68 protein-coding genes and 1 pseudogene (2 of these 69 cut by a window edge) are annotated in these 55,972 nt (G+C 38.3%); 13 read left to right on the top strand and 56 right to left on the bottom strand.

The window, feature by feature from the left end:
- The 7 genes in view from IGI42_RS13350 to IGI42_RS13320 are tightly spaced (at most 56 nt apart) and all read right to left on the bottom strand, a layout consistent with a single transcriptional unit that may run on beyond the window.
- Nucleotides 1–269, bottom strand: the 5' end (the start) of a protein-coding gene (locus tag IGI42_RS13350) for an N-acetylmuramoyl-L-alanine amidase (protein WP_438716360.1). 541 nt of this gene lie to the left of the window's left edge; only the first 269 of its 810 coding nucleotides appear in the window; the start codon lies at nucleotides 267–269; its stop codon lies off the left edge, out of view.
- Nucleotides 270–288: 19 nt separating this feature from the next.
- A complete protein-coding gene (locus IGI42_RS13345; protein WP_438716359.1) occupies nucleotides 289–717 on the bottom strand; it encodes a phage holin family protein in 429 nt (142 codons plus the stop codon).
- A gap of 56 nt (nucleotides 718–773) precedes the next feature.
- Complete coding sequence (locus IGI42_RS13340; protein WP_438716358.1) at nucleotides 774–1,376, bottom strand: carbohydrate-binding protein; 603 nt, start codon at nucleotides 1,374–1,376, stop codon at nucleotides 774–776.
- 1 nt (nucleotide 1,377) lies between these two features.
- Nucleotides 1,378–5,259, bottom strand: a complete 3,882-nt coding sequence (locus IGI42_RS13335) for a DUF859 family phage minor structural protein (protein ID WP_438716357.1) — start codon at nucleotides 5,257–5,259, stop codon at nucleotides 1,378–1,380.
- Nucleotides 5,260–5,275: 16 nt separating this feature from the next.
- Nucleotides 5,276–8,620 carry a hypothetical protein gene (locus IGI42_RS13330; protein ID WP_438716356.1) on the bottom strand — a complete coding sequence of 1,115 codons (3,345 nt, stop codon included), beginning with the start codon at nucleotides 8,618–8,620 and terminating at the stop codon, nucleotides 5,276–5,278.
- A 1-nt stretch (nucleotide 8,621) separates the two neighbouring features.
- Nucleotides 8,622–10,118, bottom strand: a complete 1,497-nt coding sequence (locus IGI42_RS13325; RefSeq protein ID WP_438716355.1) for a distal tail protein Dit — start codon at nucleotides 10,116–10,118, stop codon at nucleotides 8,622–8,624.
- Nucleotides 10,118–16,924, bottom strand: coding sequence for a tape measure protein (locus IGI42_RS13320; RefSeq protein ID WP_438716354.1), 6,807 nt, complete (start codon nucleotides 16,922–16,924; stop codon nucleotides 10,118–10,120). Before IGI42_RS13320 ends, IGI42_RS13325 begins: the two co-directional genes overlap by 1 nt.
- A 90-nt stretch (nucleotides 16,925–17,014) precedes the next feature.
- Between IGI42_RS13320 and IGI42_RS13315 the strand changes: the two genes are divergently transcribed.
- Entirely contained in the window at nucleotides 17,015–17,956 is a 942-nt protein-coding gene (locus IGI42_RS13315) for a hypothetical protein (protein WP_438716353.1), read from the top strand.
- A 207-nt stretch (nucleotides 17,957–18,163) separates the two neighbouring features.
- Here the strand turns inward: IGI42_RS13315 and IGI42_RS13310 are convergent, their stop codons facing one another.
- The 29 genes and pseudogenes from IGI42_RS13310 to IGI42_RS13170 form a co-directional block, all read right to left on the bottom strand.
- On the bottom strand, nucleotides 18,164–18,502 hold the full coding sequence (locus tag IGI42_RS13310) for a hypothetical protein (protein WP_438716352.1): 339 nt from the start codon (nucleotides 18,500–18,502) through the stop codon (nucleotides 18,164–18,166).
- Nucleotides 18,486–18,656: a hypothetical protein gene (locus IGI42_RS13305; protein ID WP_438716351.1), complete on the bottom strand. Its 171-nt coding sequence runs from the start codon at nucleotides 18,654–18,656 to the stop codon at nucleotides 18,486–18,488. Before IGI42_RS13305 ends, IGI42_RS13310 begins: the two co-directional genes overlap by 17 nt.
- 170 nt (nucleotides 18,657–18,826) lie before the next feature.
- On the bottom strand, nucleotides 18,827–19,393 hold the full coding sequence (locus IGI42_RS13300; protein WP_438716350.1) for a hypothetical protein: 567 nt from the start codon (nucleotides 19,391–19,393) through the stop codon (nucleotides 18,827–18,829).
- Nucleotides 19,394–19,453: 60 nt separating this feature from the next.
- Complete coding sequence (locus tag IGI42_RS13295; RefSeq protein WP_438716349.1) at nucleotides 19,454–20,266, bottom strand: hypothetical protein; 813 nt, start codon at nucleotides 20,264–20,266, stop codon at nucleotides 19,454–19,456.
- Entirely contained in the window at nucleotides 20,266–20,523 is a 258-nt protein-coding gene (locus IGI42_RS13290) for a hypothetical protein (RefSeq protein WP_438716348.1), read from the bottom strand. The genes IGI42_RS13295 and IGI42_RS13290 overlap by 1 nt, the downstream gene beginning before the upstream one ends.
- Nucleotides 20,524–20,535: 12 nt before the next feature.
- Nucleotides 20,536–20,889 carry a hypothetical protein gene (locus IGI42_RS13285; protein WP_438716347.1) on the bottom strand — a complete coding sequence of 118 codons (354 nt, stop codon included), beginning with the start codon at nucleotides 20,887–20,889 and terminating at the stop codon, nucleotides 20,536–20,538.
- 21 nt (nucleotides 20,890–20,910) lie between these two features.
- Nucleotides 20,911–21,345, bottom strand: coding sequence for a hypothetical protein (locus tag IGI42_RS13280; protein WP_438716346.1), 435 nt, complete (start codon nucleotides 21,343–21,345; stop codon nucleotides 20,911–20,913).
- A gap of 1 nt (nucleotide 21,346) precedes the next feature.
- Entirely contained in the window at nucleotides 21,347–21,718 is a 372-nt protein-coding gene (locus IGI42_RS13275) for a hypothetical protein (RefSeq protein WP_438716345.1), read from the bottom strand.
- Nucleotides 21,708–22,115: a hypothetical protein gene (locus IGI42_RS13270; RefSeq protein WP_438716344.1), complete on the bottom strand. Its 408-nt coding sequence runs from the start codon at nucleotides 22,113–22,115 to the stop codon at nucleotides 21,708–21,710. The genes IGI42_RS13275 and IGI42_RS13270 overlap by 11 nt, the downstream gene beginning before the upstream one ends.
- Nucleotides 22,116–22,125: 10 nt before the next feature.
- Nucleotides 22,126–22,455 carry a hypothetical protein gene (locus tag IGI42_RS13265; RefSeq protein WP_438716343.1) on the bottom strand — a complete coding sequence of 110 codons (330 nt, stop codon included), beginning with the start codon at nucleotides 22,453–22,455 and terminating at the stop codon, nucleotides 22,126–22,128.
- A gap of 10 nt (nucleotides 22,456–22,465) precedes the next feature.
- Nucleotides 22,466–23,422 carry a phage capsid protein gene (locus tag IGI42_RS13260; RefSeq protein ID WP_438716342.1) on the bottom strand — a complete coding sequence of 319 codons (957 nt, stop codon included), beginning with the start codon at nucleotides 23,420–23,422 and terminating at the stop codon, nucleotides 22,466–22,468.
- A 16-nt stretch (nucleotides 23,423–23,438) separates the two neighbouring features.
- On the bottom strand, nucleotides 23,439–24,524 hold the full coding sequence (locus IGI42_RS13255) for an XkdF-like putative serine protease domain-containing protein (RefSeq protein WP_438716341.1): 1,086 nt from the start codon (nucleotides 24,522–24,524) through the stop codon (nucleotides 23,439–23,441).
- 296 nt (nucleotides 24,525–24,820) lie between these two features.
- Nucleotides 24,821–25,060 (bottom strand): hypothetical protein, encoded by a 240-nt coding sequence (locus IGI42_RS13250; protein WP_438716340.1) that lies wholly within the window; start codon nucleotides 25,058–25,060, stop codon nucleotides 24,821–24,823.
- Nucleotides 25,061–25,064: 4 nt separating this feature from the next.
- Complete coding sequence (locus IGI42_RS13245) at nucleotides 25,065–26,300, bottom strand: hypothetical protein (RefSeq protein WP_438716339.1); 1,236 nt, start codon at nucleotides 26,298–26,300, stop codon at nucleotides 25,065–25,067.
- The gene (locus tag IGI42_RS13240; protein WP_438716338.1) at nucleotides 26,293–27,849 is read right to left on the bottom strand and encodes a phage portal protein; all 1,557 of its coding nucleotides are present in this window, start codon (nucleotides 27,847–27,849) and stop codon (nucleotides 26,293–26,295) included. The genes IGI42_RS13245 and IGI42_RS13240 overlap by 8 nt, the downstream gene beginning before the upstream one ends.
- Nucleotides 27,850–27,860: 11 nt before the next feature.
- Nucleotides 27,861–29,264 (bottom strand): phage terminase large subunit, encoded by a 1,404-nt coding sequence (gene terL / locus IGI42_RS13235; RefSeq protein WP_438716337.1) that lies wholly within the window; start codon nucleotides 29,262–29,264, stop codon nucleotides 27,861–27,863.
- Between the two features lie 25 nt (nucleotides 29,265–29,289).
- Nucleotides 29,290–29,679: a hypothetical protein gene (locus IGI42_RS13230; protein WP_438716336.1), complete on the bottom strand. Its 390-nt coding sequence runs from the start codon at nucleotides 29,677–29,679 to the stop codon at nucleotides 29,290–29,292.
- Nucleotides 29,680–29,706: 27 nt separating this feature from the next.
- Nucleotides 29,707–30,357, bottom strand: coding sequence for a protein Mom (locus tag IGI42_RS13225; protein ID WP_438716335.1), 651 nt, complete (start codon nucleotides 30,355–30,357; stop codon nucleotides 29,707–29,709).
- Between the two features lie 49 nt (nucleotides 30,358–30,406).
- Nucleotides 30,407–30,856 (bottom strand): annotated as a pseudogene (locus tag IGI42_RS13220) (ParB N-terminal domain-containing protein); the annotation flags it as partial.
- 383 nt (nucleotides 30,857–31,239) lie between these two features.
- Nucleotides 31,240–31,665 (bottom strand): ArpU family phage packaging/lysis transcriptional regulator, encoded by a 426-nt coding sequence (locus tag IGI42_RS13215; protein ID WP_438716334.1) that lies wholly within the window; start codon nucleotides 31,663–31,665, stop codon nucleotides 31,240–31,242.
- A gap of 74 nt (nucleotides 31,666–31,739) precedes the next feature.
- A complete protein-coding gene (locus tag IGI42_RS13210) occupies nucleotides 31,740–31,961 on the bottom strand; it encodes a hypothetical protein (RefSeq protein ID WP_438716333.1) in 222 nt (73 codons plus the stop codon).
- Nucleotides 31,945–32,232: a hypothetical protein gene (locus IGI42_RS13205; protein ID WP_438716332.1), complete on the bottom strand. Its 288-nt coding sequence runs from the start codon at nucleotides 32,230–32,232 to the stop codon at nucleotides 31,945–31,947. The genes IGI42_RS13210 and IGI42_RS13205 overlap by 17 nt, the downstream gene beginning before the upstream one ends.
- 32 nt (nucleotides 32,233–32,264) lie before the next feature.
- Complete coding sequence (locus IGI42_RS13200; RefSeq protein WP_438716331.1) at nucleotides 32,265–32,486, bottom strand: hypothetical protein; 222 nt, start codon at nucleotides 32,484–32,486, stop codon at nucleotides 32,265–32,267.
- Nucleotides 32,483–32,866: a hypothetical protein gene (locus IGI42_RS13195; protein ID WP_438716330.1), complete on the bottom strand. Its 384-nt coding sequence runs from the start codon at nucleotides 32,864–32,866 to the stop codon at nucleotides 32,483–32,485. Before IGI42_RS13195 ends, IGI42_RS13200 begins: the two co-directional genes overlap by 4 nt.
- Nucleotides 32,863–33,264 (bottom strand): YopX family protein, encoded by a 402-nt coding sequence (locus IGI42_RS13190; protein WP_438716329.1) that lies wholly within the window; start codon nucleotides 33,262–33,264, stop codon nucleotides 32,863–32,865. Before IGI42_RS13190 ends, IGI42_RS13195 begins: the two co-directional genes overlap by 4 nt.
- A 122-nt stretch (nucleotides 33,265–33,386) precedes the next feature.
- Nucleotides 33,387–33,782: a hypothetical protein gene (locus IGI42_RS13185; RefSeq protein WP_438716328.1), complete on the bottom strand. Its 396-nt coding sequence runs from the start codon at nucleotides 33,780–33,782 to the stop codon at nucleotides 33,387–33,389.
- 11 nt (nucleotides 33,783–33,793) lie between these two features.
- Entirely contained in the window at nucleotides 33,794–33,985 is a 192-nt protein-coding gene (locus IGI42_RS13180; protein WP_438716327.1) for a hypothetical protein, read from the bottom strand.
- 337 nt (nucleotides 33,986–34,322) lie between these two features.
- Complete coding sequence (locus IGI42_RS13175) at nucleotides 34,323–34,532, bottom strand: hypothetical protein (RefSeq protein ID WP_438716326.1); 210 nt, start codon at nucleotides 34,530–34,532, stop codon at nucleotides 34,323–34,325.
- 371 nt (nucleotides 34,533–34,903) lie between these two features.
- Nucleotides 34,904–35,194, bottom strand: coding sequence for a hypothetical protein (locus IGI42_RS13170; RefSeq protein ID WP_438716325.1), 291 nt, complete (start codon nucleotides 35,192–35,194; stop codon nucleotides 34,904–34,906).
- A 124-nt stretch (nucleotides 35,195–35,318) separates the two neighbouring features.
- Here IGI42_RS13170 and IGI42_RS13165 point away from each other — a divergent pair, with 124 nt between their 5' ends.
- On the top strand, nucleotides 35,319–35,807 hold the full coding sequence (locus IGI42_RS13165; protein WP_438716324.1) for a DUF6609 family protein: 489 nt from the start codon (nucleotides 35,319–35,321) through the stop codon (nucleotides 35,805–35,807).
- 110 nt (nucleotides 35,808–35,917) lie between these two features.
- Here IGI42_RS13165 and IGI42_RS13160 read toward each other — a convergent pair whose 3' ends face one another.
- The 17 genes from IGI42_RS13160 to IGI42_RS13080 form a co-directional block, all read right to left on the bottom strand.
- Complete coding sequence (locus tag IGI42_RS13160) at nucleotides 35,918–36,694, bottom strand: DNA adenine methylase (RefSeq protein ID WP_438716323.1); 777 nt, start codon at nucleotides 36,692–36,694, stop codon at nucleotides 35,918–35,920.
- A 32-nt stretch (nucleotides 36,695–36,726) separates the two neighbouring features.
- The gene (locus IGI42_RS13155) at nucleotides 36,727–36,951 is read right to left on the bottom strand and encodes a helix-turn-helix domain-containing protein (protein ID WP_438716322.1); all 225 of its coding nucleotides are present in this window, start codon (nucleotides 36,949–36,951) and stop codon (nucleotides 36,727–36,729) included.
- 370 nt (nucleotides 36,952–37,321) lie between these two features.
- The gene (locus tag IGI42_RS13150) at nucleotides 37,322–37,531 is read right to left on the bottom strand and encodes a helix-turn-helix domain-containing protein (RefSeq protein ID WP_438716321.1); all 210 of its coding nucleotides are present in this window, start codon (nucleotides 37,529–37,531) and stop codon (nucleotides 37,322–37,324) included.
- Between the two features lie 82 nt (nucleotides 37,532–37,613).
- Nucleotides 37,614–37,814: a hypothetical protein gene (locus IGI42_RS13145; protein WP_438716320.1), complete on the bottom strand. Its 201-nt coding sequence runs from the start codon at nucleotides 37,812–37,814 to the stop codon at nucleotides 37,614–37,616.
- A 50-nt stretch (nucleotides 37,815–37,864) separates the two neighbouring features.
- Nucleotides 37,865–38,869 (bottom strand): tyrosine-type recombinase/integrase, encoded by a 1,005-nt coding sequence (locus IGI42_RS13140; protein WP_438716319.1) that lies wholly within the window; start codon nucleotides 38,867–38,869, stop codon nucleotides 37,865–37,867.
- A gap of 28 nt (nucleotides 38,870–38,897) precedes the next feature.
- A complete protein-coding gene (locus IGI42_RS13135) occupies nucleotides 38,898–39,149 on the bottom strand; it encodes a hypothetical protein (protein WP_438716318.1) in 252 nt (83 codons plus the stop codon).
- On the bottom strand, nucleotides 39,146–39,439 hold the full coding sequence (locus tag IGI42_RS13130; RefSeq protein ID WP_438716317.1) for a hypothetical protein: 294 nt from the start codon (nucleotides 39,437–39,439) through the stop codon (nucleotides 39,146–39,148). The genes IGI42_RS13135 and IGI42_RS13130 overlap by 4 nt, the downstream gene beginning before the upstream one ends.
- A complete protein-coding gene (locus IGI42_RS13125; protein WP_438716316.1) occupies nucleotides 39,436–39,858 on the bottom strand; it encodes a DUF1064 domain-containing protein in 423 nt (140 codons plus the stop codon). Before IGI42_RS13125 ends, IGI42_RS13130 begins: the two co-directional genes overlap by 4 nt.
- Nucleotides 39,855–40,118, bottom strand: a complete 264-nt coding sequence (locus tag IGI42_RS13120; RefSeq protein WP_438716315.1) for a hypothetical protein — start codon at nucleotides 40,116–40,118, stop codon at nucleotides 39,855–39,857. Before IGI42_RS13120 ends, IGI42_RS13125 begins: the two co-directional genes overlap by 4 nt.
- Nucleotides 40,111–40,956 (bottom strand): DnaD domain protein, encoded by an 846-nt coding sequence (locus IGI42_RS13115; protein ID WP_438716314.1) that lies wholly within the window; start codon nucleotides 40,954–40,956, stop codon nucleotides 40,111–40,113. Before IGI42_RS13115 ends, IGI42_RS13120 begins: the two co-directional genes overlap by 8 nt.
- A gap of 52 nt (nucleotides 40,957–41,008) precedes the next feature.
- A complete protein-coding gene (locus IGI42_RS13110; RefSeq protein WP_438716313.1) occupies nucleotides 41,009–42,073 on the bottom strand; it encodes a hypothetical protein in 1,065 nt (354 codons plus the stop codon).
- A complete protein-coding gene (locus IGI42_RS13105; protein ID WP_438716312.1) occupies nucleotides 42,066–43,010 on the bottom strand; it encodes a DUF1351 domain-containing protein in 945 nt (314 codons plus the stop codon). Before IGI42_RS13105 ends, IGI42_RS13110 begins: the two co-directional genes overlap by 8 nt.
- Nucleotides 43,011–43,053: 43 nt before the next feature.
- Nucleotides 43,054–43,257, bottom strand: coding sequence for a hypothetical protein (locus IGI42_RS13100; RefSeq protein WP_438716311.1), 204 nt, complete (start codon nucleotides 43,255–43,257; stop codon nucleotides 43,054–43,056).
- A 1-nt stretch (nucleotide 43,258) separates the two neighbouring features.
- Entirely contained in the window at nucleotides 43,259–43,537 is a 279-nt protein-coding gene (locus IGI42_RS13095; protein ID WP_438716310.1) for a helix-turn-helix domain-containing protein, read from the bottom strand.
- Nucleotides 43,537–44,085: a hypothetical protein gene (locus IGI42_RS13090; protein WP_438716309.1), complete on the bottom strand. Its 549-nt coding sequence runs from the start codon at nucleotides 44,083–44,085 to the stop codon at nucleotides 43,537–43,539. The genes IGI42_RS13095 and IGI42_RS13090 overlap by 1 nt, the downstream gene beginning before the upstream one ends.
- A 75-nt stretch (nucleotides 44,086–44,160) precedes the next feature.
- On the bottom strand, nucleotides 44,161–44,313 hold the full coding sequence (locus IGI42_RS13085; protein WP_438716308.1) for a hypothetical protein: 153 nt from the start codon (nucleotides 44,311–44,313) through the stop codon (nucleotides 44,161–44,163).
- Nucleotides 44,314–44,355: 42 nt separating this feature from the next.
- Nucleotides 44,356–44,586, bottom strand: coding sequence for a helix-turn-helix transcriptional regulator (locus tag IGI42_RS13080; protein ID WP_438716307.1), 231 nt, complete (start codon nucleotides 44,584–44,586; stop codon nucleotides 44,356–44,358).
- 153 nt (nucleotides 44,587–44,739) lie between these two features.
- Here IGI42_RS13080 and IGI42_RS13075 point away from each other — a divergent pair, with 153 nt between their 5' ends.
- The 8 genes from IGI42_RS13075 to IGI42_RS13040 all read left to right on the top strand — a co-directional run bounded on the left by IGI42_RS13075 (nucleotide 44,740) and on the right by IGI42_RS13040 (nucleotide 51,161).
- Nucleotides 44,740–45,120, top strand: coding sequence for a helix-turn-helix transcriptional regulator (locus IGI42_RS13075; protein WP_438716306.1), 381 nt, complete (start codon nucleotides 44,740–44,742; stop codon nucleotides 45,118–45,120).
- A 5-nt stretch (nucleotides 45,121–45,125) separates the two neighbouring features.
- The gene (locus tag IGI42_RS13070; protein WP_438716305.1) at nucleotides 45,126–45,596 is read left to right on the top strand and encodes an ImmA/IrrE family metallo-endopeptidase; all 471 of its coding nucleotides are present in this window, start codon (nucleotides 45,126–45,128) and stop codon (nucleotides 45,594–45,596) included.
- 97 nt (nucleotides 45,597–45,693) lie between these two features.
- Complete coding sequence (locus IGI42_RS13065) at nucleotides 45,694–46,758, top strand: type I restriction endonuclease (RefSeq protein ID WP_438716304.1); 1,065 nt, start codon at nucleotides 45,694–45,696, stop codon at nucleotides 46,756–46,758.
- A gap of 79 nt (nucleotides 46,759–46,837) precedes the next feature.
- Complete coding sequence (locus IGI42_RS13060) at nucleotides 46,838–47,389, top strand: DUF4429 domain-containing protein (protein WP_438716303.1); 552 nt, start codon at nucleotides 46,838–46,840, stop codon at nucleotides 47,387–47,389.
- 47 nt (nucleotides 47,390–47,436) lie between these two features.
- Nucleotides 47,437–48,156, top strand: a complete 720-nt coding sequence (locus IGI42_RS13055; protein WP_438716302.1) for a hypothetical protein — start codon at nucleotides 47,437–47,439, stop codon at nucleotides 48,154–48,156.
- A gap of 87 nt (nucleotides 48,157–48,243) precedes the next feature.
- On the top strand, nucleotides 48,244–49,050 hold the full coding sequence (locus tag IGI42_RS13050; RefSeq protein ID WP_438716301.1) for a HipA family kinase: 807 nt from the start codon (nucleotides 48,244–48,246) through the stop codon (nucleotides 49,048–49,050).
- 2 nt (nucleotides 49,051–49,052) lie between these two features.
- Nucleotides 49,053–49,868, top strand: a complete 816-nt coding sequence (locus tag IGI42_RS13045) for a DUF3037 domain-containing protein (RefSeq protein ID WP_438716300.1) — start codon at nucleotides 49,053–49,055, stop codon at nucleotides 49,866–49,868.
- 150 nt (nucleotides 49,869–50,018) lie between these two features.
- Nucleotides 50,019–51,161 carry a tyrosine-type recombinase/integrase gene (locus IGI42_RS13040; RefSeq protein WP_438716299.1) on the top strand — a complete coding sequence of 381 codons (1,143 nt, stop codon included), beginning with the start codon at nucleotides 50,019–50,021 and terminating at the stop codon, nucleotides 51,159–51,161.
- A 206-nt stretch (nucleotides 51,162–51,367) separates the two neighbouring features.
- Here IGI42_RS13040 and IGI42_RS13035 read toward each other — a convergent pair whose 3' ends face one another.
- On the bottom strand, nucleotides 51,368–52,123 hold the full coding sequence (locus IGI42_RS13035; protein ID WP_438716298.1) for an alpha/beta fold hydrolase: 756 nt from the start codon (nucleotides 52,121–52,123) through the stop codon (nucleotides 51,368–51,370).
- 583 nt (nucleotides 52,124–52,706) lie between these two features.
- Between IGI42_RS13035 and IGI42_RS13030 the strand changes: the two genes are divergently transcribed.
- Entirely contained in the window at nucleotides 52,707–53,246 is a 540-nt protein-coding gene (locus IGI42_RS13030; protein ID WP_438716297.1) for a LysM peptidoglycan-binding domain-containing protein, read from the top strand.
- Nucleotides 53,247–53,291: 45 nt separating this feature from the next.
- Here the strand turns inward: IGI42_RS13030 and IGI42_RS13025 are convergent, their stop codons facing one another.
- Complete coding sequence (locus IGI42_RS13025) at nucleotides 53,292–53,939, bottom strand: NIF family HAD-type phosphatase (protein WP_438716296.1); 648 nt, start codon at nucleotides 53,937–53,939, stop codon at nucleotides 53,292–53,294.
- A gap of 137 nt (nucleotides 53,940–54,076) precedes the next feature.
- Here IGI42_RS13025 and IGI42_RS13020 point away from each other — a divergent pair, with 137 nt between their 5' ends.
- Together IGI42_RS13020 and IGI42_RS13015 are read left to right on the top strand one after the other, a co-directional pair.
- Nucleotides 54,077–55,051, top strand: coding sequence for a ring-cleaving dioxygenase (locus IGI42_RS13020; RefSeq protein WP_438716295.1), 975 nt, complete (start codon nucleotides 54,077–54,079; stop codon nucleotides 55,049–55,051).
- Between the two features lie 44 nt (nucleotides 55,052–55,095).
- Nucleotides 55,096–55,719 (top strand): flavin reductase family protein, encoded by a 624-nt coding sequence (locus tag IGI42_RS13015; RefSeq protein WP_438716294.1) that lies wholly within the window; start codon nucleotides 55,096–55,098, stop codon nucleotides 55,717–55,719.
- Nucleotides 55,720–55,769: 50 nt separating this feature from the next.
- Here the strand turns inward: IGI42_RS13015 and IGI42_RS13010 are convergent, their stop codons facing one another.
- A protein-coding gene (locus IGI42_RS13010) for an iron-sulfur cluster biosynthesis family protein (protein ID WP_438716293.1) crosses the window boundary here: on the bottom strand, nucleotides 55,770–55,972 show its 3' portion. 151 nt of this gene lie beyond the right edge of the window; 203 of the gene's 354 nt are visible here — the last part of the coding sequence; its start codon lies beyond the right edge, outside the window — the gene reads right to left on this strand; it ends in the stop codon at nucleotides 55,770–55,772.

Genomic DNA, 55,972 nt, shown 5'->3' with positions numbered 1-55,972 from the left:
TCAATCATTTCAACAGCCGCATAGGCTTCCGCATTCCAGCCGCCTCCAACATCCCAAAAACCTCTTCCTACTTCACCTACTTGGATAACACGCCCGTTCCCAACGATATGTGAAAACGTTCCAAGGTACATATTTTTATTATGATAGTAATCCGCTTCGTTTTGTGCTGTACTACGTGGGTTCCCTGTACTGTGAGCGTGTACTTGACGATATGGCGGTACACCAACTTGTGGAGATTGTCTGATTCTTCTTTCGACTGTGTAAGCCAATTTTATTCCTCCTTCCCTATTAGAAATTACTCTCTTGATCTTCTTTATCTACGGTGTTTTTACCCGTTTGATCACTGGTTTGCAGCCTTTTTATGATCGGATCAAACATCACCGTCGTAACGCCTAACTTATTTAAATTCTCTACTATACTAACCAGTTCATTCAGTGTTTCGAGGATATACACCCCAACAATCACACTGACTGAAAATAAATTGGGTAAAACAATCGTCAGTGGTACAATCGCCACCAGTACGAGCAATAGCGCAAACTTCTTTAGTAAGCCTGTACTCATTTTTCCTGATTTCAAATCATGGTTAACATATGCCTGAATAAACCCTGTCGCTACATCAATTGCCATTAAAATGAGGATAAACCCTAGCCATATCAATAGCTTTCCATGTTCATCTCTCATCATAGCTTCCGCCCAAAGCAACATTTTCATATCCATTTTTCACACTTTCCTTTTCTTATTTTTGGCCACTTTCTGCAATATAAAAAGACGCTCTATTGAACGTCTTTAATCACTTTCCACAATGTTTCAGCAGTTCCCGGTTCCCAAATGTTGTTGTTCTGAAGCGATTGCCATAATTTCCCATTGTGCCAAACTTTTTCATCAAGCATGTAGGCATCATGTGCGCCGGTTGGTGCAATCCAGATCTTATTCCCGTCGTCCGCGTAAGCTAACGGTGTATACAATGCTCGTTGCTTGTCGGGTAGCCAATCGACTTGTGATGTGTGTGCTTGCTCGATTCTGTATAGTTTGAACGGCTCTGAGTCATAAAATACGACAGTTCCTACCTCATATTGCTTTCCTGTTTCCCACAAGGGGAAAAGTTCGGCAACTTGAACTTTTTGCGCATCATTGAATTGCGTTACTGCGATTTTACTTGCTCTAGTCAATGTTTCTAAAATATGAGGTGGAACCTTTTGGTAGTCCACCTCTATTTTTTCGTTGCGATAAAATTCTTCATAAAAATATCCTTCTCGATCGACTGGTTGTTCATAGTCAACGATAAGGATGTCTTCTGTAGCTACTTCATAGTTTTCGGGATCGTAATGCTTAAATATGACCTTTTGATTTTCATCAATTCTAATATAGATTTCCATTTTACACCTCCAATCGTTGTAGTGTTGTTCCGCAAATTGCGTAAATGAAGCTACCATCTAAACCTAAGTCAGTAATCGTGCTTGGCAATGCTTTCTGCCAAATCATGTTCCCTTCTAGATCAAGTTTTAATACATTTGATCCGCTAGCTATATAAATATTGCTCGCTGTAGCTACAATCTCACTAATCGCTCCACTAAACGATTTGCTGAATTGTTGTTGACTTGCATTTGCAAACTTGATCAAGTTGCCATTCGCAAAGCCTGCTAACACACCATCCGTTGTGGCTTCTAGTGAAACAGGTAATGTCGTGTAATCAACGTACCAACTAACTTTTCCGCTAGTGTTGATTGCATCTAAGCCGTATTGACTCACATCAAATAGATAACTAGCATTTCCAGAAATAAGATTAAATCGAACCCCACTGGTGGCTGCGTATATCGTTCCAGTCCCAGTTGACGTTGTTCGATAAATTCCGGCAGGTGTAGCTACGTACAGTGTTCCATTAAATTCCGCAATGTCATTGATCGCTTGACCAATATTACCGTTAAATTGCTGTGTTCCTGAGCTGTTAAACTTGTAGAATCTACCTGTAGAAGTTCCCACATAGACGTTATCATCATAGACAAACAGTGATTGGGCTGTTCCGCTCACAGTAGCCGTCCAAACTTGTTTTCCTGTACTGTCATATTGATATAACGTAGTACCTGCAATCATGTAGATTAAGTTGCCACTCACAACGATTTTAGTCGGTGTAAACGCCAGATTGACAGGGAAACTTTCGATTACTACCGCTTCCCACTTCGCATAAATCGTGAGGTTAGAAGATGCAACTGTGTTAAAGTCGTAAACTGTTGTTAATCCGATATCGCTATACCAGTTAACAAATGTAAAGCCGGTTTTGCTAGGATTTGCTGGTTGAGTCAACTTCTGTCCAGCGTTGACGGTTTGCGATTCAATCGTATTTCCGCCATTCGTGTTGAACGTTAGCGTATAACGAACAATAATCGCTGTCCATTTTGCATAGAGTTTAATATTAGAGTTTGCCACAGTATCGAAGCTATACACTCTTGTCAATTCTGGATCAGAATACCAGCCATCAAATGTAAAGCCGGTTTTAGTAGGCGGTGCTGGCTCATTGAACCTTTCACCTTCATTTACTGTTTGACTGGAAACCGTATTTCCACCATTGCTTTCAAACGTAACGGTATATTTCACGATTACTTTGGTCCATTTTGCATACGCTGTTAAGTCTTCTGTTGCCATTTTTGTAAAGTCGAATGGTGTTACTAATGTTTGATCGATGAACCAGTTATCAAAAATAAACCCGTCTTTAGTTGGGTCTACAGGTCGAACAAATAATTGACCTTCATTCACTGTTTGTTTTGCTACTGCGCTTCCGCCGTCAGTGTTGAAGGTTAGGCTGAATTGAGGCACTTTGATTTCTTCCCACTTCGCATAAATCGTAAGGTTAGCAGATGCGACTGCATCAAAATCATAGACTGTCGTTAACTCAATATCACTGTACCAATCGGTGAATGTGAATCCTAATTTGTTGGGATCAGTTGGTTTAGTAAACCTCTGTCCTGCTACGACTGTTTGTGATTCAATCGTATTCCCACCGTTTGTGTTGAACGTTAGCGTATACCGAACAATAATCGCTGTCCATTTTGCGTATAGTTTAATATTAGAACTTGCGACAGTATCAAAGTTGTACTCTTTCGTTAATTCCAAATCAGAATACCATCCGCTAAACGTAAAGCCATCTTTTACTGGATTCGCTGGCGCATTGAATTTCTGTCCTTCCTCTACCGTCTGACTGGAAACTACACTGCCTCCGTTGGTTTCGAACGTAACTGTATACTTCACAATTACCTTATCCCATTTTGCGTATAGTTTAATATTGGAACTGGCAACGGTGCTGAAGTTATACACTTTTGTCAGTTCCGGATCGGAAAACCATCCACCAAAAGTGAATCCATTTTTAATCGGAGAAGTTGGTCTAAAGAAAGTCTGTCCTTCTTCTACCGTTTGACTAGAAACTGCACTTCCTCCATTTGTTTCGAATGTAACTGTATATCTCGGCAATGAATCGTCTTTAAGCCTACGCCATCTGTAAACTGTAATGTATGGCTGCAGGTTGTTATGGGGTTTAGCGCCCGAATTATTGTAAACCATCGCTCGGTCTTTGAAGTTTACATCGTTAGGTAATCCTCTTCCGGCAGCCTCTTCACCTGATCGATAAGATCCCGTTTCGTTGTTTGCTCGTGTTGTACTTAGCGTATGCGTTTTAGCCCCACCTGTTTTAGCAACACTATTAAATTCAGACTCGGATTCACTCAGCCCAACTAAAACACGTCCATTTCCCCAACGCTCCCACTTGCCCCCCATGAATTCTGCTGGGCTTGTTGGTTCTGTCGATTCGTAAATCGTGCCAACTGGGTAGAATATATCAATTAATTTTTTCCCCATCATCCATATGTGACCTCCGACATCTAGAACACCTCGCCCTGGTTCGTACATTTTCCCGATACCTACTCCAATATCTCGATATAGGTCCAGTAGTGTTTTAGCAGTTGGAACAGACAGCGTTGAAGTTGCTGACGTGAATTTATCGGAAATAACTACCCGCACGTCATAGGATTTATCCACTGCAAAACCGTCTAGTGCTAGATTAAGAAACGTATTTTCCTCGATCTTTGCTTGTAACCATATTGAGGAATATGCCTCTTTGTATTCTGTAACTGTAGTGTAGGTATTCCTTTCAACATTGCTGACTTTCACGCTTGAAATAGTACCTGATTTTGTAAAATCTACAATTGTTCCATTATCACGCCGTGTTGCGGTAAAACTATTGATTTGAACAGCATTATAGGCTGTAATAGTGATCGCCACATTTTTTGTAGCGGTTCTACCACGGCCGTCCGTTATCGTTACTTTGATTGTTTTAGCACCTGAACCCCAATTTCTAGTTTTTAAATCAAAGTCAGTCGGATTGCTTGTGCTATTTGCTAACAATTCACTTCCTAATTCAAATTTATAAGATTTGATTGGAGAACTATACGCTTGTGTAGTCGCTACACTGAACCGTATCTTTGATAACATCTGTAGAAAAAGCCCGCTAGTTTTTGTTACTCCTAGTATTGTAGGAACAGTACTTTCATCTGTAATTGAAATTGTTCCGATGTTTGGAACAACGCTTGCGGGAACTACTAGCTTCATTCCAACTGTTTTCGTTCCGATATGGGTACTGCCATTAAAGGTTTCTACATGAATAATCCCACCATTTTCTGTTGAATTGTTCATGTAAGGTGCATATTCTGCTAGTGAAGGAGTAAACGCATAACTCGCTCCTGCGTTAGAACTTAGCAGCTTTTTAACCCCGTAAAACTCATAATAGACTTTATGAGTAAAAGCTGTTGAGGTACGAGGTAGATTTATTGTTGCAGTCTTGCCCAATTCTACGCTTGCTGGTGCGGTTGGCTGCGTCGCTCTCGCGATAGGATTCAGCGTATAGTTACCGCCAAAAGCTTTCGTACCTACCCAGCCGTTATAGTTAATATTCATATCAATATAGCCGGAGATGTTAACAGACTTCGTGCCATCCCCGTTATGATTTACCCGTCGGGTCCATTCGCCTAATACTCGATTTGAATTTGGACCAATCGTTACGTTATTTGTAAAATCATGTCGTGTTCCATCGATAGAGAAAGCAATAGCCTTTTGGACATTCCCAGCTATAATATTCCCATAAGTCGATGTGCGGAGACTCAACTTACAATAGATATCCGTATAATTCCCCGATATATTTTGCGTGCCGTACCATTCAAAATACAGATCACAATGTGTCCCTACATTCACTAAAGAACTGCCGCTTAATACCATTTATTCGCCTCCTCTCCTAGACTCCGACAAATTGGAATATAGTATGATCGTCGTTCACTTTAGTCATCTTATGATTCCCAACTTGAAGACTCTCTACTATTGCTCCGCGGTTAATATAAAAAGACTGTCCACTAAAATATGCGACAGTCTTCCCATTGTCGATAAATGACAATGTATCTTCAGTTAATAACATTTTCATTGCGCTATTTTGAGCGCCTATCGTGAAACCTTCTTCTCCCCAGCGCATATAGGTATTAATGAACTCGAATTGAGCGACCTTTTCACCTAGCTGTTGATACAACTCCACAGCTCTTTCCTCGAGTGCTTTCAAATCTGCTTCGTATTGACCGCCATTAGACACAAACGCTTCGTAAGATTTCCGCAACGATTCAGCCATTTCCAGTAAGGCTTGAAACTCTTTTGAATCAGCTTTACCACCAATCACTTCATAAATCGAATCTTTTTCTTGTTGGAACTGGTCTTGATCTAATTTACCGTCCGTTACTGCTTGGAGGAAACTTGGATCAGTTTCCCAATGATATCTGCTTGGATCGATCGGCTGAACTTTGTCATAAGTTGAACAAACACCTCTATAGTGCATGTAGGAATTAACCGCATCTTCTGTATAGGAAGGAACATAAATTGTACTTTTTGGACTAATTTCTAGTTTGGGTTTCGTTGCTTTCAAAGTTGCAATAGCGTCTTTTCCTAAAGCAATATATAACTGTAACGGCTGCGTTATATCAGTAGTTGCTGGCAATGAAATATTTTCAAATTTCACGTTTACCCAATTTCCTTTGTTAACATTTGCAAGGCTAACATTGCAACAGTCTTGAATTCCTCCAGTCGTCAAAGTTGCCCTCAAGAAAAATGCAGAGTTTGTTAAGTTTGTAGCACCCGTGTTCATTAAAACATCTACAGACCCAGAATACTTTTTGTTCAATTCTGGAAACACTTCCGAATTGACTACATACCCTCTCTTGGCATCTGCTTTATTCTTAATGAGTGTCACGATTTTATCGCTAACAGAACAACTGAAAAGATTGGTACTCGCCGTCCATCCAGCCATTGATTCGAATTTACTATGTGTTAGCAAATTTTCATTAGGATACTCCGTAGTAAAATCAAGGTTGCCGTCTTTACTATTCGCCCAAGTATAATAGGTTTTTTCCGACTGGCCGTCACGAATTTTAATCACTGAAATAGTATCTGTTAATTCATCAAGAGTAGCTGTAACAGCAATCATCGTCCAAGCTGCGTTCGTCCACTGTGAACTAGAAAGAACCCGGTTGTTTCCAGATCCGGATAATTTAATTTCAGCTTGGGCTTCATCATCGATATAAGGGATTGCTTTAAACTGCACACTTCCTGTCGCATTCTGTAGCTTTGCGGTGATATGAGCTGTTTGAATGTACTTTGGCGTGTCGTCAGTGTTAAAGATCATTGTCTCAGCGGTTGCTGTTAAATAGAGCAATCGCGCATCTTTACCATCTGCGCCCATCTTTCCTACGGAATAAGAAATTGACGTTGTGTTGTCCGTGTAGGTAAATGTTGTTCGAGTCCATAAATATTGATCAGGAATAACTGGAGGAATCGTTGTTAACCATTTTCCTGGGGGTGGTATGGTTCCTGAAGTTCCAGCTTGCCATTCCACATCCGTCCTCGTGATTCCTTTACCTTCGTTCCCGGGTTTTCCATCTTTTCCCATTAGGGTACTGATGTAGCTTTTAGTCGTTGTATCATCGGTGTAGGTTGTCGTTCGACACTTCCAAAGATACTCACCGGCCGGTACATCTGGAATCTCAGGAGTCCAATTTTCTGCAGCAGCAGGCGGCGTTATTCCGTTTGTTGAACGGGCATAAGTATCTTTTTCCGACTTGATTCCTTTGCCATCTTTTCCGTCATCAATATTAGTGATCGTGACCTCAACTCCGCCGCGAACTGCTTCACTCGTTTTATCAACCGCTTCAAACCGATAGACAGCCTTATTCGGAACATCTGTTGCAGTAACAGTAATTGTTTTACTTTCAGAAATAGTAGCTCCGTCTTTCTTCCAAAAGATTTTAAACTCATCTGTAACGTCTTTCACACCGTCCAACATGCGTGCTGTGAGGACCGTTTGTCCTTCACTATTCTTAAATATTGTGCCGTTATCACTAATGATTTGGTATTCATACGCTTTATTGGCATCAATCAATGCCTGCACTTTGCTCATTAAGGAGGCATCAAGATCGCTTGAAAACTCTATGAAATTGCTGAAAGTCGTTTTATTCTTTGACGCATCACCAATTAATGATTCTGTCTGCTCTGACACACGTGCTTCTAAAAATAGTGTTGGTTTGTAGTAAACGGAATCCTCTAAACTAAACGTATCCCCAGGATCGCTATCAAAGTAGCCGTCTACTTCATACTCAACATTGATGACACTATTCTTTTTTAGTTCAGACAATAAATAGCCTTTCAATGCTTCCTTCGTTGAATATTCAGTTTGCCCTTTGTCTTCCAGAACATAGCCATCATTGTCAGCGTGTCCAGGGTTAGACGGATATCGGTCCCGTGTTTGCGGCGCATAAATTACCCCGTTGCCGTTACTTAAATATAGAATATTTCCTTTTGAGTCTTTCTCCTCAAATTTCATATCTACTAATGATAGTCCATCTTTGCCCGTACCTTTGATCGCTGAGTAAAGATTCGTAATTGATTCTTTCCGATTGATAACACTTAACTCTTCGCCAACTCGTAAAAATTCACCTGTTTTGTTTTGACCGATCCCTTGATTATTCTCATCGTGCTTTTTGTATACGTTGATAATGTTCTTTTTCAAAGAGTAATCTTCATTGAGTTCTGTTGTAAATTCAAGTTCTGCATCAAACTTATTTGCTAGAGAGTATAAGCGTCCGAGGATAGATTGAGAACCTTCCCAACTTAGCTTCAAACTCTTGTCAGACACTTCATTTTTTCCAAGTGTCAACGATCGTTCAAAGTCAAAATACTCCAAATACCACTTGAAGTTTTTTGCTTCGGATGAAGAAAACGCTACTGCTTTCTCATTATTCATTTCGATCGATAAAGAAAAAGCCATCAGCTCACGCTGATGACCTCTGTCACTTGATTCAATAATGTTTAGCCAGTAGTCTTTTCCTTTGTAGGTAAATGCCAACTTATTCCCACTTACAACTTCATTAGCATCAATATGATTTTTATTAAAAGTCATCTGTAGCAACGAAGCGTTCCCTTCGATGTAGCGTGTCAAATCAGCAACAGAATAATGAATCGCATCATCTGCTGAATTATCCATGAAAGTTAAGGTGTAGCTATCTGTGCTATCCCTGACAGCGATTCGTACATTTTCAATCGTCATCTTACAAGAACGCCTCCCTTATTTCTGCCGTAGCTGACTCTATTTCACTAAAATCAGACACATATAATTGAACTTTCGTCTCCCCGGGAGGCGCTTTGAACCATTGCGTTCCTCGAATTTCATCATCTAAGGAAGGAATATTATTAATATAGAACTTCGTCTCACTGCCGTTCATGTAATACTCTCGATTTGGTTGAAACCGATTAGGAACGTCTCGCCATTTTTCTACAGCTGTTTTCTCAAAAATAAATTTCATAAAGAACAATTTCGAAATGTAATTTCTATCAATTACCGTTCGATTCCCCCATTGTCCGATGAACACCTGACAGCCTACTACTTCAGTGTTTTCAATTGAGGTATCTTTGTCCTTGTATATCTTCCCGAATAAGTGGACTTGCACTTCCGAGCCTAGTTTTCTAATTGAAAAGTAGCCTTTATCCGCGGTGAAGGGATTGAATCCTTCGTTGTTCGCGTCAAATGTGATTTCCTGCATAACCTTGCTCCTGCCAGCCCAAGTAACAACTGTTTTGTAGTTATCCCTAGTAGTTTTCCAAATAACGAATTCAAAGACTGACTTCTTGTTTTTGTCATAGAAACAAAGTGTAATCGCACCTGATTGATCGTGAATCCACGCTTCAAAGGCTATTTCGGAATAGCAATACCAGTTCTTCGAACCTTTTTTACCTTCACTATCCGCTTTGAACTCAGCTGTCCTCACACCGCCATGCCAACCAGTTCCACTGCCTACTTTGTCCAACACAAGAATTGGTTGATCACCGTTGCCCGTAACCTTTAAACTACCATTGATTGCATTTCCGGAATTTTGGATATTGACCGTGTCCGCCTGCCATGCGTCAAAACTTGGCGAATTGAGCAATATTTCATTTTGTTTATAAATTTCACTATCTAATTCATCCACTTTACCAAACTGCATAGCACCATATTGTGAGACTAGACCAATGTATCCCGATTCCTTTTTCAGCTTTATTCGATAATCAATAGGAACGGGTGCTGTGCCTTGATTATCAATAGTGAACTCCCATATGCCACTTGAATTTTTAGTTGCCTGAAATGTTTTATTTACTGTAGATTTTGACTTGCCTTTACTCACAATAAAGGACCACTCGACATGAGCGGCCCTTTTATTAATTCGTTCTGGATTGTAATTCCCATTAAAACGAGCATACCAAATTCGGTCGGGTTCATCAGAGAAAGTCATAGCAATGTCGTCATCTGTATAAAGATGAAGCATTAACTCATCACGAATATCCGTTAAGGTATTCCAAGTTTTGTCCACTGTTTCACCAGTACGAATCATCCCTTTTACTGTAATCGTTGTTTCTTTATTTCGATTGCCGAGAATTTCGAGATTGCTCGCTGTTTCGCTTGATTCAAACTCTACTTCTGCGGAAGGTCTAGAAATAGAACTGATCGTTAAAAATGGAGGAACGGTATAATCATTCAACTTCATTTGTGTTCCTCTATGTCTTAAACGCATCAACTTCCACCCCCTGTAATCATATTTCTAATCATTTGTCGTTTTCCTTGTTGTTCACTAATAGACGGTTCTATGACTTTTCCAACCTTTTGAGTATCCATATAAACATCGCCTTCTTTATCAACAATATCCATTAGCAATTCATTGTTGATTTGAAGTAAATAAACAACTTCACTTAAATCAAGTATGCCACCTGCAGCTGACGCAGCTAATGAACCTCGAACCGCTTGTGTATCCACTCCAACTAGATCCATCAGATTCAATGTCATGTTAGAGGCTAGGTTGTTTAAACCAATGCTTGCGGAATCTAAAATATTTGAGCCGTGGCTAGTCATGTAGCTAACTGCTTGTCCGATAAGTTTCATTGCTCGTTTGGGTTTCGTTAGAGGAATTATCATTTCTGGATTGTTGCCTTCGCCAGCTCGGTATAGTCCCTCTTCAGTAATCCATCCTCCATTTTTATATCCGCGAATCCGGCTTCCTCTTGGTCCCCAACCAGATCTTCCGTATTGAATATCGTTCCGCCAGTTCGAGTTGTTGAAAAATGCGATAAGTTGGTGGAAACCATTGTAGATATCCTCAAATCCTCTAACTTTATAGGCATTAAATGTTGAAGGTACATATTGCAGTAACCCTCTTGCCGGATTACCACTGGCCATATTCTCATCCCAAACAGCCGAACTTTGAACTATTCGTTGATTACCACCTGATTCACGCTGGATTTGTGCTAATATACCGTTTATTTGAGACTGAGTAATACTTTGTCCCATAAACGCTGCTGCTCTCTGAATTTGAGCAGCCCAATTAGTGCTACTTGCACCTGGTCCGTAACTAATGTCCCCACCTCCAGTGAAAATATCACCAGACCCCATTGAGCCGTTAATGTGGAGATGATCAAAGTGGTCATTATCTGGCCATCTAACCCATTGCCCACTAGAACCTTGTCCAGATAGCCCCATGCGATCTCGAACTCTTCCGTTAGTAATGACGTAAGCTACTTGCTTCGGAAATTTTTCAAAAGCATAGTTTCCAGCTTCAGTATAGCGAGGGGAGCCATTCATGCTAGATGGAAATGCAATATCAATAGCTTGCCGTTTACCATGATAATAAATATCTCCCGGACGATATCCAGAAGTAACTGTCATACCTGGGAATTTGGCCATAACTTTTTGAGCGACATCAACTAGATACTGATAAACACCGTTAGCATTAACCGCACCATCGAAAGTTCCATGTGTGTAGAATTTTTCAACCTCACTTTTAACAAATGGATTTGCAGCATTTGACATAAGCTTAACTGCGGATTTAGTCATATTTAGCCAAGGCTCATTAATTCCGCTATAATCTACTCTCTTATTAATTAAATCAGATAGAGCTTGATCATTATCTAAAAGATCAATAAAATCAAAATCATCAAACTCACCGACACCATCTTCGTATCGAGGAATTATGTTTGCCTTAGAAAGAGTTTGTTTTGCTTTCATGACCCGATCGGTCATTGTTGCATTAAGAACTTTTGCTCCTTTTTTCAGCCAAACTAAAGTATTTCTACCCTTGGCCATGAACGTAGAACCATCTGGATTTTGGACAATTTCTTGATACTTGGAGCCTTTTTGATCATTAATAATCGCTGGTCCATCGGCTGGATGCCCATCTGTACCTTGGGCATACTGAGGAACACCCCAGTCACTTATTTTTTTGTCAGACCCTACTTCTTTAAGAACATAGTTAACCCCGCTAATGACACCATTAACACCTTTGCCGATACCACCAACCATCTTATTAGCAATCCCTCGCATGGTGGAGTCCAAAGAACCACTTAACGAGTTTATTCCATTAATTAGTGACTGCATCAGGAACGCTCCAGCACTATGGAATCCACCTGATTTACTACGCAAATTGTTGATTGAATCATTACCAAGCTGATTAATGCGATTGATAAACACTTGATAAAGTGAGTTCCAACCGTTTAGTAAGTTTTGTAGCCAAGTTCGTCCTGTAATATTTATGGCATTGTAGAAACTACGCAATAATGTGATGATTTGGTTACAATGAACAGTCACTTGATTGAAGTAAATAGGGAAAGTAGTATTCCAACCCGTTAAGAAATTCAATACCCATTGTGACCCTTCGGTAATCATCTGTGGATCGATCGATGTAAATTGGCCTACAATCCCAGTTGCAGCATTTAAAGCTGTCTGTAACAGTTGAGGTGTAGCATCTGCCATACCCTGATTACCTGCTTGTGATGCTTGAACAGCCGAAGCTTGCATATCGCTAGCGTTCGGCATCCCATACGATTCAGTTAAAATAAGATTGCTTGTTAGTCCTGATGGTTCAGCGTCTTGAACTGCATTAGTCATCGTATCTGTCATTGATTTGACAGCTTTTTCGACAACTGGAACGCCTTTATCTACAGCAACCGCAACGCCTTCAGGAACCCATCGAGCCAGTTTTATCATGACTCGTGATGGAGAATTTATATCCAAGATATTCTTGAAAGTGTCCGTAATACTGGAAGCAACTTCCTTAACCTTTTTCTTTACATCTTTGATCTTTTGGCCAACACCTTTAATCAGACCATCAATGATGTTTTTACCAATTTCGAAAAGATCAATATCCTTCAGTTTGTCAAAAGTATCCTTAACAGTTTGAATGGTATCAGAAACACCTTGTTTTAAATTGTCCCAAGCAGTCTGAGCGGATGTAACCATATTATTGATGGTATCCTCAAAGAACTTCTTAATTGCATTCCACGCACTCATTACACCTTGCTTGATACTTTCCCAAGTATTGAAGAATCCCGTTTTAAGATTCTCCCAAGTGGTAGCGAAGAAATTGACGATTGCATTCCACAATTCAACTGCACTAGTTACTAAATCGTTCCAAGTTTGGATAGCAAATTCTTTCGTTGCCGTCCATAACTCAACGAATCCAGTTTTTATGTTAGTCCATAGTTCTGAGAAAAATAATTTGAGTTGATCCCAAATTGTCAAAGCTCCTTGGACAATTTCATTCCACAGATTGATGAGTGTGTCGTTTAATCCTTGCCAAATTTCAGAACATACCGTGAAAATCGTAGTAAAGTAACCAACAAATAATTGCTTAATTGATTCCCAGATATTGAGAGCTGCTTCCTTGATGTTCTCCCAAACAGCAATCATATTATTCTTAGCTTCATCCCAACCGCCACTAATTAATGATGTGACGAAAAGAACTGGAGCTAGAATTACATTTTTCATGATCTCGAATGCACTTGATGCAATGGTGACTAAACTGTTCCAAGTATCCTCTAAATAGTCTTTCATAACTGAGAATGCACTCATTACACCGTCAACAAGCGGTTGAACAACTGGAAGGATAACTTCTTTGAATACCGACCAAGCTTGCGATGCATTGTCTTTGATTGATGTCCAAAGATCACTGAACCACGTCTTTGTATCTGACCAAGCACCTTTCGCTCCTTCTGCTCCACTTTTAGCAGAATCAACGACATTATCGAAAATCCCTTTTGATCCTTGTTTAATTCCGTCAACAGATTCTGTAAAACCGTCAGTTATTTCTTTGATAGGCTCAGAGAAAAAGCCTTTTACTGCATCTATGCCAGCTTTAAAACCTTTTCCAATCGAATCTAAGACATCTTTACCTAGTTGCAACCAATCAACACCTAGAAATGCGTCAATAATTGAAGTGAATACTTCGGGAAGTAACGCCAATAGTTGACCAATAGCGTCAATAATCCCTTTACCAATCGCAAGCAGGATTTCCACACCAGCTTTTAAAATCTGCGGTAAGTTCTGAATAATTGCTGCGGCAATCGCTACAATTAACTTCAATGCAGTAACGATAAGCTGCGGTAAGACAGACAAAATACCTTCTACTAAAGCCATGATTATTTTAATGCCACTCTCAATAATCAGTGGTAGCATCTCAATGAGAGCTGTTACGAGAGTCGTAAATAACTGAACAGCAGTGTCGATAAGACTAGGAAGCACTGATATAACACCTTGAATCAATGCCATTAGTATTTGAATACCTGCATCAATAATTGCCGGAAGAGCTGCTACAATCGCTCCAATGATCGTATTGATTATAGAGACGCCAGTTTCAACTAATTGGGGAATAAGTTGTGCTATTCCCACTATTATTGACGTAATTATTTCGATGACTTTTTTCAGCAACTCAGGAACAGTAATTCCCATACCTTCAGCAAGTTTAGATATTAATCTGGAACCAGTGAGCATAAGTCCTGGAATACCACCTACTAAAATTGCAATGATTTTTGGTAATAATTGCTGAGCAAACTCCGTTAATGGTCCAAAGTCACTTTGAAAAGCACTTGAGATAGCTTCTTTAAATTGATTAAATTGTTCCTTTATTGACTCGAAAGCTGATTTAACAGCCTCAGCTAATTTATAGATAACAGAAAGCTTATCTTCACTAATGAACGACTTAAATTTATTGTTTACTTCATCAAGACTCGAAGACTCGCCTCTAAGCACTGAGAAGAAGGCCTGAAAACCAGCCTTAACTTGATTAGTGAAGTGAAGTATCTTTGCTAAAGCATCTACAGTTGTATCTGCTAAAGCACCAGTATCACGTAATTGACTAAGTTGGAAATAGTCAGATTTCCCAGAAAAGATAGCAAATAGGTTTTCGGCTATCAATTTTACCTTCTTCATTGATTCGCCGAGTTTATACAATCCCTTTTCGAGAATGTTCATATCGGAACTAAAATACTTTCCGTTAAGACCTTGCTTGAAGCTTTCACGCAGGCCATCAATAAGCTTTTTGAAAGGTTCAAAACGGTTATAAAGATCTTTCAACGCAATAGCTAACCCTAGTACACTTGCAGCGATGATAATAAATGGATTTGTTGCTGCTACCGCAACAAAAGTACCAATCAGAGATGTAATTCTGATAATAGTACTAGCCAATAATACTAATCCTCCAAATGAAGCTAATGCTGAAAATAGTCCTTTCACTATAGAAATTAACGGATTCGAAGATTCTTTAATTTCACCTAGCGCCTTGGCGATGCCTTGCAAAATTTCTTGTATTCTATCTGAACCTATGGTGTTATCTCTGAAATCTTTCATAGCCTGAGTGGCTGATCCTAACGCATCAACAGCCACATCTTTAAATGGTTCAAGCCCCTTTGCAATAGTTGTTGTAATGGCTGTTCTAAAGTTGGCCATAGACCCAGAGAGTGTGTCTCCAGCAGTTTTAGCTAATCCAGCCATTTTAGCGGTTGACCCAGCCATCCCCTCAGTGCCCTCTTCAATACCTTGGCGCAGTTTCTCAATAGCATCTCCCGCTTCCAGAGTACCCTCGGAAACAGCTTTCTTCATTTCCGTCACAGATTTCTGACTTGCGTTTGCTAAGATTTGCCATGCAGGAATACCTGCATCAACTAATCGGTTGATATCGTCTGAGTAAACTACTCCTGCCGATTGCATTGACGCAATCGCATCAGTAATTTGGTTTATTGATTCAGCACCATTACCTACACCGTACGCAGCATCTGCGATTGCTAAGAAGACACCTTTGACTTTTTTACCTTCCATACCAGCAGCTACCATTTTCTTGGCGCCCATGGCCACGTCATTCAACGCAATAGGCGTTCCCTCTATTGCAGCAGCCAGATCATCCATAACTCGTTTAGCAATAGTCCCGCTACCAGTCAACACAGTTAATGATTTCGTTGCCGTATCAATTGTGTCTATTCGATCAATAGCTTTCCCTATAGAATCTTTGACTAAGTCAAATGCTTTTGCAACTAGCTGAATAGACATAATTGAGGAAGCGATGTCTTCAATAGACATCTTCGCGGTCTTGGCTGGATCTTCTACACCTGACTTGATCTGCTTTTTCACACCTGGAAAAATCGACCTAGCCCTGTCTAATATCGATCGGAACCCGTTGCCTAAAGAATTCTTGATTGATGATGCTGCAGATGAGGCGGATTTTGGAATATCTTGAATGCCTCTTTTAACAGAACCCCATACATTCGAAACTTTGTTGGGTATATCCTTTATGTTATTCACAAAGTTGTTCTTGAAGTTGTTAGCTGTTTGACTAGCTTTCGAAGGAAGTTGAGACAAACTATTTCCGACTTTAGATATTGTATTTGCTGCCGCATTTACAATAGAATTAAAACCAGTAACAAATACATCTTTTGTTCGATTAATTGCTTGAGTAGCTTTTACAGGTATTTGTTGAAGATGAGAAATTGCTTGATTTATTGCTTGAGCAAAACCAGAACTAACAAATCCTGACACAGATTTCATAGCATTCTGAACTTGGTTCGGGATGCTTTTAATAGCTTTAACTGGTTGTTTAAACATATCCAAAATAGCTGTTCCAACGTTCTTAAACCCGTTCTTCAAATCGGTAAAGCTTGATTTGAGATTAGAAATGCTGTCTTGCATGGAAATGACTAAAGCACGATTCATAGCTTTGCTGTCTTTAGTCATTTCTGAATAAGAAAGTTTTGCATCTTTTTTCATTTGGTCGAAAGTCTTTTTTGAATCAGCTGAAATAGTTGAATTAGCGTCAGTAATACCTCTTGTCATTGTTTGAAATTCAGTAGTAACTTTTTTGACCGAAGAAGTTCCTTTCTCGCCAAGTTCTTTCGTCTTTTCAATCGTACTGCTGATTTTACCGGCAAGTTCTGTTGCTGCTTCGCCAGTTTTAGCAAACCAATTAAAGAATGTTGCTGCTGCTTTCTCCGCCGGACCAGAATCCGCGGTAATCTCTATATAGGCACCACCGACTTTTGATCCTTGCTTATCCGCTTCTGCCATTTGCTCAACTCCTCTCTTTTATGTATTTTTTATTGGTATAATGTCCTTATCAGTGAGAAAAAGCTGAAATATTAATAAGGGGGTGAAAACATGCGTCTTAGAGAAATCCAAAAAATAATAAACGATAATGCTCCTTTTCTTGACGAAATCACCCATGAGAGTAGTGTATCTGGAGCTCAGCAAATCAGAACCTTAACAGGATATACTAATTTAAGAATCAGTATCTTAGAATTGTTGAGCACAGGGTTATTCCCACAAGAAAAAGAATTGATTGACACTGAACATTGGCTACCTTCTTCCGCTATTGATGAAATGAGTTATGGGCAAAACAGTTTTACTGATTTTATGAATGTAGTCAACAAAATAAGAATTAAAGCCGATGGCATGAGTAATCTTATAACTGAGAATCTTCATAGCCAAAATGAAGAAAGCGATTCATTGATTATTAGTTTGCCTGACAGAGATATGTCATTTGATGAATTTGCAGAAATCCTTGTGATACTCAAAGATACTTTCAAATTGCTAAAAGGGATAAAAGAATTTCAATCTGAAATTTATGTTTCAAATTTTGACGTGGGCTCTAAATGGATAGTAGCTTCTTGCATCTCTTCTTTAGCAGTTTCGTTATTTGGTAACTTGGTTTCATTGGTACAAAGGAGCCAGGTAGGTACACGTCAGATAAAAGCTTTAGACAAACAGCTAGAATCTCTTGATTTATCTGAAGAAGTCAGAGCTACCGTTCGAGATTCACAAATTAAAGCTAATCAAGCTCTTTATGAAAAATTGACTAAACAGTTTCTGTCTACTAACGACCTCGATGATCAAGCTGAGATATTATCGCAGATAACAAAAGTTACTGAAAATATCGATAAGGTTCTATCTATGGGAGTTGGCTTTGAAGCTGCTGTTACAGCTTCAAATGAAGTGGCACAGACATTCCCTGATTTAAAAGAGCAGAAACTTTTAGACAACACAAAACTCATCGATTCAATGAAACAAATTGATCATTCTACGGATGAATCAGAATCATAAATACTCATAAGAGATTCTAAGTCAGAAATTTCCAATTTTAATGTTTCTATCACTCCGGTTAAAACAAGTGTGACTGTGCTCGATTGATCAATAATAGATTCTAATGCTACAATGTCTCTTTTTCTATTATTGATGATTGATAAAATATCAGTTTTCATGTTACACCTACCTTTACTACCGATTTTTCGGTAGTATTTTTATTTCAGCTTATGATCGCTTGGGAATAATCTCAAAAGTGTCTCCAACGATTGTGCAAGTTACCAAAACACGATCCAATGTTTTTTCGCTTGAAATTGATCCTCCAAGAATATTCTTTACTTGGATTCCATCAACGTATAACGACTCTCCAACTTGTTTAATTGCACCAAGCTTTTTCTTTTGATTTCTATTTTCTTTTTCACCATTAATATCCATAGTAGAGGGATTTGATAGCACCTGAGCAACACGACCAGAATCAATAACAAATTCCGTTTGCTCCTTGCTACTCGTAATAGCTTGGAGCATTTCTACTATTTCATTCCGTTCACCTTTAATTGTTATCTCCATCTTTAGCACTTCCTTTCCACCACAATGTGGTATCCACGCCTTCGTTGGATGCTTTACCTTCTAACTTTTGTTTTGCTTCGCTCATCGCTTCTTCGTAAGGCTTCAACAAGCTTGATTCATGATCGTTATTGCCAAATAAGCTCCCAATTATCATGCTGAGCGAATCGACGATAGCTGTCTGTGTATCAGATTGCTTAGTTCTCCTTGCTTCATACTCTCGCTTATTAGCCCATTTGTACTTTCGAGTAAGCCAGCTAAATGATTGATCTAGTACAAATTCTTCAGATAGCGAGTAGAAGTATGAAACAAATTGAATTTGCTCAATTAAGCTTGTTGTGAAGGATTCAATTGCACGACTGGAGCTTTCTCCTGCGTTTCGCTCGCCTGTTTCAGATCCTCTTTGCTCATCGAACGGAATTTTGGACGGATCTTTTTTACTAAAGCTGCTAATTTCTCGATTGGAGTGTTATCTAAGAATGATGCGATAATTAAAGAAGTGTCGAAGAAGTCCATTTCCTCTGTTTCTTCTGTTGATTTATCTAGCAAAATAGCTAACACTTTGGCAATCTTTTCATCAGGAATTTCAGTTAAGAAGAACTCAACGCCTTCTTCAACCGTTGGAAACTTAGTATTAAACAAAGGATTATCCTTTTCACCTTTCTTCTGAACCCCTTGTTCGTCTAACGCAGGTGTAACAACAGTGTTTTCTTGACGCCAATTCGTAAATTTGCTGTAGATAATCATTCCATCACCGGCAACAAACTTCACCAGTTGCAAAACTTTCTTGTTAGTTAAGCGAGGCACAGGAATCTTGCTGTCATTTGACAACTCCACCATTTTCATTTCTGTAATAACGCTATTGATCTGATTAACTGTATTATTTTCTGTCATTTGTTTTCTCCTTCTTTATGCAAAAATAAAAGACCTTGCTACTAAGCAAGGTCTAGTGTTTTACACTACTTGTTCAATTTCAATGTATACATTTTCATCTTCAGGAAGATCATCTTGAGCGAAAGCAGTGAACGAAACAGGTAAAGTCGCTTTCTCTTTTCCGTGATTCGTTTCTACACTATCGCTGATTTTAGTTTCGTAATAGTGAATCATTAGGAACGTTTCGTCTTCACGTTTAACAATCAGTGTTAAGCTATGAGAATCGATAGAAGTAGGAGCACCGTAACTGATTGTTTTAGTTCCTAATTCATTCACAGGAGTTAACGTGTCTGTTGTGGTGTATGCTTGACCAACACCTTCTTTTAACGTAACAATATCGCCAGATACTTGAGAAATCGCTATAGTTTCATCACCAATTTTAGCAAAACGAACACCTGCAAAGCTTGTCCCTTTGCCCGCAGCTACTTTAATTTTACGATTACCTTTGTTTGCTGCAGCAGCTAATGTAGCAGGATCACCAAGATCTGCGGCTGTTTCAGTGATGTCTCCACCAACCCAAGCTAACGCACGGTTATTAATATCTGTTTCCATTAATGTAGTACCAATAGTGTTTGTCCAACCTGAAACAGTTGTATCGATCGGTGTTACTGATTGATCAATGACCACATCTTCAGTTTCATTCCCACGAGAACGACTGATTCCTTCGGTTGTACCACCTAAGTCACGAAAACCAGGTTTCAATTCAAATGTTTTCATATCCATAACGTCTGAAATTTTGGTTGGTCGGAAAGAAGGATCTTCTCCGACAATTAAACGCCCTGCTCCGCCTTGGATATTCTTTTTATTAAAATTAAAAAATTGTTCTTTTGGCATTATTGTTTATCCCCTTTCACTTCTTCATAGTTCCATGAAGAGCTTGCAATTTTTAATTTTTGCAACTGTTTTTCTGTTAGTTCTAAAACTTCACCATGAATGATTTCGACAGGATTGTTGTCGATCTTCACTTTTAAAGTTGTGCCATCTCCTGAATTGCTCAATGCTACAACTTTCATTTTTTTGTCTGCACTTACAGTAGATGTTGCTTGATTAGTTTTAGTTTCCTGCTTTTTTTCTTGCGCTTTTTCTGCCAAGATAGTTCCTCCTTAATTTTCAAAATAATTAATGTTCATATAACACCATGCCTCATCTTTTCCGCTATCTTCGTCAACATTTGGAATAGGTGGCATCTGGAAATCAATATCAAAAACGTTCACACCTTCAATATCAGCAAAGTTACGTTTCAAGTAATTCCCAACCTCTGTACATTTCACCAAAGCTTCTACATCATCCTTGGATCGGACTATCAGTTGGATAGTGCTTTTGCCTATCGTTTTTACTAAAAGACAAGGAAGAGGTGCGCCAGCTTCAATTTTCCACGTTCGAAACGCTTTGAATTCATCAGAAAAAGCAGCCTTCAGATAATTTCGAATGTTGCTTGATGCATCTACATAATCCACTTAATACCACCTCTTTCTTGCTTATTTTCTTTTCAATACGCTGTTCATTGCTCGCAAACCTTCGCTGATCATCTTATTCATGCTATTTTCTAAGCCTCGTGCGTAAATGTTGTATCTAGCTTCAAGAAAGATTGCATAATGAACGCCTGAACCAGTTCTTAGAGTCGTTTTAGTCGCCGTTTCCTCCCATTCGTGAATGATTGGACCAATATCAGCGCCTCGTGGGCCCAAAAAGTGTGTAGGATAACCGATTGAGTTAACATAAGCTGCCGTGTCAATGTGTTGATCATCACTAGTCACTTGTTTAGTACCGGTTGCCCACTCAGTAGCCATCGCTTCAACAAGCGCTTTTCGAGCTTCCTTCATTGTTCCAGAACCTTTTGCGAAAAATTCCGAGTCAATCTGAACGCTGACAGCAGCGTACTTCGCTTTTTGCTTATATCTTTTTCGGGCCATATTACTCAGCGCCTTTCAGGATGACCGTGTAATGATGCAGTCTTTTCCGATCATAATGAGGTTGAATATCTACAACCTTCATTTTTGCAGAAGTAAATGGTCGCCCTTTGCTATCACGTATGTTTACCACTGTCATTTCTGGATCAACTTTGGCATCTGGTAGTAAACTGATACTCGTTTCTAAGACACTCTCTGACCCTGAAGAATCACGAATGTAGATGTTCTTTGCCCTGTAGCGACATTTGACCTTTTTCGGTTCTTTCGGTTTTACGATTGGCCTCCCCCACTGATCCTCTTCGATTTCATCTGATTCAGATTCATCATGAGGTAGAATCAATTCGCAAGTATGAATTAGTAATCGTTCAAATGACACCGATCCTCACACTCCTTTTTCGAAGCAATCCCGTGCCTTCTAAAAAGGCTAAACAAGATGGAGCAACACGCCCAGCCTGACGACTCGAATAGCCGTTACTTGAAGAATAGCTATAATCTCCGATCGTTTCGCTTTGAGCACTTGCTGGCAAACCAGTGACGTTTACTTCAATTCCTTCGACTTGATAATACTCAATTTGAGCGCAGCATGCTTTTTTGATTAATTCTTGAACTTGATCTGAAAACTTGTCCAAACCAATTTTTGGTATCTGGTAATCAGTCAAAGCATCGATCAATTCTGAGGCTCTTTTAGCAAATCGAGGGAAATCAGTATCCCCAACAACTGCACCTTCATACTCTGTTTTATAGTAATCTTCATCAACATAGGGTTCTTTCATAGGTGCTCACCTACTTTTCTAAGGCATTTTCAGCTTCGACAGCTGCTGTCTTATTTCCATCGAATAACTCCCCGTTAGACAATTCATAGTGTCCGCGAGAAATCATTTTTGGAAAACTGTCGTCTTCATGCTGTTTCTGTTCACTACTATCAGTTTTTTCTACTTGAATTGGCTCATTCGTTTCTTTTGAGTTTTGCGATACAAGCTCTAAATATTCAACGCCTAGTTTATCGACGATTTCATTCGCACGGTCTGTAGTCAGAGTAATTAAAACGCCCGCACTGTAAATTTCATTTGTGCGAGCATCTTGAAATACTTTCTTTACTTTATATCGTCCCATTAATCATCACCTACCCTGCTGGAATAAAGGTTTCTTCATCTTCGGTACCGGAAGAATCAATATATGCGATCATTTTGTTCTCACGAATAACGAAGTCGATATCTTCAAGCATAAAGTGATAACTTGCCTGTTTTGCAACAGAAACAGAATCTTGAGCGGCAGTTGTTAGAGTCACGTTCACTCCCCATACAGTTGTCAGGTTCGCAAATGGTGTAAATAGGATTACGCCATTCTTCATTCCGTCGACAATCTCGACAGGATAGCCGGAAATCATAGTAACTTTCCCATCAATAATTGTTGCATCTCCCAAATTTGTTTGACGATTCTGAATCTCGGCAACGTAATGCGCATTAGTGGAGCGTGACATATGCCAAACAAACGTACTGTTAATGTATTTGTCTTCAAATTCTCCAATCACTTTGGTTAAAGTGGTGATCTTAGGCAATTTAGTAAAGCTGTGCTTCACTGCCGCATTTACTTTTGCTTGAACAATAAATCCGTTATTCAGCTTCACGAATGGATCTGCATCTGCTTCATCGCCGTTGTAAGCCAAGTCCTGTGTATCTGCCGCAAACTGTTGTTGCATTAACGATAGCAACGCTTGGCGGACATCTTGGCCGCGTGTGCGAGCAGTATAGAAGGTATTGCTATTTTCAATCCATGTATCTAAGTAAAGTGGCGACAAGTTAAACTTAACTTCGCTTTCTTCAGCAATATCCGTTCCAGTCGGTTCTGTCAAAGTTCCTTTGTGTTGTTTCAAGGTACGACGTTTAACACCTAATTTGTCAATTGATCCAGTGCCAGATTTAGCAAAGTAAACATGTAATTTTGGTAGAGTAGCGCTAGTTGCAATTGCATCCATGACAAAAGCGCGAGCATTGTCATCACGTAACGTAACGTTATTCCCTGCTTTTTGAATTGCTGTCATTTGTTTTAAAATTTCTTCATTCGATAATGTATTTACCATTTATTTTTTTCCTCCCTTATTCTGAAATCGGAAAGACTTCGTTAACGTATGAAGGTACATCCGATTTTTCGATTTTTTCCTGATACGTCGGTTCTTGGTTGTTACTGATCCGAGCTTTTTCAAGCGTTTCGATCTTTTCGTTTAGCGGTGCAACTGCTGCTTGGACTGCTTTTGTGAGAGCTTCAACATCAAATTGTTGAGCTTCGGCTTTAGTAACCTTCTTTTTTTCTTCTTTCTCTTTTTTCTTCTTTTCTTCGTCTGTTAATTCTTCACCTTCATCAGTCTTTGAATTTTCTAGTTTTTCTAAGCGCTCAGCGATTGGTTGCAACACTTCGCCTAGCGCTTTTTGTAATTCTTCTTGCGTCATTTCTTGTTCCTCCTTTGAATTTTGCGTACTAAAAAAGGACTTAATCGTATCGACTAGTCCTTGCTTTGTAACAGATTTAGTTGTTGGGATAGTACCGATTAATGCAGACAATTCTTCGATTTCTTTTTGAATGCCTGCTACTTTGTCAGCATCGCTATCCGTGTAATTGTCTAAGATGGACCATGTCGCTGATTGAAACGCATCAATAGCGGCATTCACATCACGATATGTTTTACGACGATTAAAATTGTCAGTGGTTTGTTTCTTGACTTCCTCAACTTGAGCAGTACCAGCTAAGGAGTAGCCTGTGAACTCACCTTTTTGAATACCTTCCCACATTTCATCAGTTGCTTTAGTGACTAATACCCAAGTACCCTTGGTGATGGGTGTTTCTCCGATTTCCATATCAACTGGGGCCACGTAACTCTCAACAACTTTTCCAGCATTTGTAGTAAAATCATGCTGCTTATCAATTTGCTGGTAGTCCTCCATAAAATTATGAGCTGCTTTTTCGATTGTTTCAGCGTCCATATAGTCGCCGTGAGCGTCTTCTGCGTCTGGCTCATAAACTACACCGTAAACGAGCTTTTGAGGGTCGTCAGCCTTTGTCACGAGCTTAACGATTGTTTGAAACGTTGGCTCTTCTTCAGACTTAGTTAGAAAGAAAGATTTCTTATTAGCTGCTTTGTCTACATAGGAAACGTGCGTTACTTTGACATTTTCTAGTTTTCGCATTTTTTCACCACCTTTCGTTGATAGTTAGAAGCTAGATATGACCTCAAGCCGGATCACCTTGCCTTTCTGACACTATCTGTCTGTTAATTTCCTCGTTAATCACATCTGGCGGTTTTCGCTCATAATTGAGTAGATTTAAATGTGTTTTCTGAAATAACAAAAGTAAATAAGTCAAAGACATCGGTCGAAAGTTATTGCGGTTTTCGTGGTTTTCCATTACTCTCACTCCTTTTTTAAGGCACAAAAATAGCGCAGACATCATTATGACATCAGCGCTGATATTAATATTGTAATACTTATCCCCAAGCTACTAAATCTTCTGCCAGAAACTTATCTTGTTTTAGATACATGTTCAAACGGGACCAAACGTGAACAGCATATCTTTCATGCCTATCTTCTTCAGAAATAATAGAGAAGATGATCTCATTTGAACTTGTATTAACAATAACTTCTCCAGGAGCATTCTTGTCTCCCTCGGGATAATAATGGTAAGTGTAGTTTATTCCATCAAAACCTATCATTTTTAAATCAAGCATGACATCACTTCCCTTCTATATTGTCTAAGTACTCATCTAGTGCTTTCTCATAATTCCAAGTCTTATTTGTTTTTTGATGGGCTTCACTGTATGAATAGTTTTTCTTATTCATTAACTCCCACTCCATCAGCTCATGCTTCAACATGATTATATCATGTTCTTGGATATTTTTCCCAAGAAACAGCCGCTGCCAAGACTCGGCCATGTCAATGTCTGGATCAAATCTTTTGCGTCCCGTCATCAAGTCATATTCGTTTATGAACATGTGATTATAAATCTTTCTCACGTCAGAACGTTTCATTCCAGAATATTTGGCGACTCTCTTAACATCTGATTTTCTGTTTCGAGCGGATTCGTAGATCCTATTTGCTAGCTCGTCCTTTTCCTCAAGTGTTCTCCTTTTCGCACCAGATTCATGACCATATATAAACATGGGTTCTAAAAAACAATGACAATTGATTGATTCACTTATAGGAATAAGTGGATCACGTGGATATCTAATAAACGTCTGGTTGATATAAAAGAATTCACCTTTCGCTACCACTTCGCCGTCTGCTGCTACATGTGTAGGTCGTGGTTCGTTTACTCCATCGGCATGTCGCCATTTTAATCCAATTACATTGTCGTTCAGCATCAACGCCTCATACTGTGATCCTGAGTACATTCTCAAAAGTTCAAGGATTGCTATTGATCGAGCACGAAAATAACCGAACACCCACTGCTCAGCGAGCGACATACTATCAGGTCTTTTGTCTTTATCCTTGTCATAATGCTTTCCAACAGTACGAATAACAGCATCATCCGTAGTTTTTTGTAGAAGGTTCGGTAAATCTTTTAACCATTTCTGCAACTCTTTATAAGCCTCTGATTTCAAATCAAATTCCCCATAGTTGCCATAAATTTCTTGAAAAGCTTCAAGTAAAACAAAAAAAGCTTCTTCCAATTCAGGAAGAACTTCTTCCTTTACTTTTGAATTGAATGATCGCTTTTTAATGGACCTTTTTATCTGTTTTTCGGTTGGAGATTTCTTAACGAATTTAGCAACTAGTTCATCAACAGCTTCTTGTAATTCTTCATAGTCAGTCTGAAATGCATCTTCCATCTTTGATTCGATAGAAAGAATGTATTCAATCAAAATAGTAACGAATTGGTATTCTGCTTGTTCTAAGAGTTTTTTTAGTTCATCATCTTCTTCTTTTTTTATTAACAAAGCTAGTTCGATCAGTTGAGCATCATTCATCTTTTGATCTCACCTCTTTAAGTAGCCTTCTCACAGATGCAGCAAGTTCACTCATTTTAGAACTACCGTATGCTTTCTCTAAATCAATATCACCTGGACCAGTTGCAGATAGCCCATAAGAGATAGGGTTATTCTGACTATTAGTCAGAATCGGTTTATTGTACTCATCGCCTTCAAAAGGTTCTAGTGGCTTATTCAATACTTTTCCTAAAATATCTCTCAAGTCATTTGGAGCAACCGCTCCAGCATTGATTGATGGGTCTAGAATTGATTTAATGTCTTCCATATTGACCAAATTTGAAGCTTTAAGAAATACTTCAACGTATTTGAAGTCGTAATCTCTAAACAGTGAGTTGATCCGCCAAGCATACGTTTCACGAAGCGGTTGAAAGACTTGTTCCTCAGTTAACTCCTTCGCCGTTTCAGCTGTTGCTCTAGTGTAGTCACTTGATCTAGCGACATAAATCGGTGGTAATCTAAAAGCTCCTAAAACTGATTCAATAACATTTTCGTCATATTCTAGGAATAAAGCATCATTTTGCAAGATGTCCGCGAGTTTCTCAATATGAATCGCCGGCTTTAGTTTATCTTCGCCATAACCAACCATGTCATCAACTGGACTCACCTTTTCGGCTTCAAGTAGTAAGAACTTATGTTGATTTTCCTCACCACCAATGGCATTTGCATAAGCCTGCAATGTTGCTTCCGATTCTTTAGTAAGCTGCGCATTCTCTAACGTAATAGCTAAAGGAATGTGTCTGCCTTGCGTGAAATAGCGATAATTCAGTTCATCTGCTTTACGATTACCTAAAATCTTAATCAGTGGACCTATCCACCGGGGCACGCCATACGGATCTTGAAAGTCACCAGTTTTCAAATGAATAACCTCGGTTGCTGTACCGTTACCCTCAGAACCCACGCTTCCGTTGACATTCAAAGGAGTTGGGTCACCGTATGTTTTATACCAGGTTCCAGATGATCGTGCAGAATCATCCATCGCATCTCGGAAAACGAAATACCGTACTTTAATTTCTTGTTTGTCTTTAGTCAGCACTCGATTCATCTTAGTGACTGTCATGTACTCAGGCTTAATTGAGTCAATGCCCACTACTTCACCTTTGATATTACGAATGACTTCAAGATAACCATTGCCGCATTCTTCAACATGACGAATGACTTCTTCGACTACCTCTTTTGCTGGACGCTCAAAAGACAAATCTTTTAAAAGACTCTCTAGTAAATTCCATTCTTCCTTCATTTCTTCCGTTTCTTCAGTATCATCTACTGTATAGCGAATGTCGAAACCAAAACCAGCCACGTTTGTTACATATGCTTCGATAGATTGGTTGAGAATATCTGATATTTCTGTAATTGAGCGAAGTGTTGCGATATCATACGACGGAGAAAGCTGCGTAAAATCTCTTCTCTGATCGACACCACCTTTTGATTTAAAAGTGAGCGAACGTTTTTTAATGATAGCAACATCCTGTTTTCTAACTTTTTCAGGAATCATCCCTGTTTTCCCACCGCTTATTATTCTTGATGACAAATCATCACCTCCTAAAATACTGTTTTCCTATCCGTTCTGCGTACATTTTTTGGTTTATTGTCTATACGAACAAGCGCTTGTGACATACTGTCAACGTCATCATCATGATCAGCGTTTGGAAAAGATACTAATTCATCTACTATTTCATCGGTGTATGGTTTCCATAAGGGATGAGGTAAATAAACGTTGCCTGCTTCCCATAATGGTGCAACAGCTTGCGCTCTTACCTCTTTACCACCTTGAGGAGTCACTGCAATTAAACCTTTGATTTTTTTCTTTAGCATTTCAATTACTGCAGAGCCGTTAGCTTTATCTTCAATTAGTTTAGCTACAGCGTCTGGCCATTTAGCAGTCATAACTTGAATAGCTTTCATGGTATCTACGATCCCCATCCGTTCGTGATGTCGATCGAGCAGATAAAGTTCAACACCTGATCGCCCCCAAACTTGACCAGCAACATAATCTGACGTGCTTTTATCTTTAAACGTACAATCCCATGACTGCAATTGAATATCAAAAGAGCTAGGCATGACTTTAACGTCATCACCTAGCCCTAATTTGATTTTCATTTCAATTGATGGAACATAATAACGAACCCAAGAACGTTTAAATATATCACCGCCAGCGGGTGTCGGTCGTTGCTGATAAAGAGATGCCCAACCACGAGAACCAGTGACAGCTTTTGTTTGTTCAGCCCATTCCTCGTCTTTACCAATTTCAGGCGCTAAGGCTTCGCCGATTTCACGTCCCAATAAGTCGTTTTCTTCAGCAACAGCCGGTATTTTAATCTCAATCCACGGAAGACGTTTCTCTTTTAACAACCGTCCAGCTAAGTCGTCTTCGTGCCACCTTGTCATGATAACTATTACCGATCCGTTGGCAGATAAACGAGAGAAGAATGTATCTTGCCACTCTGCGTAGATCTTATCTCGAATCGTTTTACTTTCTGCCTCAGCTCTGTTTTTTATCGGGTCATCGATTATTAATAGATCAGAGCCACGTCCTGTAGCACCTCCTAGGATTGATGTACTATAAAGTTGACCTAGATGTCCATCAATACCCCACTCTGAAACACTCGCTGTTTCTGAACTAAGTTTTATTCCAAACAATTCATCACTATACAAACGGAATTTCTCACGATTTTTTCGACCAAACTTTTTGTATAGCTCTTCTGAATACGAAACAACCATCGCTAATTTATCAGGATTTTTACACAAATAATATGCCGGGAATGTCTCAGTGATGAAAGTAGACTTCCCATGCTGCGGTGGTAACTCTACAATGATAAATAATTTTTCGCCATCAGCTATTCTTTGTAAGTAAGGAGCGATAAATTCTTGATGTCGCAGCGGCTTTAGCGTAAAACCAGTAGAATAGCAAAAGAAATCGATATAGCTTCTTCGAGCAAGTTCCATTCTCGCTCTTCTTACTAGTCCTGACTTATCCATCTTGGATTATCTTTCTTAATTCTTCAACAGATAATTCACCGAATGGATCTTTAGTAGCTATGCCACCACTATGCTCGATTTTCTGACTGTTTCCAAATTCATCTTTGGCTTTTCGCTCAAGATACCATTGCGAAACTCCGACATCACCGTTTTCAAGTGACCTCACAATATTCAGTTTTGCTCGCATTTTTGGACGACTTTTTAACTGCTCTTTTCGCTCCAAAAACTCTGGATGTTCCTTGCAATAGTTATACAAAGTAGAAGGGCTTATATCCGCATGAAGACAAGCTTCTTCGTCAGTAAATCCATACAGAAAGCCTTGCTCTAGTTTTTGGAGTAAAGATTTCGTAATTTTCTTTGGCCGACCACCTCTTTTCCTCATAATCACTCCTCCCCTCATTTATAAAAACTATACTGAAGATAAATCTATATTAGAATGATTTGTATAAACTCCGTCATCAGGTTCCTTTGGGTATTTTTCCGAAAAGTTCATCAAAAGCTTTCTTGCTTTTTTATTCAAGGGAAAAAGATATTTGTGCTTCCCTTTTGTCTTGTACTTCGTCATATTAGGATCAAGATTTTCTTTGATCCACTTTTCATTTTGAGTTCCTGTGCCATATTTAGCTCCTATAATTCTCATATGAACTCTTTTGTTATCTATGACAAATTCGGTTTCACCTTTTGTTTTTCCTACATAAATCCAGTTTGTTGCTTGATATATACCGCCTTTGTGCCCTTGCTCAATATCTGAGTAGGAAATTATTAGCTTTAATAGAGGTGATTTCTTCTTCAAAAACTTTATCGCTTGTGCTAAAACTTCACTCACAAATACTTTATGTGTTCTCATAGCAACTCTAGTTAATTCGCATATTTGTGTTTGATCTAGTCCATATTTCATTCCCGGTTTATTGTTTGCACCTCTTGAGAAAATAACGCATCCGATAAACTTGCCATCTTCCCAAGCACCAATCTTTACTAATTTTCCAACTGGCAAACATCTTGAGTAATGCCAGTGTTCACAAGCCCATTTAGCAGCTTTGTGGTCACACCAATCTATCACTAAATTACTCGATTTCACGCAAATCAAACCTTTCACCACAATGTGGACATTCGACTATTTTAGGTTCTAGAGCACTCAAATCAGGCTGCTCAATTTCCGAAGCTGGTAAAAAATCTGGTTCTAACTCTTCGAATCCAAACTCACTCATATCGAATTCTAAGTTTTCTAATTCTTCAAGCTCAATTGATAACAAATCATGATCCCATTCAGCTATTTCACCGACTTTGTTATCGGCTAGCCGAAAAGCTTTCACCTGCTCATCTGTCAAGTCATCAGCAACGATAACTGGAACTTCTTTTAGCTTTAACCTTTTAGCAGCTTTCAAGCGAGTATGACCATTTACTATTACATTATTTTCGTCAACTACAATGGGTACTTTGAATCCAAAGCTTCTTATTGAACTTGCTACTGCATCAACTGCATCATCATTCAGTCTAGGATTGTTCTCGTAAGGTATCAATTCATCTAGCTTTTTATAAGTAATGTTAGCTTTTTTCATTTCATTTCCCTCTTTCAACGCAAAATAAAAAGACCGCCTAAGCGATCTCTATGTACAAGCAACCTACCCCGTTATGGGACCCACTTTTTACAGATAGGAATGCTCAGTTGTAAATTTCTAAATCAAAAGGCAGCACCTGTCGAAATTAACGAAGAAACGGAGCGTTTCACCATCCTTAATTTAATGTGTGTGCTGCCTAAATTTGACGAGAAAGGAGATGTTCCCCCTTTCTGAATTTAGATTTTTGTGAGTGTCTAAATTCATTTGATTACTCTCTATATCAACAGCTAGTAAAGTGTTGGCTGACTAGCTGCATCTATACTTTGTTGACAATACCATTATCTCACGCTTGACTGCCTAACGACTGCCATATTACTGCCACATTACTGCCATTTTTCTGCCAAAAGACTGCCATTTTCATAAGCTTCGGCAAAGCGGATTAATGCTTGATCGAGTTCGCGGTAAAAAGTGCGCTCACTCATTTTGTAATTTAAGTAGATAGCAGTGTTAGTCAATTCACGATTATCCATGAACTTGTCGTGAATCAGTTGGCGATCATAAGCATTCAGTTTATTCATTGCTGTACTAATCTTTGATAATTCCTGTTCGGCTGTTACTTTACGTACAACAGCGTTTTCTGTTGCTCTTGATACCGTACCAGTAAAGCTTTTTAGCTCAAAACTATATGTAGCGGTGACCTTTGGAATAAACTCTTCACCAGCTATTCTTATCATTGAACGATAGCATGAAAGAAGGTCCCTCACGCTTTTTTTAGTTTTATCTTTATCAATTTCTGGAAACAATGTCATCAACCAAGCCACCTCGCCTTTCCCATGTGCTATAATATTTTTGTCAGCAACACATCACAGCACTGGGCTTAGGCTTAGTGCTTTTTATTTTGTCCATACTTCCTGACGTTAGCGGACTTGCTTTTTCTTACGACTAGCCCATTCTCACCCTCACTGCCTATATATTGAATTCGTTCTTTCACTTCTTTCGGAAAATTATACTTTGGTGTCCGAATTTTCCCATCTTCTATTTTAAAACCATAAACGGCATTATAACCTTCAACCATTTTATTCGGCTCATCAATCATTTTTTCCATTTGTTTCCCTCCGTTTATCAGCATAGTTTTTGAGATGTTGCTCCAATTTTCCAAGATTCATTTCCATCTCTGTAATTGTTACCCCTCTACTGGTAGGAGCTAAAATAGATCTTGTAAATTCAGAATGAGATAGCTCAGTTAATCCTAAGCGCTTTGCTCGTACCCATATCTGATATATTTTTTTGTACGATTTGCGATTGAAATAATGAAACTTCTTGCGCTCTTCACGATAAGCGATTTCTACAATGCGCCGCCATCTGTATCTATTCATATTGCTCTCCTTTCAACCCTCGGTTAGTGGACTCACTCTAGACCATCTTTTTGATTTCTTTTATACATCCTGTACCAGATCATGTCTAAACTCTTTTTAATATCTAGTAGTCTGTCACCAATAAAACAGACAGCATATAAAGCGATAAAATACAAGGCTCTATCCCACGAACCTACCAGAATTGCAATTAAGGCAAAGATCATCAATGCTGGTAAGAAACCTAAGTTGAAATACTTCACTATTTTTTCTTTCATTCCGCCACCTCTTCCGCTGTTGCTTTGCACCATCTCATGAAAGCTTTAACGAATGGTTGGAGGTTGTTAGAGCTTGCCCAGCCTGCAAAACCAATAAAACCATCCGTATTAAAGCTGATTCCTTCACGTTTATCGAAATAAGGTCCTGATACTTCGACAAATGCACTTTTTAAGCCGCCGCAGTCGACATTGATCTTTACAGATTTAGTGACTAAGCTCATTTTCAAAGTCTCATTTTCATCTGCATTTGCTAGTTCACCAGCTACATAAGCCCATAGATTCCAAATATCAGCTTCAAAGATTTTATCGTAGCTTAGTCCTACTTCTTTAAAGTATTCCCTAGCTTCATTTGTTGTATATTCTTTAGCTAAACCTTTCATTCCGCCACCTCCAACAACTCTGGATTTTCGTAGATGTTGCCAATTACTTCCTCCGAAGAGGTCCAAGCATAGCCTTCTGTTAATCCTGATAAATACCATGCTGGCATTCCGCCAAAGTACTTTCCTCCATACTCTTTTAGCCAAATTACTTCATGCTGGCATCCACTTGTGCAAGTAACAATATCGCCTTGAAAAACATCCCTACCGTTTTTGTCTTTCAAGCCTGTTGACTGCATGAGTTCGTAAGTTCCTTTGAAACAAACTGGATCGTACAGCTCTAGCATGTCGTCATGCCCACGAATCGGATCACAAATTATCGTGCATGTTGAAAAGTTTATCGTGTTAACAGCACGCATTATTTTGTCTTTCTTATCCCACGCTCTAAATTTCGGTATCATTCCGCCACCTCATTCCCTTTTATTTAGCTGATCATCTATCTTGCCGCTCATGAGCAATGACATTAAAGCTACTGCTACCGTGCCACCGAACATTGATCCTGCTATAAATGTTAGAAGTCCATTCATTCAGACACCTCCGCCAAGCCCCAATCGGCAAAGGCTGCTAGGACTTCAAACTGTTGTTTGCTGTCTAAATCTTCAAATGCCGCCAATAAGCAAGACTTCCATTCGCTCGGTCTTGTTTCATCATAAAGATCACTGACTGTTGTCACCGGATCACCGTTCTCTTTATAGCAGTCTGTGAGCCAGCCTAAGATAGCCTGTTGGTTATCATTGAGCGATGCCGATTTAACTTTCTGCGGCTCATCTAATTTCATTACTAATGTTTGAGCACTACGAGCCATATCCAAAGTTCCTTCCCAGTAGCCTTCTACTCTAATACTTATTGCTTTGCTAACAGCTTTTCGGCTTTCATTAATATCCTCTTCAAGTCTTTCGATTAATTCCTGTTTATTCATGATGCGCCTCCTTATAAATCATCGCCTTCATCTTCTTCAAATTCGCCTTTATCAAGATCATCAAAGGCGCTTGTCATTATTTTAATTATTAAATCGTAATCTTCGTCTGAGATTGGATCGTCCAGACCGCCATTGAACATGGCGCTTGTAGTAATCCCATGTTTTTCTTTCAATTTACGATAAGCATCACGTCTTGCTTTCATTCAACCATTCCCTTCTTTGCTGAGTTAGTGGACTGGTTAAAGCCTCTACTTATAGCCCTTTAATAGTCATATATGTCTTCTTTAGTAGCCCATTAGTATGATATAATTGATAAAAGTCTGGAATTATTCTTTAGAATTCCCAGTCGTAATTTACCCCGAATATCAGGGGACGAAAACCGAAATTCCTCTCTCATAAGAAGATTCTCTGATCAAAGTTTACCCCCGATTGTTAGGGGACGAAAACAGGTCCAGGCCTTCTTCTTTAGCTTGATTCATCAAAGTTCACCCCCGATTGTCAGGGGACGAAAATTATCCTTACTACTCGTGGTTAATGGAATCACTCCCAATAATCATCTTGGGCCATTATCCACTGGTCATACTCTTCTTGTTCTCGGCGCTCTCGTTCCAATTGGAGGTCAGAAACTTCAATCACACACTTAGCGGCTGCCCATTCAGCACCGCAATTGCTGCATACTAAATCTCCATCGCAATTTCTTGGTGACATCGGGTTATCGCAATATCTGCATTCTATTCTTAGTTCCGGCATAAATGCTCCTCCTCGTATTGATTAATGGATTTTCATTTCCTTCGAAGAATCATCGATCTCCTGATCACTCCATAAAAATTCAATCGTGCTGGTTAGCCATTTACGTCCTAATTGCTGGTTTTTTTCTGTATTTCATTTCTTAACCTCCCAAGTTCCGCAAACTGGACAACACCAAACTTCACAATTAGTATCTGATTCAACTTCATCCGGTTCAGGATCTTGAAACTGCATAGTGTATAAATCGCATCGTTCACAATATTCCTTTTCGTTCACTTAGCATTCCTCACTTTCTTTGGTTAATGTAGTGAAACTTTTTTCCAGTAAGCTTTCTTTTCAGCGTCGCTTACAGCACTAATAGTTAATTTACTTTTTCATTGACAAGCTCTTTCCGCATATCCTTCATCATTCAAAACCCAATACTGATTTTTTATCACTTCTGCACTGTCATCAATCAAATCGTCAATATCTATGTCAGAATCTTTTTTGTAAGATTCTCCAAAATCATATAAATCAATCTCAAGCAGATTTACAAAGCGATCATCTATATCAATCTCGTCAGATTCTATATAATCAACTTCTCTGTCAAAATCTTTTAAGGCTTGCTTTTTGTTCTCTGTCATTAAAGTTCTATCCCTATCAGTTTTAACCATATATAGTTTCATTTTCTTCTCCTCGACTCCTTACTTTCCGTCGTTAGTGGACTTTCTGTTTTATGATTTATTGATCATACGAACCTCCTCTGTGATATAATTAATTAAAAATTTCGGTGGCACAAAGGAGACTGGTATGCAAATTGTTGGTTTGTTTTTGATCGTTATTGGTTTAGCAATGGCTGTTTTCGACATTATTTACTACAAAACCAAAAACTTGAATGTTTCGTGGATTGGGTTCGGCGTTTTATATGCAGTAGGAATTTTTGGTGTATTAAGCAATGATTCCTTAAAAGAGGCCTTGCAAATCTCTACTGAAAAAAGCTTTTTCAATGTTTGGTCATTGGTAATTTTAGCTATTGGCATCATTTCTTCTTATTTCTACTTTCAAATTTTATCCAACAAAGGGGATAAAAAACTGATCATTGGCATATTAAGCGCTGTTGCTATCCATTTCATTCTGTTCTTTTCGTTGCATGCGTATCTTTTAGCAGCTTTATTATTATTGAACTGTTTTATTTCATATCGAAGGGAACAAATTTCTATCTACTCCACCGTCGCGATGGATGCTGGAATTAAGATGATTGTTGGATTGCTACTATTCATCTCGCCGCTACTTAAATAAACGTCTAAACTCAGCAGACCTGTTGAGTTGTTTTACTGAATCATTATGGTTACGTTTCATTTCCGCGGCTTCTTTTCCAAAACATCATTGGTACTTTATACTTTGTTTCGTTAGCTGACTGACACTGTTGGCTCAAAGTTCATCCATACCACTTCTTTTCGGGTGCCACGCTCTGCATTCGCCTGAAAATCAACCTTGATCCAGTCAGACAATTTCTGATCATAAAGACTATTTTCATAGCCACTTAAAATGACTTGGCCTTTAAACTGATTCAGTATCCCCAGTAATTCTAAATGCCGTTCATCTTCTAATTCAGTCTGATAATACTTGCCGCTGCGCAATGAAGTTAGATAAGGCGGATCCACATAGGCAACTACGCCATCCTTGTTGTACCTAGAAAGTAATTGCATAGCATCCTGATTTTCAATTTGAGCAAACTTCAATCTGTCAGCCACTTGATAGATTCTTTCTGGCAACTCTGACCACTCTCTGGTGTTCTTAGAACCATACGTGGCTATATTTGACCGCCAGCCAGTAGGATGTTTCTGAACGCCGCCTATAGACTGCCATCCTATTACCGCAAACCTTCTGGCATCTTCCAATGGATCCGTGCTAACCTCATAAGCTGCTTGTTGCTCATGCCTGCTTAACGGCGTAAGTGAAATCAAGCGAGCCAGCTCTTCCGGTTTTTCACGGCATATCTCAAAAAAATTGATCACTCTGCCATTCAGATCATTTATGGTTTCTATCTTTGAAACAGGTTTGTTGAAGAAAACTGCGCCGCTCCCAAAAAACGGCTCAACATAGGTCGTGTGCTCAGGGATCAAGGGTACTATCTTTTTTTGCAGTGTCCACTTTGCCCCTGGATAGTTAAATATTCTCTTCACAGCTTCCTCCTTTCTGAGTCCATACTTTCTTCCTAGTTCACGAAATCATCCAAGCTCATTTCTAACGCTTTAGCTATCTTGCAAATGAGCTCAAAGCTTGGCTTCTCTATTTTCCCCAATTTAAGAGCTGAAATTACTGTTGTATTTACATCCGCTCTGCGGGCCAATTCCGACTGATTAATTTGCATTGCTTCCATTCTTTGTTTCACCGTCAACCACAACATATTGTGGTTGTTCGTATTTTGTTCGCGCAACATGTTGCGAACCCTCCTCTTTTTCTGTAAAATAGGTAGTGGTAATTCCTCTGTTAAGACCCCCACGCACTCTTGATAAGAATTAAATACTGAATGAAAGCGAGGTTTTTAAATGGCCAGAGTCAAAGTTAAAATCAAGACGCCTAGCAAAGCTAAAATTAGGCGCGAAATTACTAGGGCAGTTCGCAAGAATTTGAATTGTTTCAATTGCGGAAGAAAACTGCCTAGCGGTATTGCAAGCACTGTTACCTGCCCTAGTTGTGGAGCTCGTACTAAGTTAAACTAGTCTTGTATTTCGATTTCCACTTCAATTACTCGTCCAATCACTACTCCAATAGCGATTAGGGCGAGTATTTTAATGCCTCTTTTCAAATTAATCACCTCCATTATTCTTTCTTAAATCATCTACAGTAATTCCCAAAGCATCTGCAAACTTGCAAACTAAACTAAATCGAGGGTCTTCTACTTTTCCACTTAAAATCTTTGTCATATGGGACGTTGGAATTCCGACTAATTTAGAAAGCTTGTAAGCCGTGATTCCTTTTTCGGTCAACTTATCATTTACCAGTTCTACGTTGAACATCTCTATCCCTCCCTAAAGGGCTACCCTTTTGCTACCTTTTGGCTGATTTAATTTAGCTAATTTAATTCCGCTAATTCTTCCCTTAACCAACTTTGCTTACTTGGCTTTTTTTCCATTTTTGATAGTGCTTTTCCAGCAACCATTTCTCTTTTTGAATATTGCGTAAAGCGGGATTACTTTCTGAAACTCGATTGCTATAATACTGAGCTAAATCTTTTAGCATCTTTTTGTGTTCTTCAAATTGCTGTTTTGTCGTATAATTCTTAATTTGATCGGGATACATTCATTCACCCCTTTATCATTCATGTAGTATTTGATCCAATCCTTTTTTCTTTAATTCACATATTTATCGTGCAACATCTTCATATCGTTATCCCCTAAGTCAAGATATTGAAGTGTTGTATTCATATCATCGTGGCCTAGGAATCGCCGGACATCGTTCAGGCTCATTCCACGTTTGATTGCAAGCGTTGCGGCAGTCCTCCGAAATTTGTGCGGATGTGCATGAATGCTGGCTCTATCGCCGATATCCTTTGTCATTTTCTGAATACCGCTCTTAGTCATTGGATCGCCATCTTGCTTGCCATACAGAATTGGACCAACTGTATGTGGTTTTTCTTCTAGATACTCTCTCATAGCTACTACGGTTTTAGCATTGAAGAAAACTCGGCGTTCCTTTGCTCCTTTACCAACTACGCTACAGGCATTGCTGGCCAAGTCGTAATTTTCGAACTCAAGAGCTACCAATTCAGATACCCGACATCCGGTACTAAGCAACATTTCAATTACTAACCGTTGCTTACTGTTTTTCGCGGATCTCCGAAGTAATTCAACCTCTATTGGTGTAAACGCCTTTTTCAGTCGTTTCTCAACTTTGATTTTTTCTACACGTTTTCCGGGATCGCTGGTGATATATTCTTCGTCATGCAACCATCGGAAGAAGCGGCAGATACAACCACGTTCATGGTCCAACGAAGAACTACCTAAACCGTCAATCAGACTTCGATTGGCTATATATAAACGGATATCGTTTGTCTTCACTTCTGAGAATGATTTCCGCACCGTCCTCATAAACTTATCTATGGTGTACATATATAACTCAATCGTTCTCTCAGATAATCCAGCCAATTTTTTCGAGATAAAAAACTGTTTATAAGCGGCTATATCTGAGGTCTCATCGTAGATAATGATTTCATTTTTACTTTCTTCGATTGAATACTGAGACATTCGAATTGTCATAACTACTTGTAATTTTTGCAGCTGGCTTAAATCTAACTCGGTTTCCATGTCAGCAATTACTCGTTCAACAAGTACTTCTCTTGCCTCTTTCGTTTTCATGGAAAGTCACCCTTTCGGTATAAAACAACTAGTGACTTGAAATTTTTTGATTTAACAGTTCGTGAACTACTTTATGACCTTTCGAAGTAATGATTATTGTTCTTGGCTTTCTCTCCTCATAATTAATCAATTTACGTGTCTTTAGCTTATCTACATGTGCCCAGGTAGATGAAGTTGATTTCAATCCGACTAAATCGCTGATTTCTCTAATAGTCGGCGGATATGGTCGTTCCTCGTTGTAGTGAAAAATACACAGTAATATTCTATTGGCCGTTTTCATCTATCTGCCTTCTTTTTAGGTACCATCCTTGTTAGAACAACTACTGTTCGATAGTTCAACCTATCAATCAAGTGATCATCTTCTTGCTGAGTAGCAATGATTCTTACAACAGCTGTGTTGGTTAAAATCTTTTCAACTTTACCAATAAAGGGGTATTTCCAAGATTCGTCGTCTCTTGGGTAACACAAATAGCTCTCGCCAATTTCAATGTTAGATTTCTTAGTTTTCTTGCGTCTTATCGGCACATTTTTTATAGCTCCTTCTCTGCCAATGAACGGCTCAGTAATCATCTAATCACCTCTCTGCGCTTTTTTCCTGGCATGTTAAAGGGGTAATGGACAAACCCATTTTTTGTTTTCTTAGCCAATTCAATAACGACGCCATATTCTCTAGCAATCATCTTAGCTTTCAGGCGAAAATCTTTCGTTTCAACACCCTTCACGTCCACTAGACGTGTTAGCTTTCCACGATAATAAAATGCGTAATCAGCAACGTATTGCGACTTCCTTATTGACCACTGATTGATTTTCAAGGCCGGTATAATATCTAACCGCTCCTGCAGGCGAAGTTCACACCCTTTATCACTTGCATACTTAACAGCGATCGGATAATACTCAGCTTCTGCCATAGAATCAAACCAATTCCCGTGGCGATAGACTTTCTTATTTCCATACTTCGTTTTTTTCTGCCTCTGTCTAATAGGCCTCATGACACTACCGCATTCTTTCGTTGTAAAGTTATCAGCATACTATTTGCCCATTCATGCCAGTAATCATAGGATTTATCAGCAAGATCCCAATATTCATTTTTATTGGGATAAAGATTCAAATGCAGAAAAACTGTGAACTGTTTAAAAACTCTTTGATCTAGGACAGCATTCTTCAGCCTGTCAAGGCTAAAAATCATCCTGCCTTGATATTCAACAGGTAATAAATTTGTAATTGATTCCGCTAATTCAATATCACTCATTCAGCGTCACTCCCATTTCTTTTAGTTTTCGTCTTTGCTCCGCTTCCACTTCTGCTTCGCTTTTCGGATGTGAAATATGGCTAGGTAGTTCCTCGATTCGTCTATTTTGGTTGTGCTTTCTCTTGGGTTTAGTCGCTGATTTCACTTTTTCTAGAGAATCAAAATCCTTGTTGGTCCAATCGTTCAATATTGCGTTCACGTACGGTTTTACACCTTTTACGTCAACCGCGTTCTGATAAGCGAGTTCTAGCGCATGACTGACCATCTCGTTTGGCCATTGATTACACCATTGGAGAATAGCATCAGTTACAACACCGTTCAGCGGCCTATTTTGTCCCCAAAATGAATTCGCTAATTTCAAAGGTGATTTTCCAGTCTCATCATGATTATTTGTTTCGTTTAGTTTATTTTCTTTTTGTTTATTTAATGTGCTACTGTTTTGTACACCAACTTGTATACTATCTTGTAAACTACCTTGTACACTACCTTGTACACTACCTTGTACACTACCTTGTACACCAACTTGTATACTATTTGACGTAGCGGGATCTTGATACAAGATTATGATTTTATAGGAGGTAGCTTTGGTACCATTGCTTTTGAACTCAATTAACCCTTCCTGCTTTAAAGCGTTTCTAGCTTTGTTAATGCCTTGACGTGATAAACCACATAGGGCTTCGAGTGAAAGATTAGCTGCAGTAAACCACTCTATCCATGCGCATGTATTGTTTATATGCAGCAATGCGTGATATAAAGCAATTTGCCCACTGGATAACGGACTTGAAAGCTGCCGATCATAAAACACTCGAATTTGGCGAATCATATTTATTTGGCGCAACGGCTCTCCTCCTTTCTATAAATAGTAAAGAGAGAGAATTCTCTCTCTTTAATCAAAATGGTAGATCATCATCACTAATATCTATTTCCCTGCCTGACAATGGCGGCTTAGAACTATTAAATAATTCTTCTTGCTCGAATTCTTGGGATTGTTTTTCCATTGCGGAGTCAAGTTTTTTTGTTAGTCTATTAATGAGATCTGCCGCTGTTTTGTAATCAATTATTGCAAGATCATCAATCTGATAAGCTTTGACTACTTCATCTGCTGTCAAATTATTAGCAGCTCCGATAATGCTTGCCAAGTTTTTGATTTCACTTATTTGCTCTTTGGAAATCGATTGAACCTCATTTTTTGCTTGATCTTTGCTAGTGCTTTCTGTGGTTTTTTTTCCATTTAAAAGCATTACTGCAGCTTTTTTCATACTTTCTTGTTTAGCATCTTTTGCTACCCATTCGATATAACTTCTGTCCTTTTTAAGTATTTCGCTTAAAGTTTGACCTTTATACTTACCAAATGTAATTTTCATATTACTAGCGTCATTGTTATTCATTGTTTCCATCTGTTCTTTATCAAGAAACTCCTTCATATCCTCAATATCTTGAGTAAATACATTTGATAATGCTCCTACTGTTAAAGCAGCATCCACTTGGGCACGCTTTTTAGCCATTTTCAATACAGTATTTACCAATGTATATGGATCTTGATAGTTTCCATTCCATAACTTTTTCTGTTCTGTTTCGCTCCATTCATTTTGACGATAGCGAGTTTCCTTTGTATTAGCACTACCAAGTCCTTCAGTAATTAATAAACCATCTTTATATAGAGAGGATTTAATGGTGTATGCAAAGAAACCATCATTGTAGTTTTCAACTTTATCTACGATCACATATTCACTAGTCAAACCCATTAACATAAGAATTTTTTCAGCTCCAGGTTTTAGTAGTGTTGGCTTATTAGTTCCTGGAATAGTTCCATAATCTTGGTCTACTCTCAATGTCTTTTGAACAACCAACTGAAAATTATCGATTGCTTTAAGCTGATTAGACACTTGTTCTAAGTTAGTATTTGCAACTAAATTTATCGTTGAATTTCCCTGTGTCATTACTTCATTAGTCATTACTGATCACCACTTTCCGGAACTCAATGCCTTGTTCTGTCATGTATTGGTTAAGCGCATATAGCTTTGATTTGGGTCCACTAATTTCTAAAGTAAATTTCAAAATCTCATCTTCTGGATTTTTGCTTAACAACTCTCCAGTTTCAGTATCAACTATTCCTGCCTCTACAACTTTTTGGCGTTCTTTTTCGAGATTTTCCATAGCCTTTTGGTACTCTTTTTCAACAGCTTCTTGTCGTGCCTGTTCTGCTTTATCAATGTTCTTTTGTTCTACAGCTTGTTTCATCTGTTCTAATACATCATTGACACTGTGCCCCTGAACAATTAATTTTTCCCAAGCATATGGTTCCAAACCATTCATAGTTGCAAATGTTTCAACAGTTTTTTTATCGCCTTCGATTCTCCGTTTTTCCAAAGCGATAAATCCTATTTTGTCTGCAAGTGTCTTTAAAGTTTTACTATTCACTTCCCCTTTTTTGGTAAAGTTAGATTTGTTAATCCAACTTGGATCGATCTCTACTTCTTCGATTAATACATCATAATTGGGCGCCATTTCAGCAATAGTTGCTTCAAGAACCTCCATGCGTTTCTGTTTTTCACGATTTTCAAAATCCTTAATACCGACATCGATATCGTTTTTAACGTTGTCAATCTGCAATACATACTTTTTAATACTGTCTTCGAACACTTTTAAGGGCTCATTGTATTTTCTCTTTACGTCTTTTCGCTGATCTTCCAATATTTTTCGAATTTTATTCAATGATGCTTTAGCTTGCTTTGCTTCTGGAATGTTGTCATCAGTAAAGATCAAAACGTCATAGGTAGTTACTAATTGGTCTACAATACCTGCCAAGTGTTCTTCGTTTTGAATTACGATTTCGCTAGGGGTGTAGCTCACCCCTACTTGAAGTTCAGTTGATAATTGTGTTGTTTCCATGCTATAATCCTCCTAGATATTAATGTTTGCGTCTGAACTATGCTTAGCGGCGGTTCAGACGCTTTTTTCTTTCTTCGTATTCTTTATCGGCTGAAATCATTTCAGTTGGAACAATGATTACTGCGGCAATGGTAACGACTATAGCTAACGTGACCTCTAACGATGTGTTTGCAAAAATTCGGCAGGATAATATTGCTCCGATTAAGAATGCCATCCCAAACCCTCTGATGATCTTTAGGTTTCTCATACTAGGCCTCCTTTACTTCGACGATCTTCTTTTCTGTAACTAAATCAAGAAAATCCACACCTAGTGCCATTGCTAATTTGATTAGCGTTGATAAATCCGGTCTTTGTTTACCTTCTTTATCATTTTTCAATAAACTAATTGTTGATTCTGAGACACCACTCTTTTTTGCTAACTCTTTGTTGGTCACTCGCAATGTAATATTCATGTACCAAGATAAGTTGTCCGAGATAGTTCTTGCTAAGTGTTGCGTTTTCTTTTCAGCGAAAGCAGATACGTTCATTAATTGTCACCTCCAAAATATCCTTCTTCAATCCATCGAGACATGTACCTTTCTACCAAATCCATTGATGAAATCCCTAACCGATCACATAAAGCAAATAGATATTGATTATTTACAATACAGACTTCCGCTTGTTCTCTAGCGAGTTCTAAGACTTCTTCACGGCTTTTCCCTTCTAACTTTTTGTGTTTGCATAGCGCTCGCCTCACTACTATTTCATCTTGCTTAGCGTCTCGTTCTTCTTCCTCAAGCTCTCGCAGATCGTCGAGATCAGCTAGATTCAATTCATACTCACCATCAAGTGCTGGTGGCATACCAAAATAGAAATAGCCCATCCATTGAGTCAGTGTAGAGTCATTAGCGATTTTAGATAACTTGACACCGTTGTCAGCAGTTACAGGTTTTGCGTTTACTTCTTTTGTCCAATCCGTTATGGTTTGCTGACTAACGTCCATATCTACCGAAACGCTTTTCTTAGCTACGCCCGTCCGCTTTAAAAAATCATTTAGTGGACCATTAAGTACCCTAGCAGTTGATTCCTTTCTCATACTACTCACCTCTCTCTGATTTATTTGACTAGTAATCAACAAAAACTTGCTACATAATTTAGTTAGGTTTCAAGCCTAGACAAATGCCGCCTCATCAAGCTCTCGTTGAAGATCTTTTCGAACTTCTTCTACTAAACGATCAAGTTGATCGTCCGTCGCTAGGAGTATAATGCGTTTCAAGTTCGGTCTTGCGTCTAGTACCGCTGCTATTTTTTGTTCTCTTGTCATTTTGTTACCTCCCCATTTCGGTCTATTTTATTTTTTACTCGCTTACTTAGTTCCATTAGTGTTTAACTCATATTTGTAGTTAAATGCTGCAAAAAAAATTTTCTCCTTGGGGATTTTAAAGAAGTCCTCAATGTGCTGCATTTGATGTGGTTTAGGATTTGTCCTACCAATTTCCCAGGAACTAATCGTTTTTTGCGAAACGTTAAGCTTTTTTGCTAATTGCTCTTGAGAAATACCACGCTCAGTTCGAATTTTACTCAGGTTGTTCTTCATTTTTCCATCTCCTTTCTTACTACCTTATGTAGTAATAATATACTACCTTTTGTAGTAAGTCAACTGTTTTTACTACTTTTTTTTGTATTAAACTACTTTTTATTCACTTTACTACAAAGTGTAGTATATAATCATTATGAAGGAGGTCTGCTCATGTTGAAAGAACGATTAAAGGAACTTCGAAAACTAAATGGATGGACTCAGGCTGATTTATCTAAAAAAGTAAGTGTTTCTCAACAAACTATAGGTAGTTGGGAAGTCGGAAGAGCTGAGCCAAACTATGATACTCTTACTCAACTCGCAGAATTATTCGGAGTAACAACTGACTATTTGTTAGGAAAAAATCAAGCACCTAAATGGGCAACTAAAGAAGAAGTGATTGAGTTGGATAAGATCCTGCAATCAAACGTGGGCATGGCCTACGGTGATGAAGGCCCTATGACTGATGAAGATAGAGAGCAAATCAATGATTTAATAGCTAGCTATTACTGGAGAAAGAAGCAAAAGAAATTGAAAAGTAAAAATCAGGAGTGATTCATATGGCACTACAATCCTCTAAATTACTGAAAATTGCTTCTCGCTTTGGTACATTCAATCCCTTTGCATTAGCAGAGTACCTTGACTTTGATATTGAGTACACCAACGATTTACCTGAGGATTACGAAGGATTAGCAGTATCAGAGTTAAAGGTGCTGTTTCTATCTGAGAAATTCCGAAACACTCGCTTTTGTTACTTCTTGTGTGCTCATGAACTTGTTCACGGAACCCGTCACAACGGTATTCAAGCCTATTACAATTTGAATCGTAAAACAAAAAAAGATTTGGAAAACGAAGCTGATGTAGGAGCCATAGCGTTACTGTGCAATTTCTATTTAGAGCTTTTCCCCGATGCAGAAAAAATTACTGTTGAATCAGTTGCAAATTATTTTGATATTGACGATAGTCTTTACGATTTAATAGAAAATGAGTTAAGAAAGATAATAAACCATAGATTTGGTCTTTCAATGTAAACGGTATCTGTTGCAATTACTATATTAGAATCATTGTGAATTGGTTATCTGCGCGAAGTTATTAACTACTTATAAAATGTAGATCGGAGTGTTTTATATGGAAATGGAGAAGTTTAAAGACGAATTAAAAACATTAGGAAAAAGAGTCGTTAAGTTAAAGGATAGTATCGGTTCTGAAGAAGCCACTAAAACTTCATTGATAATGCCTTTCTTCGCAGCGTTGGGATATGACCTTTTTAACCCAACCGAATTTGTACCTGAGTTTACAGCGGATGTTGGAATAAAAAAAGGGGAAAAAGTAGATTATGCGATTGTCTTAGAGGGCAAGCCCACTATTCTTATTGAAGCAAAATCAATAAACGAGGCTCTAACAAAACATGATTCTCAATTGTTCAGATATTTTGGGACCACAGAATCAAAGTTTGGAATACTTACCAATGGTCAAGAATACAAGTTCTTCACAGATCTTGATGAGCCAAATAAGATGGACCCAACACCGTTTCTTACTGTGGATGTGACCCGACTAAAAGATATTCAAATCCCAGAGTTAGCTAAGTTTCATAAGGACAATTTTGACGTGGATAAAATCACCAGTTCGGCAGCAGAATTAAAATACTTGAACTCTCTTAAGAGCTATCTTTCTAAAGAACTAAATGATCCTTCGGAAAATTTTATAAAATTTTTGCTTACAGAAATATATGAAGGGCGTCAAACAAAGCAAGTACTAGACAAATTTAAACCAATAATTAAAAAAGGTCTCAATCAATTCGTGACAGAACGTGTTAACGATAAAATAAGTGCTGCATTGAAGTCTTCAGCAGTAATTGAAGAACAAGAAACGAAGTCTAATTCAGACACAACTGATACTTGTGATGATGAGGTCGTTACTACTTCAGAAGAATTAGAAGCATACACAATTTGCAAGGTAGTTTTAAAAGATACAATTCCTTTAGACCGACTATTCTATAGAGATAACAGAAGTTATTTTAATATTTTGCTAGATGATAATATTAGAAAGTGGATTATTAGAGTTTGGTTCAATTCTAACGGAATGAAGATTGAGTTGAATGATGGAAACCATACGGTTTACGATTTAAACGAACCAATCGATATTTACAGTCATTCAAAAAGCATCATAGGTGTTGTCGAAACTTTCTTATAAATTTAATGACACGCATTGTTTCAAACCTGACGATACAGTCAGTGTCTATGATTTTTTGAGTAGAAAGGAGACCCCAAGAGTGGTTGATTGGAAAGATATCGGAAAAAAAGCATTGGACGTTACTAAAGAGGTCACTGAAAAAAGTGTAGACACTTTCCAAGAATGGAAAGATGACCCTGAAAGAATTGCTAAAGTCGAAACAAAAAAATCAGAAAAGAAAGTTGTTAAAGTAGAGAAAAAGCTTGAGAAGAAACAAAAAAGAGAGAATAGAAAATCTGTTGAAGAGAAGCATAATTCAAAAAAGACTTATATCATTAAGACTATCGGAAAGACTAGTATTGATCTCGCAGATACGGCTATCACAATTACTCGTAAAGGTTCATCACAGATTTTCAAAGGTGTAAATACCATTCCATACTCGAGCATAACTGCAGTTTCGTTTCAACCTGCAGGCTTAATTGCAAATGGCTATATTAAGTTTTCTGTAATCGGCGGAAATGGTCTTGCTGGTGGCTTATCCTCCGTTTCTCTTGATGAAAATTCGGTTATCTTTGCTAAAAAGTACAATAAAGATATGGAAGAATTGAAGGCGTATATCGATGATAAACTATCTGAAAACACTAGATTGTAATTATCTTGGGAACAGTACAGCAATTATTTAAATGGGAGGAATAACACATGAAAAAACTAGCTATATTACTTTTACTCTGCTCTGCCCTTCTCTTCGCTGCGTGTTCTAACAATGATACGGACAATACAGTAGATTCATCTGCAAAAGTAGAAACGAAAGCTAGTGAGGAAAAAGATGAGAAGGAAAAGAAATTAGCTGAAGAAAAAAAGAAAGCCGAACAGGCCGAAAAAGAGAAGCAAGAGTTGATCTCTCAGAAAGTTAAAGTAGCAGATGAAGCTATGAAGGCTGCTGAAGCTAATCCGACTGATGAAACTTACAATACAGCAAAGACCGCTGTTGAAGCAATACCAGATGGCAACGAAGAATTACAAAAAAGACTTGAAGCTGTAGCTGCAAACTTAGAAGTGATTAAGCAACAAGCAGCCGTTCAAGAACAGCAAACGCAACAGCAACAAACAGCCAATCCAGATCCAGATTTCATTGATGCTGATGGTAATGGCTTTGACGATCGTTCAGTTTTTAATGATCCAGCTGCTAGAGCAGAATATGCTAGAGGTGAAGCAGAAGCTCAACGACAATGGGAACAAGGACAACAAAACATTCAAAATGGCTATGATCCAAATGGTCAGCCACTTCTACCTGGTCAAGACCACGCTGCTGGCTCAAATCCTGACGGAACACCAGATTCTTGGGTGCAAGGTCAACTTGATAGATTGACTCCTGACGGTGGATACATGACTGACTATGGAGTAATTTATCCTGAATAGCATCACCCTCCCCTCCTGGCGCCGCCGGTTCGATTCCGGTATGGGGATTTGAATAGTTTTAGTGGGAAAAGAACGAGAGGAAAAGATATGATGAACAAAAAAAGACCTAAAGTTACATCAGTATCAGAAAAATTTAAAAACGGTACTACTCATCCTTTTTCTGTTAAAACAGATGACGACAAGATTTATGTTCTAAAAGGTATCCATGATGAGTGTACTAATAAGGCTTTAGTTAACGAGTTAGTTTCAGCAAGGTTAGCCGAACTTCTAGAATTACCAATTCCGCCACATTCAATTGTTGAATTGACGCAAGATGTGATATCTGAAAACACTGAGATGTCTTTGCTGAATTTTGTTCCTGGGCCCTGCTTTGCATCTGTATACATTAAAGGTAATCCTAGAATTAATCCAATGTACCTTGAGTCGATTACAAACAAATGCGATATTCCTGGAATAGTTCTATTTGATCAATTGTTGCTAAACACTGATCGTTCTAACAATGATGGCAATCTATATTACAATCCCAAAAAAAAGACCTTGATGATTATTGATCACACAAACATTTTTGGAGGTTTTCAATATTGGACCGTCGAAGATTTGAAACAAAGGATTAAAATTCCTCCATTAATTATTGAAAATTTGAATGGAAAACTTTATAGATATCTAGTACCATATGTTTATGGAAACAGTCCCTTTGATAAAATCGAAAAAAGGATTAATTCTATATCTAATGAAGACATAAGTAGACTTTTTTTAGACATTCCTTTAGAGTGGGGAATATCTGAAGAAGAAATCCTTACAATGCGCACTTTTATTACTCATCAAATTAGTCATTACAAAGAAATTTTACCTCAACTCAAGACTGTTTTTAAACAATGGAAAGGAGCCTACTAAAAATGAATAAGCATATCAAATTAAAATATTCAGTACTGCAGTATATGCCTGATCCAATTAGGAGAGAATCAATAAATGTAGGTATTGTTTTCCATTGTCCTGAACAATCTTGGAGTAAATTTGTTCAAATAAATAATAGGAATAGAATACGCGCCTTTGATGACGAATACGATTCTGATTACATTGCTCTTCAGTTTAGATCTATGCACTTTGAATTTGATTCAGATGTACTAGACGAGTATTCTGATCGTTTTGAAGATATCAACAAAGATTTCTTTTTAGAACAAAATACAAAATTTTACGTTAATGAATTTAGATTCCTTCCTGTTGAAACTATCAACTCTTCACAAAAGACTATCGAAAAAGATATTTTTGATTTAGAAAGAACATTTTTATATTATGATAGGCCTAAAGGAGAGCGAATTAACACTCAAGAAGTTCGAAGTCTTATGAAAAAACAACTCTCATTTTATAATGTCAAAAATGAGAATAAGGATAAACTTTTAGAAGCAGATTATACTAATCAAGATATTTTCGATTTTATTAGTGGAAATAATGCTTATAAGGCAATTTCATTTGACAAAAATAAAATTGGAAACCTATCGAATGAACTAAAGGTTTTCTCGTACGATTTACTGTCAAAAAAAGAATCTGTAAATAACTTCAGAATTTATATTATTTATGACAATAATTTAGACTCTGAGCTTTCATCAGCTAAGAACCAAGCTATTTTTAAAGAATTCATCTCTAAACTCAATAAAGAGTTCGATAATATTTACGCATTTCCTTTGTCTAAGTTTGCAGAAAATATAAGTTAAGCCTTCGGGCTTTTCTTTTATCACTCGAAACGAACATACGTTTGATTCGTCAACAGAAAATCAGATTTATCAACAGATATTGTGGATAACATTAGCATTATCCTTCTTTTTGTTGATTTATTAACACAAAATCAGAAAGGATGACTTAAGATGGCAGATCCAGTGAAACTAGACAATGGTAAATGGAGAATCAGATTTAAATACAAAGACCCTCTAACAAATGAGTGGAAAGACAAAATGATAACTAAAGCTACAAAAAAAGAGTTGAACGAATCCTATATTGATTTTCAATCAAAGGTTATGAAAGGTGAAGTTCTTCGAGATATTAAACTTCTCGATTTTTATGATACGTGGGTAGACACTTTTAAAGAAGGAAAAGTTACCGAGGGTAGGATGCAGAAAATCCGGATTACTAGAAAAAACTTACTAGATTTCTTTGGTGAAAATCAAACATTAAGAGGTGTGTCAAAGATAAATTATCAGAAGTGGATCAATTGGCTTGCTGAACCTGGCAATGTGAATGCAAAAGGGTTAGCAGTAGAAACCGTTGAAAACCGCCATGCTATCGCCAAATCAATGTTTATTGAAGCAATGGACATGCAGTACGTGCACTCTAATCCTACAAGAAATATAAAAATTGTCGGACAACAGGCAGTTCACAAATCAGAAAAAACAATTTCGTTTACCGACATGCAAAAGTTCAGAACATCTCTATTATCCCGAGAGGATACAGCAAGTAAATATTTCATTTTAACTCAAATGTATACAGGTTGCCGATATCAAGAAGTCGCAGCACTTGGATGGGAACATTTAAATGAAGAAGATGAAACAATTTCTATTCGTAGAGCATATAAGTATGATGGTGGTGTTAAGCGCTTCGGTTCTACTAAATCTGACGCAGGTATACGTGACACTGACGCTCCTGCTTACCTGTTCAAGCAATTAAATAAATTTCATATTAAACAAAAAGAAGCAATGCTATCAAGAAAATTGAGGAATCCTCAAAACTTGATTTTTGTAAACGATAAAGATGGCTGGCCAATATCAAACACAGCGGTTAATAATTATATAAAGGATACTTGCGAACTGGCGGGAATCAAGAGAATATCTAGTCATTCGTTCCGCCATGCTAAATCGGATTTTCTTATCATGGCAGAAGCCGATCCTATATACATTAAGAGTCAACTTGGACATAAAGAAATCACTCAATCTTATGAGTATGCTTCATCCACAAAAGAGAACAGAACGAAGAATAAACATAAAGCTGAGCAATTTTTACAAGACCTTATTTAGTAACCATTACCCAATAATTACCCAAAACATCTATTTATTTCGCTAAATACCTAGTTAGTAGAAAATAGCAAAATTCAGTAGATTAAATGGTTCTACATCAGTCTAAATCATACTAGAGCCGACAGGTGGCTTCATAGCAACAACAGCGAACTTTTCTCAACGAAAAGTTCTTTTTTTGTCCATTTCGTTCTTCAGACAATCGACTCCTAGCTATACTCACGGATAAACGCCGTAATCACTTCAGCGGTCTCAACTGCATTCGTTCCTATGCTGGGATGAGTTCCTTCATTAAATAAGCATACTTGAGCACGCGGAACCTCCTCAGCAATCGCCGCATATTCCTCTGCCAAATCCCTGCGCACCATTTGATCCTTTTTAGAGCCCGTTAGCAATAGTGGTACCTGCAATTCCTTCAGCGCTTTGACAAATAACGGTTTTTCCTGATCAATCAGTCGAACAAACGAATCCGTATCCTTTTCAACAATTTCCAGCCAGTCTTCGCCAATACACCATTCATAAAACTGAGCAGCTTCCGGCGTACTCACCGCTGCGCCTCTCTCAGCCAGCAATTCTTCCTTAAACCCCTCATGTAGCGTCCGCCCGTCAAAACTGTCTGCCGTTACACTTTTAACCTTTTCCGGAAGCAACAAGGCTACATTTAGTGCTACCCAGGCCCCGCCGCTGGTCCCCGCCAAATGAACGCCCTCCAGTTGCAACTCTTCTATTAAAGCACCTACTTGCTCCGCCTCGTCCTTCCACAATTCAGTGGGAAACTCTTCCACTCGATCTGACCGGCCATAGCCTAAAAAATCCAGCAAAATCACTTGAAACTCACCATAAAGTGGCAAAATCCCCTGAAACAGCTTTGATGATGACGTATTGCCGTGCAGCAGCACTACTGGCTCTCCGTGGCCCAAGACGTCATAATAAATTTGATATCCTTGGTAATTAAAGTAGCTCATTCTCCTCGCTCCTTGTCTATTCTTAGTTGAACAGATGAATAGCAAGGCTTAGCATTTTCAGCCTAAACTATCCTTAATCTGTTATCCATACTCCCATCATTCACACCTCCTCATTAAATTTGAAGCGCTTTCTTTATTCGATTATATCACGATTTTTTTCTGTCCCGCTACTATTGTAAAATAAGTGGTTCAATTTAGCTAACTTTGCAAACATTCTTCTAAATAGATCAGAAATATCCCGGTACTTAACGTTTTCTTATACATTTCAGGCACTTATTTTTTTGCGTTTTTCTTTAGATAGCTTTACAGAATTATGTCAATGTATCAAACGTGTGAACAATATACGAACGTACATTCTCTTAGGGGATAGTCATCTACTTTGTCGCCAAACCATTTAAACCGCTTTCCAGAAATTATTAAGTATTTCAAAAAAAAATATAATAACCGTTATTTTATTACATTTTTAAACGAACTTGTAATGTCCTGTTACAGTTCCTTCACCTATGAAATATAAAAGGATGTTAAAGTATGAATCGTAATCGAAAGCAATTAACGATAAAAACTTTTTGGAGGAATTTACCTAATGAAATTTGGAAAAGCATTATTACTTAGTACACTTATGGCAGCAGGCGCTTCATTAGCTTTTGGAACAAATGACGCACACGCAGCAGAAACTTATACAGTGGAATCAGGCGATACGTTATCTAAAATCTCAGCAAAATTTGTTGGTGATAACAGCCTAGTGAATTCAATTGCTGCTAACAACAACATTACAAATATGGACTTAATCTTCGCTGGACAAGTACTGAACATCGACACCGCTGCTCAAAATACAGCAGCACCGGTTCAAGAAACTGCTCCTGTCCAAGAACAAGCAGCTCCGGCAGCTCAAGCACCAGTAACCACTTCTTCTGCGAAAGAATGGATTGCCCAAAAAGAATCTAGCGGCTCTTACGATGCAACAAACGGACGTTACATTGGACGTTACCAATTAGATTCATCTTATTTAAATGGTGACTATTCACCAGCTAACCAAGAACGTGTAGCGGACCAATACGTGGCACAACGCTATGGCTCTTGGGAAGGCGCACAAGCATTCTGGATGGCTAACGGTTGGTACTAATAAAATAAAAAAGAGTCGAAGAAACTAGATTCTTCGACTCTTTTTTTACAGTAGTTCTTTTACTGCTGTCGGAATTTCTTTTGCGTCCTTTACAATTCGATCCGCACCAGCTAACTGTAATTCCTCAAGATTACCAAATCCATACAGTACACCGATACTAGCAATCCCATTTTCTTTGGCACCTTTAATATCAAACTCACGATCTCCTATCATCACAACTCCTGACAAATCCTCTGTTAAATGAGCCAATGCATCCTTTATAATAGTCGCTTTCCCTTCACGTTGACCATTCATGTCTGCCCCAAATATACCTGTAAAATAGCCAGAAAATCCTAATTCATTGATGATTTGTTCCGCATAAGGTGCTGGTTTAGAAGTCGCTAACCCCAATATATAGCTCTTTGAAAGTTCTGCTAGTGTATCAGCAATCCCTGGATATACTTCTAATTCATGAATGCCATGAGCTGCATAATAATCACGGTAGATCAGAGTTGCTTTTTGCGCTGCTTCTTTGTCCATGCCATATAGTTTACCCAGTGATAAGCTCAGTGGCGGTCCAATAAAACTACGCAAAACATCGTCCGCAGGAACTTCCAACTTCAAATCCTTTAACATATATGTAATCGAAGCTATAATTCCTTTACTAGAATCAGTCAAAGTTCCATCTAAATCAAATAATACAACTTTTTTCATCCAATTCCTCCTTCTTTTTCTTTTATCCTAGCTTTCTTTAGTGCAATTGGCAATAGTAAGCTAAATATTTGCTTTAATCAAGAATACTCTTTATACTTACTTTTAGTAAGATATTTAAATTCAAGGAGGAATTATTTATGGATACACAGATTCGCGGACTACATCATGTTACAGCTATGACTTCAAGTGCCGAAAAAAATTACCGATTTTTCACTGATATATTAGGACTACGTATGATTAAAAAAACTGTTAATCAAGACGACATTGAAACTTATCACTTATACTTTACTGATGATACAGGTGCACCTGGTACCGATATGACCTTTTTCGATTTTCCAGGCATTCCCCAAGGTAAAAAAGGAACAAATACTATTTCACGTACTGGTTTCCGAGTACCAAGCGATGCTTCCTTAGATTACTGGGTTGAGCGTTTTGACCAACTAAACGTCGAACACGGAGAAATTAACGAACGCTTTGGTAAAAAATATTTAGATTTCAATGATTATGATAATCAATTGTTCCAGCTAGTTTCTGATGAAAAAAATAAAGGCGTAGCAGCTGGTACTCCTTGGAAAAATTCAAATGTTCCAGCTGAGCATTCAATTATCGGCTTAGGACCAACAATTGTTACAGTTGCAAATTTTGATCATATGAAACTAGTTTTAGAAAATGTATTAGGTTTTAAACAAACTGCTGCTGAAGGTACCATGAGCCAGTTTGAAGTAGGAGAAGGCGGCAATGGAGCTACCATTATTGTTGATTTCCAAGACGATATATTACCAGCGCAAGAAGGTTTCGGTAACGTTCATCACTTGGCTCTGCGAGTAGCTGACGATGAAGCATTACAATACTGGATTAAAAAGATTAATGACTTAGAATTTCCAAATTCTGGTTTTGTTGATCGGTTCTATTTCCAATCTGAGTACTTCATGGCTGCACCGAATGTACTATTTGAATTAGCTACCGATGGCCCTGGTTTTTTAGAGGATGAATCTTACGAACATGCTGGTGAAATCCTTTCATTACCACCTTTCTTAGAACCAAAACGTAAAGAAATTGAAGATTACGTAAGACCATTCGATACCTCAGATGCAAACAAAAAACGTCAATAATTTAAAGCAGGCGATTTTCGCCTGCTTTTTTAAGGAGGCAGCTCATGATCCATTATTCATCAAATCAATTAACTACTAAGCAAAATTACAAATTCTTGACTGGCAGCATTATTCCGCGACCTATCGCTTGGATAACCACCGTAAATCCTGAAACAAAAATCATCAACGCAGCACCCTTTAGCTATTTTAATGTTGTTGCCAAAAATGTACCCCTTGTCAGTGTCTCAATCAATCGCCAGCCTGATGAACAAATGAAAGATACTGCAAACAACTTGCTTAAATCTCACGAAGGAGTTGTTCATTTAATAGACGACTCTGTTCTCCATGAGATGAATGCCACCTCAGCAAGCCTTCCAGCTGACATAGGAGAGCTTACTGATAGTCAGCTAACACTGATTGACAGCCGCTCTATTCAAGTTCCAGCGATCAAAGAAGCACCAATAAGAATGGAGGCAAGATTACACCAATATTTGGAAATAAAAGACCACGAAGAACAGGTGATTAGTGATTTCTTTATCTTGGAAATCATAGACTACTATTTCTCAGAAGAAGTATTTGATATTGAAAAGGAATATATTTTACCTGAAAAACTATCTCCTATTGCACGTTTAGCTGGTGATAGCTACAGCCACATAAATAATATCGTTGACATCAAACGACCTAAATAGAAATACCCCCTAACCGAATTTAAGTCGATTAGGGGGTATTTCTATTACAACTATTTCTGATCTCGAAGATCAATAATTTGAACATTGCCATCAATTAAACCGCTCGTCCCATTGAGCTTAGTCAATCCTCGCTGCTTATCAAATTCCAGCTTCATTTTTTGATCCAAATGCATCACTGAATGATCTTTAACAAGAATTTCACCTACATTGCTTTCAATAGGGATTTTATAATCGGAACGATCTTGATCCTCTC

This window comes from Enterococcus sp. AZ109 (assembly GCF_051714625.1).
Taxonomy (GTDB): Bacteria; Bacillota; Bacilli; order Lactobacillales; family Enterococcaceae; genus Enterococcus_A.
Note: the sequence above shows the minus strand (reverse complement) of the source record. Positions and strands in the feature narration are given on the sequence as shown.

Excerpts from the sequence above, each read along its gene's own strand:
- IGI42_RS13345 (WP_438716359.1), bottom strand. The coding sequence starts at position 717 with ATGGATATGAAAATGTTGCTTTGGGCGGAAGCTATGATGAGAGATGAA.
- IGI42_RS13340 (WP_438716358.1), bottom strand. The coding sequence starts at position 1,376 with ATGGAAATCTATATTAGAATTGATGAAAATCAAAAGGTCATATTTAAG.
- IGI42_RS13335 (WP_438716357.1), bottom strand. The coding sequence starts at position 5,259 with ATGGTATTAAGCGGCAGTTCTTTAGTGAATGTAGGGACACATTGTGAT.
- IGI42_RS13330 (WP_438716356.1), bottom strand. The coding sequence starts at position 8,620 with ATGACGATTGAAAATGTACGAATCGCTGTCAGGGATAGCACAGATAGC.
- IGI42_RS13325 (WP_438716355.1), bottom strand. The coding sequence starts at position 10,118 with ATGCGTTTAAGACATAGAGGAACACAAATGAAGTTGAATGATTATACC.
- IGI42_RS13320 (WP_438716354.1), bottom strand. The coding sequence starts at position 16,924 with ATGGCAGAAGCGGATAAGCAAGGATCAAAAGTCGGTGGTGCCTATATA.
- IGI42_RS13315 (WP_438716353.1), top strand. The coding sequence starts at position 17,015 with ATGCGTCTTAGAGAAATCCAAAAAATAATAAACGATAATGCTCCTTTT.
- IGI42_RS13310 (WP_438716352.1), bottom strand. The coding sequence starts at position 18,502 with ATGGAGATAACAATTAAAGGTGAACGGAATGAAATAGTAGAAATGCTC.
- IGI42_RS13305 (WP_438716351.1), bottom strand. The coding sequence starts at position 18,656 with ATGATAATTGGGAGCTTATTTGGCAATAACGATCATGAATCAAGCTTG.
- IGI42_RS13300 (WP_438716350.1), bottom strand. The coding sequence starts at position 19,393 with ATGACAGAAAATAATACAGTTAATCAGATCAATAGCGTTATTACAGAA.
- IGI42_RS13295 (WP_438716349.1), bottom strand. The coding sequence starts at position 20,266 with ATGCCAAAAGAACAATTTTTTAATTTTAATAAAAAGAATATCCAAGGC.
- IGI42_RS13280 (WP_438716346.1), bottom strand. The coding sequence starts at position 21,345 with ATGGCCCGAAAAAGATATAAGCAAAAAGCGAAGTACGCTGCTGTCAGC.
- IGI42_RS13270 (WP_438716344.1), bottom strand. The coding sequence starts at position 22,115 with ATGAAAGAACCCTATGTTGATGAAGATTACTATAAAACAGAGTATGAA.
- IGI42_RS13265 (WP_438716343.1), bottom strand. The coding sequence starts at position 22,455 with ATGGGACGATATAAAGTAAAGAAAGTATTTCAAGATGCTCGCACAAAT.
- IGI42_RS13260 (WP_438716342.1), bottom strand. The coding sequence starts at position 23,422 with ATGGTAAATACATTATCGAATGAAGAAATTTTAAAACAAATGACAGCA.
- IGI42_RS13255 (WP_438716341.1), bottom strand. The coding sequence starts at position 24,524 with ATGCGAAAACTAGAAAATGTCAAAGTAACGCACGTTTCCTATGTAGAC.
- IGI42_RS13250 (WP_438716340.1), bottom strand. The coding sequence starts at position 25,060 with ATGCTTGATTTAAAAATGATAGGTTTTGATGGAATAAACTACACTTAC.
- IGI42_RS13245 (WP_438716339.1), bottom strand. The coding sequence starts at position 26,300 with ATGAATGATGCTCAACTGATCGAACTAGCTTTGTTAATAAAAAAAGAA.
- terL (WP_438716337.1), bottom strand. The coding sequence starts at position 29,264 with ATGGAACTTGCTCGAAGAAGCTATATCGATTTCTTTTGCTATTCTACT.
- IGI42_RS13230 (WP_438716336.1), bottom strand. The coding sequence starts at position 29,679 with ATGAGGAAAAGAGGTGGTCGGCCAAAGAAAATTACGAAATCTTTACTC.
- IGI42_RS13215 (WP_438716334.1), bottom strand. The coding sequence starts at position 31,665 with ATGACATTGTTTCCAGAAATTGATAAAGATAAAACTAAAAAAAGCGTG.
- IGI42_RS13210 (WP_438716333.1), bottom strand. The coding sequence starts at position 31,961 with ATGGAAAAAATGATTGATGAGCCGAATAAAATGGTTGAAGGTTATAAT.
- IGI42_RS13205 (WP_438716332.1), bottom strand. The coding sequence starts at position 32,232 with ATGAATAGATACAGATGGCGGCGCATTGTAGAAATCGCTTATCGTGAA.
- IGI42_RS13200 (WP_438716331.1), bottom strand. The coding sequence starts at position 32,486 with ATGAAAGAAAAAATAGTGAAGTATTTCAACTTAGGTTTCTTACCAGCA.
- IGI42_RS13195 (WP_438716330.1), bottom strand. The coding sequence starts at position 32,866 with ATGAAAGGTTTAGCTAAAGAATATACAACAAATGAAGCTAGGGAATAC.
- IGI42_RS13190 (WP_438716329.1), bottom strand. The coding sequence starts at position 33,264 with ATGATACCGAAATTTAGAGCGTGGGATAAGAAAGACAAAATAATGCGT.
- IGI42_RS13185 (WP_438716328.1), bottom strand. The coding sequence starts at position 33,782 with ATGAATAAACAGGAATTAATCGAAAGACTTGAAGAGGATATTAATGAA.
- IGI42_RS13180 (WP_438716327.1), bottom strand. The coding sequence starts at position 33,985 with ATGAAAGCAAGACGTGATGCTTATCGTAAATTGAAAGAAAAACATGGG.
- IGI42_RS13175 (WP_438716326.1), bottom strand. The coding sequence starts at position 34,532 with ATGCCGGAACTAAGAATAGAATGCAGATATTGCGATAACCCGATGTCA.
- IGI42_RS13170 (WP_438716325.1), bottom strand. The coding sequence starts at position 35,194 with ATGAAACTATATATGGTTAAAACTGATAGGGATAGAACTTTAATGACA.
- IGI42_RS13165 (WP_438716324.1), top strand. The coding sequence starts at position 35,319 with ATGCAAATTGTTGGTTTGTTTTTGATCGTTATTGGTTTAGCAATGGCT.
- IGI42_RS13155 (WP_438716322.1), bottom strand. The coding sequence starts at position 36,951 with ATGTTGCGCGAACAAAATACGAACAACCACAATATGTTGTGGTTGACG.
- IGI42_RS13150 (WP_438716321.1), bottom strand. The coding sequence starts at position 37,531 with ATGTTCAACGTAGAACTGGTAAATGATAAGTTGACCGAAAAAGGAATC.
- IGI42_RS13145 (WP_438716320.1), bottom strand. The coding sequence starts at position 37,814 with ATGTATCCCGATCAAATTAAGAATTATACGACAAAACAGCAATTTGAA.
- IGI42_RS13140 (WP_438716319.1), bottom strand. The coding sequence starts at position 38,869 with ATGAAAACGAAAGAGGCAAGAGAAGTACTTGTTGAACGAGTAATTGCT.
- IGI42_RS13135 (WP_438716318.1), bottom strand. The coding sequence starts at position 39,149 with ATGAAAACGGCCAATAGAATATTACTGTGTATTTTTCACTACAACGAG.
- IGI42_RS13130 (WP_438716317.1), bottom strand. The coding sequence starts at position 39,439 with ATGATTACTGAGCCGTTCATTGGCAGAGAAGGAGCTATAAAAAATGTG.
- IGI42_RS13125 (WP_438716316.1), bottom strand. The coding sequence starts at position 39,858 with ATGAGGCCTATTAGACAGAGGCAGAAAAAAACGAAGTATGGAAATAAG.
- IGI42_RS13120 (WP_438716315.1), bottom strand. The coding sequence starts at position 40,118 with ATGAGTGATATTGAATTAGCGGAATCAATTACAAATTTATTACCTGTT.
- IGI42_RS13110 (WP_438716313.1), bottom strand. The coding sequence starts at position 42,073 with ATGACTAATGAAGTAATGACACAGGGAAATTCAACGATAAATTTAGTT.
- IGI42_RS13105 (WP_438716312.1), bottom strand. The coding sequence starts at position 43,010 with ATGGAAACAACACAATTATCAACTGAACTTCAAGTAGGGGTGAGCTAC.
- IGI42_RS13100 (WP_438716311.1), bottom strand. The coding sequence starts at position 43,257 with ATGAGAAACCTAAAGATCATCAGAGGGTTTGGGATGGCATTCTTAATC.
- IGI42_RS13095 (WP_438716310.1), bottom strand. The coding sequence starts at position 43,537 with ATGAACGTATCTGCTTTCGCTGAAAAGAAAACGCAACACTTAGCAAGA.
- IGI42_RS13090 (WP_438716309.1), bottom strand. The coding sequence starts at position 44,085 with ATGAGAAAGGAATCAACTGCTAGGGTACTTAATGGTCCACTAAATGAT.
- IGI42_RS13085 (WP_438716308.1), bottom strand. The coding sequence starts at position 44,313 with ATGACAAGAGAACAAAAAATAGCAGCGGTACTAGACGCAAGACCGAAC.
- IGI42_RS13080 (WP_438716307.1), bottom strand. The coding sequence starts at position 44,586 with ATGAAGAACAACCTGAGTAAAATTCGAACTGAGCGTGGTATTTCTCAA.
- IGI42_RS13075 (WP_438716306.1), top strand. The coding sequence starts at position 44,740 with ATGTTGAAAGAACGATTAAAGGAACTTCGAAAACTAAATGGATGGACT.
- IGI42_RS13070 (WP_438716305.1), top strand. The coding sequence starts at position 45,126 with ATGGCACTACAATCCTCTAAATTACTGAAAATTGCTTCTCGCTTTGGT.
- IGI42_RS13065 (WP_438716304.1), top strand. The coding sequence starts at position 45,694 with ATGGAAATGGAGAAGTTTAAAGACGAATTAAAAACATTAGGAAAAAGA.
- IGI42_RS13055 (WP_438716302.1), top strand. The coding sequence starts at position 47,437 with ATGAAAAAACTAGCTATATTACTTTTACTCTGCTCTGCCCTTCTCTTC.
- IGI42_RS13050 (WP_438716301.1), top strand. The coding sequence starts at position 48,244 with ATGATGAACAAAAAAAGACCTAAAGTTACATCAGTATCAGAAAAATTT.
- IGI42_RS13045 (WP_438716300.1), top strand. The coding sequence starts at position 49,053 with ATGAATAAGCATATCAAATTAAAATATTCAGTACTGCAGTATATGCCT.
- IGI42_RS13040 (WP_438716299.1), top strand. The coding sequence starts at position 50,019 with ATGGCAGATCCAGTGAAACTAGACAATGGTAAATGGAGAATCAGATTT.
- IGI42_RS13035 (WP_438716298.1), bottom strand. The coding sequence starts at position 52,123 with ATGAGCTACTTTAATTACCAAGGATATCAAATTTATTATGACGTCTTG.
- IGI42_RS13030 (WP_438716297.1), top strand. The coding sequence starts at position 52,707 with ATGAAATTTGGAAAAGCATTATTACTTAGTACACTTATGGCAGCAGGC.
- IGI42_RS13025 (WP_438716296.1), bottom strand. The coding sequence starts at position 53,939 with ATGAAAAAAGTTGTATTATTTGATTTAGATGGAACTTTGACTGATTCT.
- IGI42_RS13020 (WP_438716295.1), top strand. The coding sequence starts at position 54,077 with ATGGATACACAGATTCGCGGACTACATCATGTTACAGCTATGACTTCA.
- IGI42_RS13015 (WP_438716294.1), top strand. The coding sequence starts at position 55,096 with ATGATCCATTATTCATCAAATCAATTAACTACTAAGCAAAATTACAAA.